58 protein-coding genes, 2 tRNA genes and 5 pseudogenes (2 of these 65 only partly in view) are annotated in these 55,175 nt (G+C 56.1%); 31 read left to right on the top strand and 34 right to left on the bottom strand.

Going from position 1 to position 55,175, the window contains the following annotated elements; all coding sequences use genetic code 11:
- The 7 genes from AAHB66_RS08460 to csgB all read right to left on the bottom strand — a co-directional run.
- A protein-coding gene (locus AAHB66_RS08460; RefSeq protein ID WP_347116446.1) for a phospholipase D family protein crosses the window boundary here: on the bottom strand, positions 1-512 show its beginning. Its footprint begins 973 nt before the window's first position; only the first 512 of its 1,485 coding nucleotides appear in the window; it begins with the start codon at positions 510-512; the stop codon falls past the left edge of the window.
- The gene (gene ymdB, locus AAHB66_RS08455; protein ID WP_347115869.1) at positions 448-990 is read right to left on the bottom strand and encodes an O-acetyl-ADP-ribose deacetylase; all 543 of its coding nucleotides are present in this window, start codon (positions 988-990) and stop codon (positions 448-450) included. The genes AAHB66_RS08460 and ymdB overlap by 65 nt, the downstream gene beginning before the upstream one ends.
- Positions 991-1,074: 84 nt before the next feature.
- Positions 1,075-1,206, bottom strand: coding sequence for a hypothetical protein (locus AAHB66_RS08450; RefSeq protein WP_347115868.1), 132 nt, complete (start codon positions 1,204-1,206; stop codon positions 1,075-1,077).
- Between the two features lie 4 nt (positions 1,207-1,210).
- Positions 1,211-1,375 carry a hypothetical protein gene (locus AAHB66_RS08445; RefSeq protein ID WP_347115867.1) on the bottom strand — a complete coding sequence of 55 codons (165 nt, stop codon included), beginning with the start codon at positions 1,373-1,375 and terminating at the stop codon, positions 1,211-1,213.
- Positions 1,376-1,531: 156 nt separating this feature from the next.
- Entirely contained in the window at positions 1,532-1,858 is a 327-nt protein-coding gene (gene csgC, locus AAHB66_RS08440) for a curli assembly chaperone CsgC (RefSeq protein ID WP_333850124.1), read from the bottom strand.
- Between the two features lie 61 nt (positions 1,859-1,919).
- On the bottom strand, positions 1,920-2,369 hold the full coding sequence (gene csgA / locus AAHB66_RS08435) for a curli major subunit CsgA (protein WP_337015623.1): 450 nt from the start codon (positions 2,367-2,369) through the stop codon (positions 1,920-1,922).
- 42 nt (positions 2,370-2,411) lie between these two features.
- A complete protein-coding gene (csgB, locus tag AAHB66_RS08430) occupies positions 2,412-2,861 on the bottom strand; it encodes a curli minor subunit CsgB (RefSeq protein ID WP_347115866.1) in 450 nt (149 codons plus the stop codon).
- A gap of 749 nt (positions 2,862-3,610) precedes the next feature.
- Here csgB and csgD point away from each other — a divergent pair.
- Genes csgD through csgG form a run of 4 tightly spaced genes read left to right on the top strand, consistent with a single transcriptional unit; the run spans position 3,611 to position 5,945 of the window.
- Positions 3,611-4,261 carry a biofilm master transcriptional regulator CsgD gene (gene csgD / locus AAHB66_RS08425; protein ID WP_347115865.1) on the top strand — a complete coding sequence of 217 codons (651 nt, stop codon included), beginning with the start codon at positions 3,611-3,613 and terminating at the stop codon, positions 4,259-4,261.
- 4 nt (positions 4,262-4,265) lie between these two features.
- Positions 4,266-4,655 carry a curli production assembly/transport protein CsgE gene (gene csgE / locus AAHB66_RS08420; RefSeq protein WP_347115864.1) on the top strand — a complete coding sequence of 130 codons (390 nt, stop codon included), beginning with the start codon at positions 4,266-4,268 and terminating at the stop codon, positions 4,653-4,655.
- A 13-nt stretch (positions 4,656-4,668) separates the two neighbouring features.
- Positions 4,669-5,085 carry a curli production assembly/transport protein CsgF gene (csgF, locus tag AAHB66_RS08415; RefSeq protein ID WP_347115863.1) on the top strand — a complete coding sequence of 139 codons (417 nt, stop codon included), beginning with the start codon at positions 4,669-4,671 and terminating at the stop codon, positions 5,083-5,085.
- Between the two features lie 26 nt (positions 5,086-5,111).
- Entirely contained in the window at positions 5,112-5,945 is an 834-nt protein-coding gene (csgG, locus tag AAHB66_RS08410; protein WP_032617498.1) for a curli production assembly/transport protein CsgG, read from the top strand.
- A 42-nt stretch (positions 5,946-5,987) separates the two neighbouring features.
- On the opposite strand, the gene AAHB66_RS08405 is transcribed toward csgG, so the two are convergent.
- From AAHB66_RS08405 to ghrA, 4 genes are all read right to left on the bottom strand, one after another.
- The gene (locus tag AAHB66_RS08405; protein ID WP_347115862.1) at positions 5,988-6,470 is read right to left on the bottom strand and encodes a DUF1097 domain-containing protein; all 483 of its coding nucleotides are present in this window, start codon (positions 6,468-6,470) and stop codon (positions 5,988-5,990) included.
- A 96-nt stretch (positions 6,471-6,566) separates the two neighbouring features.
- Positions 6,567-7,121 (bottom strand): molecular chaperone, encoded by a 555-nt coding sequence (locus AAHB66_RS08400; RefSeq protein WP_347115861.1) that lies wholly within the window; start codon positions 7,119-7,121, stop codon positions 6,567-6,569.
- Between the two features lie 20 nt (positions 7,122-7,141).
- Positions 7,142-7,879, bottom strand: a complete 738-nt coding sequence (locus AAHB66_RS08395) for a phosphatase (protein WP_347115860.1) — start codon at positions 7,877-7,879, stop codon at positions 7,142-7,144.
- A gap of 83 nt (positions 7,880-7,962) precedes the next feature.
- Positions 7,963-8,901, bottom strand: a complete 939-nt coding sequence (gene ghrA / locus AAHB66_RS08390) for a glyoxylate/hydroxypyruvate reductase GhrA (protein ID WP_347115859.1) — start codon at positions 8,899-8,901, stop codon at positions 7,963-7,965.
- A gap of 228 nt (positions 8,902-9,129) precedes the next feature.
- Here ghrA and AAHB66_RS08385 point away from each other — a divergent pair.
- Positions 9,130-9,217: transfer RNA gene (locus AAHB66_RS08385), tRNA-Ser, on the top strand.
- Between the two features lie 384 nt (positions 9,218-9,601).
- On the opposite strand, the pseudogene AAHB66_RS08380 reads toward AAHB66_RS08385, so the two are convergent.
- Positions 9,602-10,508 (bottom strand): annotated as a pseudogene (locus tag AAHB66_RS08380) (LysR family transcriptional regulator).
- Positions 10,509-10,618: 110 nt separating this feature from the next.
- Here AAHB66_RS08380 and AAHB66_RS08375 point away from each other — a divergent pair.
- From AAHB66_RS08375 to AAHB66_RS08365, 3 genes are all read left to right on the top strand, one after another.
- Positions 10,619-11,479, top strand: coding sequence for a pirin family protein (locus tag AAHB66_RS08375; RefSeq protein WP_347115858.1), 861 nt, complete (start codon positions 10,619-10,621; stop codon positions 11,477-11,479).
- Between the two features lie 20 nt (positions 11,480-11,499).
- Positions 11,500-12,177, top strand: a complete 678-nt coding sequence (locus AAHB66_RS08370; RefSeq protein WP_347115857.1) for an isochorismatase family protein — start codon at positions 11,500-11,502, stop codon at positions 12,175-12,177.
- Between the two features lie 146 nt (positions 12,178-12,323).
- A tRNA-Ser gene (locus AAHB66_RS08365) sits at positions 12,324-12,411 on the top strand.
- Positions 12,412-12,924: 513 nt separating this feature from the next.
- Here the strand turns inward: AAHB66_RS08365 and phoH are convergent.
- The 4 genes and pseudogenes from phoH to efeU all read right to left on the bottom strand — a co-directional run bounded on the left by phoH (position 12,925) and on the right by efeU (position 17,507).
- On the bottom strand, positions 12,925-13,713 hold the full coding sequence (gene phoH, locus AAHB66_RS08360; protein ID WP_197090593.1) for a phosphate starvation-inducible protein PhoH: 789 nt from the start codon (positions 13,711-13,713) through the stop codon (positions 12,925-12,927).
- A gap of 500 nt (positions 13,714-14,213) precedes the next feature.
- Positions 14,214-15,498, bottom strand: a pseudogene (efeB, locus tag AAHB66_RS08355) (iron uptake transporter deferrochelatase/peroxidase subunit).
- Between the two features lie 4 nt (positions 15,499-15,502).
- On the bottom strand, positions 15,503-16,630 hold the full coding sequence (gene efeO / locus AAHB66_RS08350) for an iron uptake system protein EfeO (RefSeq protein WP_347115856.1): 1,128 nt from the start codon (positions 16,628-16,630) through the stop codon (positions 15,503-15,505).
- A 43-nt stretch (positions 16,631-16,673) separates the two neighbouring features.
- Positions 16,674-17,507 carry an iron uptake transporter permease EfeU gene (gene efeU / locus AAHB66_RS08345; RefSeq protein WP_347115855.1) on the bottom strand — a complete coding sequence of 278 codons (834 nt, stop codon included), beginning with the start codon at positions 17,505-17,507 and terminating at the stop codon, positions 16,674-16,676.
- A gap of 251 nt (positions 17,508-17,758) precedes the next feature.
- Here efeU and AAHB66_RS08340 point away from each other — a divergent pair, with 251 nt between their 5' ends.
- Entirely contained in the window at positions 17,759-18,943 is a 1,185-nt protein-coding gene (locus AAHB66_RS08340; protein WP_347115854.1) for a nucleoside transporter C-terminal domain-containing protein, read from the top strand.
- A gap of 107 nt (positions 18,944-19,050) precedes the next feature.
- Here AAHB66_RS08340 and AAHB66_RS08335 read toward each other — a convergent pair whose 3' ends face one another.
- Complete coding sequence (locus tag AAHB66_RS08335; RefSeq protein ID WP_347115853.1) at positions 19,051-19,470, bottom strand: DUF3574 domain-containing protein; 420 nt, start codon at positions 19,468-19,470, stop codon at positions 19,051-19,053.
- Between the two features lie 117 nt (positions 19,471-19,587).
- Positions 19,588-21,096 carry a sodium/proline symporter PutP gene (gene putP / locus AAHB66_RS08330; RefSeq protein WP_347115852.1) on the bottom strand — a complete coding sequence of 503 codons (1,509 nt, stop codon included), beginning with the start codon at positions 21,094-21,096 and terminating at the stop codon, positions 19,588-19,590.
- Between the two features lie 421 nt (positions 21,097-21,517).
- On the opposite strand from putP, the gene putA reads away from it, so the two are divergent.
- Both putA and AAHB66_RS08320 read left to right on the top strand, forming a co-directional pair.
- On the top strand, positions 21,518-25,480 hold the full coding sequence (putA, locus tag AAHB66_RS08325; protein ID WP_347115851.1) for a trifunctional transcriptional regulator/proline dehydrogenase/L-glutamate gamma-semialdehyde dehydrogenase: 3,963 nt from the start codon (positions 21,518-21,520) through the stop codon (positions 25,478-25,480).
- Positions 25,481-25,743: 263 nt separating this feature from the next.
- Positions 25,744-26,139, top strand: a complete 396-nt coding sequence (locus tag AAHB66_RS08320; RefSeq protein ID WP_347115850.1) for a lysozyme inhibitor LprI family protein — start codon at positions 25,744-25,746, stop codon at positions 26,137-26,139.
- On the opposite strand, the gene rutR is transcribed toward AAHB66_RS08320, so the two are convergent.
- Positions 26,136-26,774 carry an HTH-type transcriptional regulator RutR gene (rutR, locus tag AAHB66_RS08315; RefSeq protein ID WP_347115849.1) on the bottom strand — a complete coding sequence of 213 codons (639 nt, stop codon included), beginning with the start codon at positions 26,772-26,774 and terminating at the stop codon, positions 26,136-26,138. The genes AAHB66_RS08320 and rutR overlap by 4 nt on opposite strands.
- A 290-nt stretch (positions 26,775-27,064) precedes the next feature.
- On the opposite strand from rutR, the gene rutA reads away from it, so the two are divergent.
- Genes rutA through rutG form a run of 7 tightly spaced genes read left to right on the top strand, consistent with a single transcriptional unit; the run spans position 27,065 to position 32,506 of the window.
- Entirely contained in the window at positions 27,065-28,156 is a 1,092-nt protein-coding gene (rutA, locus tag AAHB66_RS08310) for a pyrimidine utilization protein A (RefSeq protein WP_347115848.1), read from the top strand.
- Positions 28,156-28,848 carry a pyrimidine utilization protein B gene (gene rutB / locus AAHB66_RS08305; protein WP_347115847.1) on the top strand — a complete coding sequence of 231 codons (693 nt, stop codon included), beginning with the start codon at positions 28,156-28,158 and terminating at the stop codon, positions 28,846-28,848. Before rutA ends, rutB begins: the two co-directional genes overlap by 1 nt.
- Before the next feature lie 11 nt (positions 28,849-28,859).
- Complete coding sequence (rutC, locus tag AAHB66_RS08300) at positions 28,860-29,246, top strand: pyrimidine utilization protein C (RefSeq protein WP_347115846.1); 387 nt, start codon at positions 28,860-28,862, stop codon at positions 29,244-29,246.
- 7 nt (positions 29,247-29,253) lie between these two features.
- Positions 29,254-30,066 (top strand): pyrimidine utilization protein D, encoded by an 813-nt coding sequence (gene rutD / locus AAHB66_RS08295; RefSeq protein ID WP_347115845.1) that lies wholly within the window; start codon positions 29,254-29,256, stop codon positions 30,064-30,066.
- Positions 30,063-30,653, top strand: coding sequence for a malonic semialdehyde reductase (locus tag AAHB66_RS08290; protein ID WP_347115844.1), 591 nt, complete (start codon positions 30,063-30,065; stop codon positions 30,651-30,653). The genes rutD and AAHB66_RS08290 overlap by 4 nt, the downstream gene beginning before the upstream one ends.
- A 9-nt stretch (positions 30,654-30,662) precedes the next feature.
- Positions 30,663-31,154, top strand: a complete 492-nt coding sequence (gene rutF, locus AAHB66_RS08285) for an NADH-dependent FMN reductase RutF (RefSeq protein WP_347115843.1) — start codon at positions 30,663-30,665, stop codon at positions 31,152-31,154.
- Between the two features lie 20 nt (positions 31,155-31,174).
- Positions 31,175-32,506 (top strand): pyrimidine utilization transport protein G, encoded by a 1,332-nt coding sequence (gene rutG, locus AAHB66_RS08280; protein ID WP_347115842.1) that lies wholly within the window; start codon positions 31,175-31,177, stop codon positions 32,504-32,506.
- On the opposite strand, the gene AAHB66_RS08275 is transcribed toward rutG, so the two are convergent.
- Entirely contained in the window at positions 32,494-33,417 is a 924-nt protein-coding gene (locus AAHB66_RS08275; protein WP_347115841.1) for a DMT family transporter, read from the bottom strand. The genes rutG and AAHB66_RS08275 overlap by 13 nt on opposite strands.
- Positions 33,418-33,559: 142 nt before the next feature.
- Positions 33,560-33,736: a general stress protein gene (locus AAHB66_RS08270; RefSeq protein ID WP_032617468.1), complete on the bottom strand. Its 177-nt coding sequence runs from the start codon at positions 33,734-33,736 to the stop codon at positions 33,560-33,562.
- Between the two features lie 395 nt (positions 33,737-34,131).
- On the opposite strand from AAHB66_RS08270, the gene wrbA reads away from it, so the two are divergent.
- Together wrbA and AAHB66_RS08260 are read left to right on the top strand one after the other, a co-directional pair.
- On the top strand, positions 34,132-34,728 hold the full coding sequence (wrbA, locus tag AAHB66_RS08265) for an NAD(P)H:quinone oxidoreductase (RefSeq protein ID WP_347115840.1): 597 nt from the start codon (positions 34,132-34,134) through the stop codon (positions 34,726-34,728).
- 20 nt (positions 34,729-34,748) lie between these two features.
- Positions 34,749-34,976 carry a YccJ family protein gene (locus AAHB66_RS08260; protein WP_333850187.1) on the top strand — a complete coding sequence of 76 codons (228 nt, stop codon included), beginning with the start codon at positions 34,749-34,751 and terminating at the stop codon, positions 34,974-34,976.
- A 69-nt stretch (positions 34,977-35,045) separates the two neighbouring features.
- On the opposite strand, the pseudogene agp reads toward AAHB66_RS08260, so the two are convergent.
- Positions 35,046-36,288 (bottom strand): annotated as a pseudogene (gene agp / locus AAHB66_RS08255) (bifunctional glucose-1-phosphatase/inositol phosphatase).
- Positions 36,289-36,438: 150 nt separating this feature from the next.
- Between agp and AAHB66_RS08250 the strand changes: the two are divergent.
- Complete coding sequence (locus AAHB66_RS08250; RefSeq protein WP_347115839.1) at positions 36,439-36,891, top strand: helix-turn-helix domain-containing protein; 453 nt, start codon at positions 36,439-36,441, stop codon at positions 36,889-36,891.
- Positions 36,892-36,927: 36 nt separating this feature from the next.
- On the opposite strand, the gene AAHB66_RS08245 is transcribed toward AAHB66_RS08250, so the two are convergent.
- The 6 genes from AAHB66_RS08245 to AAHB66_RS08220 form a co-directional block, all read right to left on the bottom strand.
- A complete protein-coding gene (locus AAHB66_RS08245) occupies positions 36,928-38,856 on the bottom strand; it encodes an EAL domain-containing protein (protein WP_347115838.1) in 1,929 nt (642 codons plus the stop codon).
- Between the two features lie 17 nt (positions 38,857-38,873).
- Complete coding sequence (locus AAHB66_RS08240; protein WP_347115837.1) at positions 38,874-39,368, bottom strand: molybdopterin-dependent oxidoreductase; 495 nt, start codon at positions 39,366-39,368, stop codon at positions 38,874-38,876.
- A 550-nt stretch (positions 39,369-39,918) separates the two neighbouring features.
- On the bottom strand, positions 39,919-40,425 hold the full coding sequence (gene tssD / locus AAHB66_RS08235; protein WP_347115836.1) for a type VI secretion system tube protein TssD: 507 nt from the start codon (positions 40,423-40,425) through the stop codon (positions 39,919-39,921).
- 66 nt (positions 40,426-40,491) lie between these two features.
- Entirely contained in the window at positions 40,492-40,884 is a 393-nt protein-coding gene (locus AAHB66_RS08230) for a putative T6SS immunity periplasmic lipoprotein (RefSeq protein ID WP_347115835.1), read from the bottom strand.
- A gap of 42 nt (positions 40,885-40,926) precedes the next feature.
- Positions 40,927-41,316 carry a putative T6SS immunity periplasmic lipoprotein gene (locus AAHB66_RS08225; RefSeq protein WP_347115834.1) on the bottom strand — a complete coding sequence of 130 codons (390 nt, stop codon included), beginning with the start codon at positions 41,314-41,316 and terminating at the stop codon, positions 40,927-40,929.
- The gene (locus AAHB66_RS08220) at positions 41,313-41,873 is read right to left on the bottom strand and encodes a type IV secretion protein Rhs (RefSeq protein ID WP_347115833.1); all 561 of its coding nucleotides are present in this window, start codon (positions 41,871-41,873) and stop codon (positions 41,313-41,315) included. Before AAHB66_RS08220 ends, AAHB66_RS08225 begins: the two co-directional genes overlap by 4 nt.
- 247 nt (positions 41,874-42,120) lie before the next feature.
- Here AAHB66_RS08220 and AAHB66_RS08215 point away from each other — a divergent pair, with 247 nt between their 5' ends.
- Positions 42,121-42,666 (top strand): GNAT family N-acetyltransferase, encoded by a 546-nt coding sequence (locus AAHB66_RS08215; protein WP_347115832.1) that lies wholly within the window; start codon positions 42,121-42,123, stop codon positions 42,664-42,666.
- Here the strand turns inward: AAHB66_RS08215 and AAHB66_RS08210 are convergent.
- Genes AAHB66_RS08210 through AAHB66_RS08200 form a run of 3 tightly spaced genes read right to left on the bottom strand, consistent with a single transcriptional unit; the run spans position 42,632 to position 43,856 of the window.
- Entirely contained in the window at positions 42,632-43,162 is a 531-nt protein-coding gene (locus AAHB66_RS08210) for a DUF4865 family protein (protein ID WP_347115831.1), read from the bottom strand. The two genes, AAHB66_RS08215 and AAHB66_RS08210, sit on opposite strands and share 35 nt — an antisense overlap.
- Complete coding sequence (locus AAHB66_RS08205) at positions 43,159-43,548, bottom strand: tautomerase family protein (protein ID WP_347115829.1); 390 nt, start codon at positions 43,546-43,548, stop codon at positions 43,159-43,161. Before AAHB66_RS08205 ends, AAHB66_RS08210 begins: the two co-directional genes overlap by 4 nt.
- Positions 43,548-43,856, bottom strand: coding sequence for a carboxymuconolactone decarboxylase family protein (locus AAHB66_RS08200; protein ID WP_347115828.1), 309 nt, complete (start codon positions 43,854-43,856; stop codon positions 43,548-43,550). Before AAHB66_RS08200 ends, AAHB66_RS08205 begins: the two co-directional genes overlap by 1 nt.
- 100 nt (positions 43,857-43,956) lie before the next feature.
- Here AAHB66_RS08200 and AAHB66_RS08195 point away from each other — a divergent pair, with 100 nt between their 5' ends.
- On the top strand, positions 43,957-44,829 hold the full coding sequence (locus AAHB66_RS08195; protein WP_347115827.1) for a LysR substrate-binding domain-containing protein: 873 nt from the start codon (positions 43,957-43,959) through the stop codon (positions 44,827-44,829).
- Positions 44,830-44,924: 95 nt separating this feature from the next.
- Positions 44,925-46,602 (top strand): annotated as a pseudogene (gene leuA / locus AAHB66_RS08190) (2-isopropylmalate synthase).
- Here leuA and AAHB66_RS08185 read toward each other — a convergent pair.
- The 3 genes from AAHB66_RS08185 to AAHB66_RS08175 form a co-directional block, all read right to left on the bottom strand.
- Positions 46,554-47,348 carry a helix-turn-helix transcriptional regulator gene (locus tag AAHB66_RS08185; protein WP_347115826.1) on the bottom strand — a complete coding sequence of 265 codons (795 nt, stop codon included), beginning with the start codon at positions 47,346-47,348 and terminating at the stop codon, positions 46,554-46,556. The pseudogene leuA and the gene AAHB66_RS08185 sit on opposite strands and share 49 nt — an antisense overlap.
- A gap of 3 nt (positions 47,349-47,351) precedes the next feature.
- Complete coding sequence (locus tag AAHB66_RS08180; protein WP_347115825.1) at positions 47,352-47,702, bottom strand: YcxB family protein; 351 nt, start codon at positions 47,700-47,702, stop codon at positions 47,352-47,354.
- 537 nt (positions 47,703-48,239) lie between these two features.
- Positions 48,240-48,398: a hypothetical protein gene (locus AAHB66_RS08175; protein WP_347115824.1), complete on the bottom strand. Its 159-nt coding sequence runs from the start codon at positions 48,396-48,398 to the stop codon at positions 48,240-48,242.
- A gap of 217 nt (positions 48,399-48,615) precedes the next feature.
- Here AAHB66_RS08175 and AAHB66_RS08170 point away from each other — a divergent pair, with 217 nt between their 5' ends.
- The 7 genes and pseudogenes from AAHB66_RS08170 to AAHB66_RS08140 all read left to right on the top strand — a co-directional run.
- Positions 48,616-49,284, top strand: a complete 669-nt coding sequence (locus AAHB66_RS08170) for a PAS domain-containing protein (protein WP_347115823.1) — start codon at positions 48,616-48,618, stop codon at positions 49,282-49,284.
- On the top strand, positions 49,274-50,539 hold the full coding sequence (locus AAHB66_RS08165) for a PhzF family phenazine biosynthesis isomerase (protein WP_347115822.1): 1,266 nt from the start codon (positions 49,274-49,276) through the stop codon (positions 50,537-50,539). The genes AAHB66_RS08170 and AAHB66_RS08165 overlap by 11 nt, the downstream gene beginning before the upstream one ends.
- Before the next feature lie 14 nt (positions 50,540-50,553).
- Positions 50,554-50,877 carry an SMR family transporter gene (locus AAHB66_RS08160; protein ID WP_347115821.1) on the top strand — a complete coding sequence of 108 codons (324 nt, stop codon included), beginning with the start codon at positions 50,554-50,556 and terminating at the stop codon, positions 50,875-50,877.
- Between the two features lie 13 nt (positions 50,878-50,890).
- Positions 50,891-53,272 (top strand): choline trimethylamine-lyase, encoded by a 2,382-nt coding sequence (gene cutC, locus AAHB66_RS08155; protein WP_347115820.1) that lies wholly within the window; start codon positions 50,891-50,893, stop codon positions 53,270-53,272.
- Positions 53,235-54,194 (top strand): glycyl-radical enzyme activating protein, encoded by a 960-nt coding sequence (locus tag AAHB66_RS08150; protein ID WP_347115819.1) that lies wholly within the window; start codon positions 53,235-53,237, stop codon positions 54,192-54,194. Before cutC ends, AAHB66_RS08150 begins: the two co-directional genes overlap by 38 nt.
- Before the next feature lie 190 nt (positions 54,195-54,384).
- Positions 54,385-54,603: a YgdI/YgdR family lipoprotein gene (locus tag AAHB66_RS08145; protein ID WP_347115818.1), complete on the top strand. Its 219-nt coding sequence runs from the start codon at positions 54,385-54,387 to the stop codon at positions 54,601-54,603.
- A 462-nt stretch (positions 54,604-55,065) separates the two neighbouring features.
- Positions 55,066-55,175: pseudogene (locus AAHB66_RS08140) on the top strand (SDR family oxidoreductase); it runs 776 nt beyond the window's last position.

Here is a 55,175-nt window from a genome sequence, read left to right as displayed (position 1 = left end):
TCGCCAATGTTTCTGCCGCCAATAATGGTGACCTCGCCGTCTACGGTAAAACTCTTGTTGTGCATCCGCCGGTTGAGGCGGGCAAAATCGGTGAGATAACCGAGGGCGCGCAGGGTGCGAAATGAGAAGGGATTAAACAGACGGACAGAGAAATTGGGATGAGCGTCCAGCAGGCGCAGGATGGCGTCCAGCCCCTGCGTGTTGTTGTCATCCAGTAAAAGTCGCACGCGCACGCCGCGCATGGCGGCGGAGAGCAGCACGGAAAACAACAGTCTTCCGGACATGTCGTCTTCCCAGATGTAGTACTGAACATCGAGGGTCTTTTCCGCCATCTCCGCCAGCCGGTAGCGGCAGGCGAAGGCGTCCAGACTGTTATCAAGAGGGAGAAGACCACAAAGGCCAGGATGTGCAGAACTGACCGGCGCAATAGCACGCCCTAGTCGCGTGTTATGCGTCGGTTTCCTGTCCTCGTTGGGTAAGCAGTCGCTTGTATAGCCGGGCATTTTCTTCATCATAGCAGACAAAGTATACCCGCTCCGGCAGAGGCTTGCGGGTGAGATAATCCGAAACCGTGTTGACGGCGATTTCAGCCGCTGCCGCGCGGGGATATCCGTACACGCCGGTGCCGATCGCCGGGAAGGCGAGCGTCTGATAGCCGTTAGCCGCGGCAAGGTTCAGGCTGTTGCGGTAAGCCTCTTCCAGGATCCGGGCTTCATGATGATCGCCCCCATGCCAGACGGGACCGACGGTGTGGATCACCGCTTTGGCAGGCAGGTCGCCCGCCAGAGTAATTACCGCCTGGCCCGGGGCGCACTCGCCCTGCTGCTGGCGCACCACTCTGCAGGCTTCCAGTAGTGCGGGCCCTGCCGCCCGATGGATCGCGCCATCCACGCCGCCACCGCCCATCAACGAGGGATTGGCGGCATTGACCACCACATCGACATGCAGGGTGGTGATATCACCCAGAAAAACTTCTATACGCGAGTTCATAATCAACCTCTGCTGACGCTTTTTTCTTAAGTGTATCGCAGAGGATGGGGAGTGTAAGCCCGGTAATCTGAAAACCGCCGCGTCTTAGCGGTAATCCACCTGAACGATAGCCAGCGACTTTTCAGGATTGAGGTACTTCATCCTGATGGTCGCGAGATCGGCAATTGTGGCGCTGCCATATAACGCATCTGAATAGCTCACCTGCTGGGTGGGCATTTTTTTATTCTGCGGGCAGGTCACCGAAATGGCGCGCGATGAGGGGGGAGATATCACAGGGATCTTCGACAATGCTTCCGGTGATAGAGAGGACATTACTGGCATAAGCCGGGGTTAGCATTACACCCAGCACGAGCGCGGCGGCAACTTTGATACGGGACGAGACCATCGGTGCGATCCTTAATGATAATCGTCCTTGATGATAAACAACGCGCCCCAGGCTGGGCTGTCGGCTGGCATCGGCGATGCCAGCAACATAAGAATAACCACACAACAACATTCTTGCTACATTAATAATATATTGATTTTGTGAATGTTTTAACCACTACGCTTTCGACGGCGGCCACTGCTGCGACAGGTGCAGCGATTTGCCGTCCGACACCGTGACAATGACATTTATCTTATCGTTGGGCCCTGAGTTGACGGTCATTCGGGAAAGATTGACCGTTTTATTGGCCGGTAACGAGACGGTATTTTGCTGCCGCGAGGTACTCTGACCGCCGGGACCGCTGCGCGATGTAAGGATCTGTACCTGGCACAGACAGGGTTCCGTCACCGTAACCTGAGGAATAATGGTCAACATCTCGCCCTCTGTGGCCGTCTGAAAGGTGATCTGGCTGGTGAGCGCAGCTAGCAGTAACAGTGTATTCATGATCTTCTCCCAAAAAAAAACAGGGCCTCAGCCCTGTTTTTCCGTCGTACGGACGTCAGCGTTAGTACTGGCCAGCAGTCACGGTGTTGCCGAAGCCAACCTGAGTGATGTTAGCGGTAGCACCGTTAGAGGTCTGACGCAGATCAACGTCGTTGCGACCACCAGACTGACGAACATTAGCGGTGAGGTCTTTACCACTCCACTGGCTGATGGTAGCAGAGTTACCCTGGCCACGCTGGTTCAGATCGATTTCGCTGTTATCAGCGCCCTGTGACAGGTCAGCATCGTTACCGAAACCGCTCTGGGTTACGGTGATTTCAGACCCACGAGCGTCGCTTTGCAAAGCGTCTACGTTGTTACGACCACCGTACTGATAAACAGTCAGGGTTTCAGGGCTAACGTTGTTATTACCGTTGCCGCCATGATTATTGCCCCATTGTGGAACGGAGCCAGCCATAGCACTGCCAGAAACCACGATTGCTGCAATTACTGCCACTTTTAAAAGTTTCATTGTAAAGCCCCCATCGGATTGATTTAGTTCGTCATTAAATAGCTAGCGTTGGATAACGCGAATCGCCATTTGTGACTGTCTCTGCACTACAACTGCCGTTTTTTGCGTACCATACTGCGTAATATTCGCTCTATTACCAGAACCTTTCTGAATAATCACTGCGGTATTACCATATGCACCTTGATTAATACTCGCATTGTTCGAGTTCCCTTTTTGATCAATATAAGCAAGGTTATAACTCCCTGATTGATCAATGTTCGCCCGATTATTTCCGCCCTCCTGAGAAACCACAGATAACAATTTCGTGCCCTGCTGGCGAACATTCGCGTCATTATTAACGCCCTGTTGTCCAATGATAGCGGCCTGGTTATAGGATGATTTACTCAATTCATTAACCGCGAAATTATATTCTGAAACAGCTAAATCAGTGGTTGCGAAAACGAATCCAGGTGCACCCAGTAATGTAAACATCAATAACAAACTGTTCTTCATGTTATCACCCTGGACCTGGTGTTAAAATAACTTGCGTTAACAAAGCGAAATATTTTGTTAACCCGGCGTTACGATGAAGAGTATGTCTGCCGAAACAATTTTTATATCTCACCCGCCAGTTGTATTTTTATTCTTACTTTCACCCCAAAGTATTAAAAAAAATTAAACACTGTGGCGATACAGGGCTTTAACAGGCAGTTAAAAAAAGGTCATATGCGGATTTCGGAAATGGATAGGGAAGAAAATGCTGATTTGCCGTTTCGCCTGCTTCACAGAGGTGCGATCACGATATATCCATGATTGCGTGACAAAGTGCGTGATTTCTTAAGGCGTTTACACACTGTAAAAATAGGCTTAGCGTTTTGACCAGGCTCATACCTTATCGTTAATAAACCATGAAATATATATCTTATAAAAATCAATGAAATAATATAATTTGTATGATTTTTTAAATGTGTGCATCAATATCTTTGTGTACAACTTTATGATGAAGTCTCATCAATTCATGAACTCAAATTTTACAAGTTAATATTGATTTTTACATCTTGTTACACGTTTAACACTTGCTTTAAAAACCGTAATAGCTAGATTGAAAACAGAAGTTCGGCATTATCATTTTATTTTCCCTTACCTCTAAGGGATATGGTCTTTCTTCTACACACAGCAGTGCAACATCTGTCAGTACTTCTGGTGCCCCCAATAATATTATTGGGGGCAGCTGCCAGGTGTTTCAATAAAGGGGTTTCATCATGTTTAATGAAGTCCAAAGCTTTCATGGTCAGACATTATTGTTAGTGACCAAACCTTCTTTACAAGCAACAGCCTTACTGCAGCATTTAAAGCAAAATCTCACATTGAGCGGAAAATTGCATAGCATTCAACGCTCTTTCGACGACATTGCGCCTGGCAGCATTATTCTTTTCGATATGATGGAAGCGGATAAAAAACTTATCCAATACTGGCAAGATATTTTAAGCAGAAAAAACAACAATATCCGTGTGTTGTTGTTGAATACCCCTGAAGAGTATCCGTTCAGGGATATTGAAAGCTGGCCGCACATCAACGGTGTCTTTTACGTCAACGAGGACGAGGCTCGCGTGGTTGATGGCCTGCAGGGCGTTCTGCGAGGGGAATGCTATTTTTCGCAAAAACTTGCCAGCTACCTCATAACGCATTCCGGAAATTATCGCTATAACAGTTCAGAGTCTGCTTTGCTGACCCATCGCGAAAAAGAGATTCTGAATAAATTACGTATCGGAGCTTCAAATATTGAAATCGCCCGTTCGTTATTTATCAGCGAAAATACGGTTAAGACCCATCTTTATAATCTTTTCAAGAAGATAGCTGTTAAAAACCGGACGCAGGCGGTTTCATGGGCAAATGATAACCTCAGGCGTTAACAGTATGAAACGCACAGTGAGTTGGATTACCGCAGCGGGCCTTTGGCTTGCTGCCGGAAATCTTCATGCGGTTGAAGTAGAGATCCCAGGATTGTTAACTGACCACACTGTCTCGGCTGTCGGTCATGCTTTTTATCGCGAGTTCAGCGACAAATGGGAAAGTGACTATCCTGGGAACTTAACGATCAATGAACGGCCCAGTGCACGATGGGGGAGTTGGATCACCATAACGGTCAATCAGGACGTTATTTTCCAGACGTTTTTATTCCCAACGAAAAGAGACCTGGATCAAAACGTGGTCTTCGCTCTGGCTCAAACCGAAGAAGCAATAAATCGTCTGCAGATTGATAAGGCTCTGCTCAGTACCGGCGATTTAGCGCAAGACGAGTTTTAATTCGGAGGCATATATGCGTGTTGTCTATGCAGTTATCGCTTTACTGCTCATTCCATCGTTGAGCTGGGCCGGAAATATGACCTTCCAGTTCCGTAACCCTAACTTCGGTGGTAACCCTAATAACGGCTCTTTTCTTTTAAACTCAGCCCAGGCGCAAAACTCCTATAAGGATCCGAGCGCCGATGATGACTTCGGTATTGAGACCCCAAGCGCCCTGGATAACTTTACCCAGGCAATCCAGGCCCAGGTTCTGGGCGGATTATTGACCAATATCAACACCGGCAAACCGGGCCGAATGGTGACCAGCGACTTTATTGTCGACATCGCCAATGCGGACGGACAGATGCAGTTGAATGTCACAGACCGGAAAACGGGGAAAACTTCCACCATTCAGGTCGCTGGCTTACAAAGTAATTCCACCGACTTTTAGACATTGTCGAGATAAGGACAATAATCATGCAGCGCTTTCTCATACTTGTTGCAGTGTGCTTATTGAGCGGTTGTTTAACTGCTCCCCCGAAACAGGCGGCAAAACCGACATTAATGCCTCGTGCCCAAAGCTATCGTGATTTAACCCAATTACCACTGCCTACGGGTAAGATCTACGTGTCGGTTTACAATATTCAGGATGAAACGGGTCAATTTAAACCTTATCCGGCAAGTAACTTCTCCACCGCTGTCCCGCAAAGCGCCACCGCGATGCTGGTCACGGCGTTAAAAGATTCTCGCTGGTTTATTCCTCTGGAACGTCAGGGGCTGCAAAACCTGCTTAACGAACGCAAAATCATTCGTGCAGCGCAGGATAACGGCACCGTGGCGATGAACAACCGTATTCCGTTGCACTCACTCACGGCGGCAAACGTCATGGTTGAAGGCTCGATTATCGGTTACGAAAGTAATGTGAAATCGGGGGGCGTGGGGGCGCGCTACTTCGGTATCGGCGGCGATACCCAGTACCAGCTTGACCAGATTGCGGTGAACCTGCGTGTGGTCAACGTGAGTACCGGTGAGATCTTATCCTCCGTCACCACCAGCAAAACCATCCTCTCGTATGAGGTTCAGGCCGGGGTGTTCCGCTTTATCGATTACCAGCGCCTGCTGGAAGGCGAAATCGGTTATACCTCTAACGAACCGGTGATGCTGTGCCTGATGTCGGCTATCGAAACCGGGGTAATCTTCCTGATTAACGACGGTATCGATCGCGGTCTGTGGGACCTGCAAAACAAGAACGAAGTGAAAAACGATGTTCTGGTGAAATACCGCGAGATGTCATCGCCGCCAGAATCCTGACAGAAAGCGCATTAAAAAGGCGAGACCGGGGTCTCGCCTTTTTTATTTGCTTAACGCCGTGACGTTTCGCGCTCTGTCTCTGCGTGCCGCCAGCCACAGGCCGCTGTTTTTCATGGCATAGCCAAACACCAGCCCTAACGCCAGCGATGGCACCACCAGCCGCCAGTCCCCCTGCCCTGCAAAGGTGGCGCAGGCCCCCATAAAGGTGCCGGGAACAAACGACAGCAGCAGGTGCTTTGCCTGGAAGCACATCAAAAATGCCACCACGCCGGTCATGACGTAGCCGACAATCTCCAGATGAGGCGCCAGCGCGCTACCGTGGATGATGATCATCGCCCACACCACGCCGTTGAGCAGCGTACACGCCGAGATAAACAGCCCCTTCACCCCGCCCTGCGGACAGGCGAAATAGGCTGTGCAGCCCAGAAAGCCTGCCCAGCTCAGGAGTCCAAGGGAGACGGCAACCCAACCCCATATCCCGGAGAGGATGCCTGTCGTGATTGCAATTGAAAGTAGTATGTTCATGGCGCGCATCTTAGCAGATACGCGGCCATGAAATGAGATCAGGAACACATAATATGCAAATTGAGATTTGCTGTTACATTAAGAAGGTGATCCAGATCACTCTTCATTCTCTTCCTGCAGTTCGTCCCACATCGCGGCAACGGCGTCGCGGGTCAGCGGTGCCATGGTGCGCCAGAAGGGCGACGTGGCATGGGCTTCGACCTTCCCGAGAAACGCGCCGCACCAGGGTAAGATGTACTCTCCGAAGAGGGTTTCCAGCGCCTCGTTTTCGTCTTCTGCCGCGTGATCTTCAATCCACGAGGCCGCCAGCAGCAGCGTGCCGATATGGTCGGCCGGGGTATCGGTCAGCGGCATGCCGCGCGCAGAAAGAAACGCGCGCACTTCCGCTTCGGTCGCCCCCTCTTCCCAGGCGGAGCGATAAGGCGACACGCGACACTCTTCTCCAACAAACAGCGCGTTGTAATCGGCTGAAATCTGCTGCATGTCGCAGCTGTTTTGCAGACGTTGCAGCAGCTCATCCTGCTCAAGCGGCCAGTTCTGGGCCAGCTTGCCTTCGCGGATCAGGGTAAACAGCGGCACCAGCAGCGGATCCTGCGGCTGGCGATAATAGAGGGAACCCAGTACGCGGCAGAGGATGGAAAACTCGTTCATTTATTTAGTCCATTACACAGTTAAAATTCAGCAAATTCGTCAATCGGCGCCATGCCGCGTGACGCCAGGAAATCGAGTAAACGACGCGGCGTCACGTTCAGAATGCGATCTTCCGGGAAGTCTACTTCATCGAGGATCTTGCGGCACTCGCTAAAATCACCCAGCGTGAAGGCGGTGTGGGAGTCGGATCCCAGCGCCACATAGCCCCTGGCGTCACGCACCGCCGCCGCAACGTCACGGCAGTTCGCTTCACTGCCCTTGCGGGAGTGAATAAAGGAGGAGTTATTGATCTCCAGCGCCACGCGATGCTCAGCCGCAGCCCGGGCGACGGCCTGAATGTCGATAGGGTATTTCGGGTTACCCGGATGGCTGATGATATGCACGTTGCCGCTGGCAATAGTGGCAATCATCGCCTCGGTATTGGTCGCTTTGTCCTGCGGGGCAAACACCGGCTCATGAAAACCGGCAAGGATCAGATCCAGAGAGGTCAGCATCGGGCCGGTACAGTCAATCTCACCCTGGGTGTTTTTGATGTTAGCCTCAATACCGCGCAGGATCCCCACCCCGTCCACCACCCGCGGCCAGATGCGCATATTCACAAAGTGCCAGTAGTGCGGGGCATCGGCCATATCCGGACCATGATCGGTGATCGCAAAGAGTTTAATGTTCTTTAGCTTGGCCTGGGCGATGTAGTCATGAAGATTGCTGTAGGCGTGAGTGCTGGCGACGGTGTGCATATGCAGGTCAACGGGGTACATCGTTCTCTCCTCTCGTGTTTCCCAAAGGATAGCAGTTATCCCAGGCGTTTATTAGCAAAAACCCGGCGATGGCCGGGTTTGACTCAGTAACCGCGCTGCCTGTCGACCTGCCCGGTGACCGGCTCGCCTTTCTCCAGCTGGGTGATGGTACGCGCGATATAGGCGACAGCCTCTGCTGGACGCGTCACCGCCGCCACATGCGGGGTCATGGCCACGCGCGGATGGGCCCACAAAGGATGATCGGCAGGCAACGGCTCTTTACTGTAAACATCCAGCATCGCTCCTTTCAGCTTGCCGCGCTCCAGCGCCGCCAGCAGATCCGCCTCAACCAGGTGAACGCCGCGCGCCAGGTTCATCAGGTAGCTGTTATCCGCCAGCTGATTCAGCAGGCCGCTATTGATAATCCCCACCGTCTCCGCCGTATTTGGCAGGAGGTTAATCAGCACCCGCGTGCCCTGTAAAAACTGCGGCAGTTCATCCATCCCGGCAAAGCTGGTGACGTCCGGATAGTCCTTGCGGGTGCGGCTCCAGCAGCGCAGCGGGAAGCCCCAGGGCGCCAGCGCCTCGGCCACTTTAGAACCCAGCACGCCTGCCCCGAGGATACCGATGGTAAAATCTTCGCGCTGATAATCGGCCAGCGGCTCCCAGCGGGCCTGCTGTTTTAACGCCTGATAGTCATCAAAGCGGCGGAACCAGTGCAGCACCTGGCTTACGGCATACTCCTGCATCTGCTGGCCCATACCGGTATCTTCAAGACGGAACAGAGGGATGGTCTCGGCCAGCATTTCCGGATGCGCCTTGAGCTTGCTGAGGATCGAGTCCACCCCGGCACCGAGGGCAAACACCGCTTTCAGATTGCGCCCCTGTAGCATCTCTACCGGCGGATGCCACACCAGAGCATAATCCGCCGGGCCGTTATCGCCGCGTTTCCACTCGCGAACCCGTGCGCCCGGCAGCGCCGCCGAAAGCGTTTTAATCCAGTAAGCGTTATCAAATGTCGGGTGATAAAAAATGATGTCCATTGCGATTGCCTTCTGTTGCGCTGTTTTATCTTCATTTTCAACTGCATCGCAGCATAACAAATTTTGCGGCCGAGGTGGTTGTAGATAAAAGAGGCACATTCAGCACATTTAGAAATCAGGTTGGTTGAAGTTTGTCTCAACGCGCTAATTTACTGAAAAAGTTGATTGACGTAAGTAAGGCTTTTCCTTACATTAGCGCCCGTCCCGGCAACAACGGGATGACAATATGGTGAGGTGTCCGAGTGGCTGAAGGAGCACGCCTGGAAAGTGTGTATACGGCAACGTATCGAGGGTTCGAATCCCTCCCTCACCGCCATATTCGAGATAAGAGCTCGTACGAAAGTACGGGCTTTTTTCTTTTATATTCTCCCGAGAGGGAGGGATGAGAACCCCCGTCCGAGGGTTCGACAACTGGCGACAGCCAGTTGGACAGACTGCGAACGCAGTGAGCGGGCTGCCCGCAGGGTGAACGGAGCGAGTCAATCCCTCCCGGTGCTTAATGCGACACCGTGCGGTCTGCTTGTCGGGTGGCGCTAACGCTTACCCGACCTACAAAACCCAAACCCAGCCTCGATCCCGTAGGCCTGATAAGCGCAGCGCCATCAGGCGTTTTTGCAGAATGCAGCACCGTGCTGCTGGGCCCCTCACCCTAACCCTCTCCCCAGGGGAGAGGGAACAAAGCAACAAAACCCAAACCCACTCACTCCTCCACCATCCTCGCATACTCCCCGGTCAAAAAATCCACCAGCGTTCTGACGGACGGTAGCAGCCCGCGCCGCGAAGGATAGACCGCGTGGATCACCTCCCGCCGTGGCTCCCATGCCTCAAGCACCTTTATCAACTCCCCTGACGCCAGCTGGTCCTTGACCATCAAAATCGGCAGCTGCACCAGGCCCACGCCGGCCATCGCCGCCTCGCGCAGTGCCAGCATGTCGGTGGTGATCAAACGCGGTTGAAAATGGATTTCCGCCCTGGCGCCTTCCGGCCCGCTAAGCGCCCACTTATGCACCTGCTTCCCCTCCCCCCATGCTCAGGCCGGGCCAGGCGCTGAGTTCTGACGGCACAGCAGGCGTTCCCAGGCGGGCAATCAGCTGCGGCGCGGCCACCAGACAGTGGCCTCTGTCGGCCAGCACCCGCAGGACCAGATCGCTGTCATCGAACGGGCGCGGACGCACGCGGATCGCCACGTCGATGCCTTCCGCCACCAGATCCACCCGCCGGTTGGTCGCCTCGAGCTGTAAATTAATGCCGGGATAGCGCGCCATAAACCGCGCCAGCATCGGCCCGACGTGGACATGCAGGAGCGTCACCGGGCAGGTGATCCTCACCATGCCGCGGGGTTCGGCCTGCAGCGCTGCAACGGCCTCCTCTGCCGCCTCGGCCTCTACCAGCATCGCCTTGCAGTGCTGATAGAATGTGTGCCCCACCTCCGTCACCGCAAACTGGCGGGTGGTGCGCTGGATCAAACGCACCCCGAGCCGCGTCTCCAGCTGGGCAATCCGGCGACTGAGTTTGGATTTAGGCTCATCGAGCGCCCGGCCCGCCGCCGCGAAACCACCGTGATCCACCACCTTCACAAACCACACGAAATCATTGAGATCCTGCATAACGCCCTCATCGTTCCATTTTAGGAACAGTGCATGTCATTTTTGCCATCTACCGGGATATTAAACCTGAATATAAGCTAATTACATCAACCGAACATCAGGAGAAGACGATGAAAAACGTAACAGGCATTTATACCGCACCCCGCCAGCATTGGGTTGGCGACGGTTTTCCGGTGCGTTCGATGTTTTCTTACCAGACCCACGGCGAGCCGCTGAGTCCGTTTTTACTGCTGGACTACGCCGGGCCGCACAGCTTTCCGGCGGATGGGGCAAAACGCGGCGTGGGTGAGCATCCCCACCGTGGCTTTGAGACGGTCACCATCGTCTATTCCGGCGAAGTGGAGCACCGCGACTCAACGGGTAAAGGTGGCGTAATTGGCCCGGGCGACGTGCAGTGGATGACGGCCGGTTCCGGCATTTTGCACGAGGAGTTCCACTCCAGCGCCTTTGCGCAGCAAGGGGGCGAGCTAAAAATGATGCAGCTGTGGGTCAACCTGCCCGCCAAGGACAAGATGGCGACGCCGGGCTACCAGAGTATCACCCGAAGCCAGATCCCGGTGGTCAGCCTGCCCGACAACAGCGGCGAACTGCGGGTCATCGCCGGGCGCTACGAGGAGGTGGCCGGGCCGGCGCACACTTACTCCCCGCTGAACGTCTGGGATATCACCCTGCGTCAGGGCAGCCATCTGACGCTCACTCAGCCCGAAGGCTGGAGCACGGCGCTGGTGGTGCTGGAAGGCAGCGTGACGGTGAACGGTTCCGCCGAGGCGGGTGAAGCGCAGCTTGTTGTCCTGAGCCAGGAAGGCGAGAAGCTCCATCTTGAGGCCAGCAGCGACGCCAAAGTGCTGCTGATGGCCGGGGAGCCGCTGAACGAACCTATCGTCGGCTACGGCCCGTTTGTGATGAACAGTAAAACCGAAATCGCAGAGGCCATTCGCGATTTCAATTCCGGCCGCTTCGGCCAGATCTGAATGTAATAAAGGAGAGAATGATGTCTACCCCAGCTAACTTTAACGGCGCGCGTCCGGTTATTGATGTGAATGATGCGGTGATGCTGCTGATCGACCACCAGAGCGGCCTGTTCCAGACCGTCGGTGACATGCCCATGCCGGAGCTGCGCGCTCGCGCCGCGGCGCTGGCGAAAATCGCTACTCTGGCGAATATCCCGGTGATCACCACCGCATCGGTGCCGCAAGGGCCCAACGGGCCGCTGATCCCGGAGATCCACGCTAACGCCCCGCATGCGCAGTATGTAGCGCGTAAAGGCGAGATCAACGCCTGGGATAACCCGGAGTTCGTGGCTGCGGTGAAGGCGACCGGGCGCAGGACGCTGATTATCGCCGGCACCATCACCAGCGTCTGCATGGCCTTCCCGTCTATCAGCGCGGTGGCAGATGGCTATAAAGTGTTTGCGGTGATCGACGCTTCAGGTACCTACAGCAAAATGGCGCAGGAGATCACCCTGGCGCGGGTGGTGCAGGCGGGTGTTGTACCCATGGATACCGCGGCGGTGGCCTCAGAGATCCAGCGCACCTGGAATCGTGAAGATGCGGCGCAGTGGGCGGAAGTCTATACGCACATTTTCCCGGCCTATCAGCTGCTGATTGAAAGCTACGGCAAGGCGCAAGAGGTGGTGAAGAACAGCGAAGTGCTCGATTCACAGCGGTAATCCTTCGCTCCACGGCCTGAAAACCGTGGAGCTGCTTATTGCTTAACCGAACGCGCAGTAAAGCAGAAAATCTGCTTGACCGTTTTAGCCTGACTCCCTATAGTAGCGCCCCGTTGCCCCCGAGAGGAAAGGCAGCAAAACAATATGGTGAGGTGTCCGAGTGGCTGAAGGAGCACGCCTGGAAAGTGTGTATACGGCAACGTATCGAGGGTTCGAATCCCTCCCTCACCGCCATATTTAAAGAAGAGCTCGCATGAAAATGCGGGCTTTTTTTTCGCATGTCGCACACCACCGGGAGGGATGAGACCCCTCGACCGAGGGTTCGACAACTGGCGACAGCCAGTTGGACAGACTGAGAGCGCAGCGAACAGGCTGCCCGCAGGGCGAGCGCAGCGAGTCAATCCCTCCCGGTGCTTAATGCGACACCGTGCGGCCTGAAACGTCGGGTGGCGCTAGCGCTTACCCGACCTACAAAACCCAAACCCAGCCTCGATCCCGTAGGCCTGATAAGCGCAGCGCCATCAGGCGTTTTTGCAGAATTCAGCGCCGTGCGCTCAGGGCCCCTCACCCTAACCCTCTCCCCTGGGGAGAGGGAACAAAGCGTCGGGTGGCGCTAACGCTTACCCGACCTACAAAACCTACAAACATCACTGTACCCTGTAGGCCTGATAAGCGCAGCGCATCAGGCGTTTTCCCCAGCACAAAAAACAAAGCCCGGTTTCCCGGGCTCTGCACACATCAACAGACTCAATAGTAGGCGTTCAGTGTCCGCTGGCACAGGGCCGAGCGCACGCAGTCATCTTTGGTGAACTGCACTATTCCTACCATCTCATCCTCAACGAAACGCGCCAGCGCATCGCTCAGACCCGATTTGACGCCGGCCGGCAGGTCGCACTGGGTGATATCCCCGTTCACGATCACCGTCACGTTTTCCCCGAGGCGCGTTAAAAACATCTTCATTTGCGCAGCAGTTACGTTCTGAGCCTCGTCGAGAATCACAACTGCATTTTCAAATGTACGTCCGCGCATATAGGCGAACGGCGCAATTTCTACCTTGCCGATTTCCGGCCGCAGGCAGTACTGCATAAAAGATGCGCCCAAACGCTTCACCAGCACGTCATAAACGGGCCGGAAATACGGCGCAAATTTCTCCGAAATATCACCGGGCAAAAAGCCGAGATCTTCATCGGCCTGCAATACCGGCCTGGTGACAATGATCTTGTCGACGTCTTTATGAATCAGAGCCTCCGCCGCCTTGGCTGCACTTATCCAGGTTTTCCCGCACCCGGCTTCACCGGTGGCGAAAATTAGCGACTTACTCTCAATAGCATTCAGGTACTGCGCCTGAGCGTCATTGCGTGCAACAACTGGCGTCATATCCCGGCTGTCCCGTGCCATGCCAATTGCTTCAACACCACTCATCTGCACAAGCGAGGTGACCGACTCTTCTTCACGCTGTTTATGGCTACGTGAATCCCGTCTCAGCACACGTTTTGCTTCACGACGAGCTTTGATCACTGCTTTTTGTCTTCCCATGGATAGCACCTTGAGTTGTTGGTATTCATCACTCGTACCGGCATCGGTACGATTAGGCGAACAAACATCTGAGGGTTGGCTTCCTTCTAAGCCATAGCTTACTTGGTTAAATGACCCGGCCGAATCGCTATGCTCACCATTCGTCAGGTCGGAAAAATCAGGATTTGCTGTGGAGGGGGGAGAATTTTTCGGTGAAGAGATCGCTGCCGGAGTTTGAGCCTCCGCGCCGGGTACTGCGGTTATTACGTTTACCATGTCCAGTTGAGGACCCAACCATTCGCGATCTCCAGAGCGATTCATGATCACTGTAAGGTTTACCGCTTTCTTAAGGTAAGTACATCAGGATTTAGCATGAATGCAACATTATTTTTACCTGAACGCAACTTTTAAGATTCGCCTGACAGCGTTAATTAGTCTGCTACGGGAATATTACAGAATTATAACAAGAGGATAGCGGGACATAAAAAACAGTCCCGCTTAAGGGGTAAGCGGGACGGAATTCAGGCTTTGAGCAGCTCCTGAGCGAGCCAGCCGTTTTTATCGCGCACGCCAGGCAGGGCAAAGAAATAGCCCCCGCCCACCGGCTTGATGTACTCCTCCAGCGCTTCACCGTTCAGGCGCTTCTGGACGGTCAAAAAGCCCTGCTCCAGATCGTGCTGGAAGCAGACAAACAGCAGGCCCATATCCAGCTGCCCGGAGTTGGTTACCCCCAGCGAGTAGCTGTAGCCCCGGCGCATCATCAGGTTGGACTGGGTCTCTTTGGTGCGCGGGTTGGCGAGACGAATATGGCTGTCGAGGGCGATAACATTTCCATCGGGATCGCTGGCGTAATCCGGCACGTCGTGCTCGTTTTTCATGCCCAGCGGCGCGCCGCTGTGCTTGTCGCGGCCAAAAATGGTCTGCTGCTCTTTAAGCGGCGTGCGATCCCAGAACTCAACGTGGAACTGGATAATGCGCACCGCCTGATAGCTGCCGCCCACCGCCCAGGCCGGTTCACCCTGATCGGCCGTGACCCACACCACGCTGTCCATCAGGGGCGCATCCTGGCTGTTCGGGTTGGCGGTGCCATCCTTAAAGCCGAGCAGGTTTACCGGCGTCTCTTTGCCTTTGCTGCGCGCGGCGTGGTCAGAGATAAACCCTTCCCGCTTCCAGCGCACGCTCAGCAGATCCGGGGTGTGCTTGATAAGATCGCGCAGGGCGTGGATCACCGTGTCCTGGGTGTTGGCGCAGATCTGAATCAGCAGGTCGCCGTGGCACAGGGCCGCATCCAGAGAGTCATTCGGGAAGCGCACCATCTTCTGCAACGATTTCGGTTTCTGTGCGGCGATGCCGAAGCGATCGTCAAACAGCGAGGCCCCCAGCGACACCGTCATGGTCAGGTTATCCGGGGCGATAAAGGCCCCCAGGATCCCGGAATCCATCGGCGGTAGACGCGGGTTCGGCGTGTCGGGCGCCGGGCCGCCGGTGGTCAGAAAAGCAATGCGCTGGGTCAGGAGGCGGAACAGACGCTCCAGCTCGCTTTTGTCGCTGGCCAGCACATCAAAGGCCACCAGCATCATCGACGCCTGCTGCGGGGTTAAGATCCCCGCCTGATGCGGGCCATAAAACGGTTGGGTCTCCATCCGTGCATCCGGGGAGAGCGTGCCCGGCGCGCTCTGCGGTTTTGCCGCATGCGCCACCGGGCACCCCCCCAGCCAGGGCAAGGGCGCCGCCAAGCGCCCCTACCCCTTTTAACAACCGACGTCGTGAAGGTTCAGCCACGTCGTACTCGTCATGCTTGTTCATCAACTTAGTCCAGACCCAGTACGCCACGCAGCTGCGCCAGATCTTCTGCCAGGGTGGTAATCGGCCCTTTCAGGGCGTTACGGTCGGCATCGGTCAGCTTGTCGTAGGTTTCAAACCCGTCCTGGGTGCGGTATTTCGCCAGAATGGTGTTCACTTTTTTGAAGTTGACATCCACTTTCGTCAGCAGTTCGCTGTTATCTTTCTGCAGCTGAGGACGCAGCAGATCAACGATCTTCTGCGCGCCTTCGACGTTGGCCTGGAAGTCCCACAGGTCGGTATGGCTGTAACGGTCTTCTTCACCGCTGATCTTGCTGGCCGCGACTTCTTCAATCAGCCCTGCCGCACCGCCCACCACTTTAGATGGCGGGAAGGCCAGCTCGCTGATGCGTTTTTGCAGCTCCAGCACGTCGCTGTTCAGCTGTGTCGCGTACTGCTCCATCCCTTTGGTGGAGTTGTCGCCAAACAGGGCTTTCTCCAGACGGTGGAAGCCGGTGAATTTCGGATCGGCGGCTTTCTGTTCGTAGTCATCTTCACGGGCATCGATGCTGCCATCCAGGTCAGAGAACAGCTCGGCAATCGGTTCGATGCGCTCGTAGTGCTGACGGGTTGGCGCATACAGGGATTTCGCTTTTTCGATATCGCCCGCTTTCACCGCGTCGGTAAAGGCTTTGGTACCGGCAACCAGATCCGCCGTCTCTTTGGTGACGTAAGCTTTATAGGCGGTAATGGCATCGCCCAGGCTCAGCAGCGCGTCGCCTTTTGCGGCATCGGCGGTGGCGGCCCCTTTCACGATCAGTTTCCCTTTCGGATTGGTCAGCAGGCCGCAGGTCATGTCGTATTCGCCCGGCTGCAGGTTGGCGGTCATCTTCTGGCTAAAGCCCGGCGCGATGTTCTCGCGCTCTTCCACCACCATCACTCCTTTGAGGATCTCCCACTCCAGCGCTTTCTGGCTGTGGTTCTGGATGATGAACTGGGTTTTACCGCTGTTGACCGTGATGGTCATCGGCTCACACTGTTTATCATTGACGGTAATTTTAACCTGCGGAACATCCGCGGCCTGAGCGGCGAAAGCGGACGCAATCAGCGCTGCTAAGCCCGCCTGTAACGCACTGCGACGAAACTGGATTGCCATAACTTTTCCCTTTTAAAAGTATGTTGTAACTACAGTGAGCACTTCAGGGCGCGGTATGCGACGGCTGCGTGCCCGGACGCGATGGCATAAAGAACAGCGCCAGCGCCGGAATAAGATAGATAAAGTACAACGCCACTTCGCTGACGCTCGGCGCTTCCTGATAGCCGAAGATCCCTTCCAGCAGGGTGCCGGTCAGTGAATGCGTTGACAGGACGTTACTGAGATCGAACGCCATATCCTGGAAGTGGTTCCACAGGCCCGCCTCATGGAAGGCGCGGATTGCGCCTGCGGCCAGCCCGGCGGCTACCAGCAGAATAAACAGGCTGGTCCACTTGAAGAAGACGCCGAGGTTAAGACGGATCCCGCCCCAGTAGAGCAGGAAACCAAGTACCACCGCGGTGGCCAGACCCAGCATCGCACCCAGCGGCGGCCAGATCCCGACGTCCTGCTGGAAAGCGGCCAGCAGGAAGAAGACCGACTCCAGCCCTTCACGCGCTACGGCGAAAAAGACCATCATGATCAGCGCCCAGCCGTGGTGATTGCCTTTTGCCAGCGCGCTGTCCACCGCCTGCTCCAGCTGAACCTTGACGTTACGCGACACTTTACGCATCCAGAACACCATCCAGGTGAGGATCACTACCGCAATCAGCGCCACGATGCCTTCAAACAGCTCCTGCTCTTTTTGCGGGAATTCACCGGTGGTTTCGTTGATCGCAATGCCCAGACCGAGGCAGAGGGCGGCAGCCAGGAAGACGCCAATCCACATCACGCCAATCCAGCGGCCACGCTGGGTGCGTTTCAGATAGCTGGCGATGAGGCTGACAATGAGGGCCGCTTCAAGACCTTCACGTAACATAATGAGAAATGGAACAAACATGCCGACACCTTAAATGTTTTTCGCGGTCAACTGATGCAAAGAAAGGTAAATTCTTGTGATAGTGATTATCATTACGGCAATAAGAAATACAAGCGAAATATGCTGCATTTTGATGACAGGATGTAAAACCATAAGGGAAAAATAATCACATAAGTGACTAAAAGGTTTATAAGTTAAGATATAAAAGTTCATTTACGGTTAATGCAGGCTGTGGCTAAATGAGTGCCTCATTAATCTGCTGAAAATCAACTATGTATCAATTCCTGCACTTCCTGCTGGCGCTGGTGATTATCCTTGCGCTGGCCTGGCTGGTCAGCTTTGACCGCCGCAACGTTCGCATTCGCTACGTTATCCAACTTATTGTCATTGAGATTGCGTTAGCCTTCTTTTTCCTCCACGCCGAGAGCGGTCTGTTTGTTATTCAGTACGTCTCGGGCTTCTTCGAGTCGTTGCTGAAATATGCCGCCGAAGGAACCAACTTTGTATTTGGCGGGATGGGTGAAAAAGGGCTGGCGTTTATTTTCCTCGGCGTGTTGTGCCCGATTATCTTTATTTCCGCGCTGATCGGTATTCTGCAGCACTGGCGTATTCTGCCGGTGATTATTCGGGTTATTGGTACTCTGCTGTCGAAGGTTAACGGCATGGGCAAGCTCGAATCCTTTAACGCCATCAGCTCCCTGACGCTCGGCCAGTCAGAAAACTTCATTGCTTACAAAGGGGTGCTGGGAGATCTCTCGTCGCGCCGTCTGTTCACCATGGCGGCCACCGCGATGTCGACCGTCTCGCTGTCGATTGTCGGTGCTTATATGACCATGCTGGAGGCGAAATATGTGGTAGCGGCGCTGATCCTGAATATGTTCAGCACCTTTATCATCCTCACGGTGATTAACCCGACCCGCCCGGAAGCGGAGCCGGAAATTAAGCTGGAAAAGATGCATGAATCCCAGAGCTTCTTTGAGATGCTGGGAGAATATATTCTGGCTGGCTTCAAGGTGGCGATGATTATTCTGGCGATGCTGATTGGCTTTATTGCCCTGATCAGCGCGGTTAATGCCCTCTTCTCCAGCGTCTTCGGCCTGAGCTTCCAGCAGATTCTGGGCTATGTCTTCTATCCGCTGGCGTGGCTGGTGGGCATTCCGCTGAGCGATGCCCTGCATGCGGGTGGTATTATGGCGACCAAACTGGTGGCAAACGAGTTTGTGGCGATGATCGAGCTGCAAAAAATTGCCGCGCAGATGACGCCGCGCGGGCTGGGCATTCTGTCGGTGTTCCTGGTCTCCTTCGCCAACTTTGCCTCTATCGGCATTGTGGCCGGGGCGATTAAGGGGCTGAACGAGAAGCAGGGCAACGTGGTGTCGCGCTTCGGTCTGCGCCTGGTGTACGGCGCCACGCTGGTGAGCCTGTTGTCGGCGAGCTTTGCGGGATTAGTGTTGTAGTTTATTGCCCGGCGGCGCTGACGCTTGCACGGGCCTACGGATTAGGTGCTGTTTGTAGGCCGGGTAAGCGCTAGCGCCACCCGGCAAACAGGCCGCACCCGATTTTATCAAAACTGCACGCACACCGGCTGGTCTACGCGCATCACTGACTCCTGGGCAAAGCGCTTTTTATAAATCCCACGCAGCGCCTCGATACTGCTCTCACTCTGCGCATCTTTGCCGTGGATCAGCATCAGCGCCTTGCTCGATTCGCGCGCCACTTTCCCGTCATTCCCCAGCCATTGCCCGCGGGCATCAAACACCGTTAAGCCATCGCGAAAACGCGGGGTGACGTCCTGGTCAACAAACTGCTGCCACTCCTGGCCGGTGATTGCCTCCCCTGCTGGACGGTTCAGGCCAAAGTAGAGGGTGGTTTGCTGCATTTGGTTATCGGCTTTGCAGGTGTTATCCGCGGTACTGTGCGATGGGGCGTTACAGCCCGCCAGCAGTAAAATTGCGCCAGCTACAAGCCCTGTTTTGATTGTCATACTTCGCTATCCTCATTGTTATAAGCACAGCGATATCAACGTAAATCACGAATTTTGGCAAGAAAAAAGCCGGGTGGCGCTAGCGCTTACCCGGCCTACGGTTAGGGTGAAGACAAATTACTCAGCCTGTAACTTCGACGGTGGTGCGGTGTGGTAATGCGCATCCGCTTCAGCAAAGCGTTTCTGCATCGCGGCAGACGGCGCTTTACCCAGCAGGCTGAAGACCACAATCCCGATGCTGCCGAAGATAAAGCCTGGAATGATTTCGTACAGGCCCAGCCACGCGAACTGTTTCCAGACGATCACGGTGACCGCACCGATAATCATCCCCGCCAGCGCGCCGTTGCGGGTCATGCGTGACCACAGCACCGAGAACAGCACCACCGGACCAAAGGCGGCACCGAAGCCTGCCCAGGCGTAGCTCACCAGGCCCAGCACGCGGTTTTCCGGGTTTGATGCCAGGGCGATAGAGACCAGAGCCACCACCAGCACCATAAAGCGCCCGACCCACACCAGCTCTTTCTGGCTTGCGTTCTTACGCAGGAAGGCTTTGTACAGATCTTCGGTGATGGCGCTGGAGCAGACCAGCAGCTGGCAGCTCAGGGTGGACATCACCGCCGCAAGGATTGCAGAGAGCAGAATACCGGCGATCCACGGGTTGAAGAGGATCTGTGCCAGCTCGATAAACACGCGCTCGGCGTTCTGGTTCACCGCACCCGCCAGGGACGGGTTGTTGTTGAAGTAAGCAATACCGAAGAAGCCGACTGCACAGGCACCGCCCAGACAGAGGATCATCCAGGTCATGCTGATACGACGGGCATGGACGATGGTGTGGTGAGAGTCCGCCGCCATAAAGCGCGCCAGGATGTGCGGCTGGCCGAAGTAACCCAGCCCCCAGCCCATCAGGGAGACAATCGCCACGAAGTTCAGCCCTTTCAGCATATCGACGTTTTCGATGCTCTTCTGTTGGATCACCGCCAGAGAATCACCCAGGCCGCCCACGGAGAGGATCACAATCACCGGGGTCAGGATCAGGGCAAAAATCATCAGGCTGGCCTGCACGGTATCGGTCCAGCTCACCGCCAGGAAGCCACCCACGAAGGTGTAGAGGATGGTCGCCGCCGCACCCGCCCACAGAGCCGTTTCATAGCTCATGCCGAAGGTGCTTTCGAACAGACGCGCCCCGGCCACGATGCCGGAGGCACAGTAGATGGTGAAGAACAGCAGAATAACCAGCGCGGAGATAATACGCAGGATGCGGCTGTTATCTTCGAAACGGCCGGTAAAGTAGTCCGGCAGGGTCAGGGCGTTGTTGTTGGCTTCGGTGTGCACGCGCAGACGCCCGGCCACCAGCTTCCAGTTAATCCATGCCCCCAGGGTCAGGCCGATGGCAATCCAGCTTTCGGAAATCCCGGAGAGGAAGATAGCGCCCGGCAGGCCCATCAACAGCCAGCCGCTCATATCCGACGCGCCCGCCGAGAGCGCGGTGACTACCGGCCCGAGGCTACGCCCGCCAAGAATATAGTCATCAAAGTTTTTGGTAGAACGCCATGCAAGGAACCCTATCAGGATCATGCCAAAAATATAGATAAGAAATGTCACCAGCATCGGTGTGCTAATTGCCATTTAAATACTCCGCAAAGATGTTCGACAGCCTTCCCGGCTGGCTTTATTACACCCCCGGAACGAGGGGGGTGATGATGTGTGTTTCTGTTGGCCGCGCGTATCCTGCCGTATGCGCTGCCATGACACAAACGATTTAACACTGCATTTACATCAATTTCATCCCCGGTTTCACACCAGATTCCTGGAGGTTGCACTCGCTCACGTTTTTCGCGGTTGCACCTTCGAAAAGTGTTAAGCACCGCATGAAACCAGGGTTGAAAGCGGAAATCCACATCTTTTTTATGGTTAACCATCACGTAACAATCCATTCATTTTCCAGCTTGCAAACCGGGTCACATTTAACGAGGTTGCACAAAGTTGCAACATAGTGGATATTTCACGTTAACTACACTAGCGCTACTGAATCACAGGAGTTTTTGGCATGGGCATGACCACCATGGGGGTTAAGCTGGATGACGCGACCCGCGAACGGATTAAATCGGCAGCCACGCGGATCGACCGCACGCCGCACTGGTTAATTAAGCAGGCCATCTTTAACTATCTGGAAAAGCTGGAGAGCAACGACGATCTGCCAGAGCTGCCTGCCCTGCTGGCCGGTGCCGCCAATGAGAGCGACGAGCACGCCGAGGCCGTGGAGGAGATCCACCAGCCGTTCCTCGAATTTGCCGAGCAGATCCTGCCCCAGTCGGTGAGCCGCGCGGCCATTACCGCTGCGTACCGCCGCGCCGAGACCGACGCCGTGCCGATGCTGCTTGAGCAGGCGCGCCTGCCGGAGCCGATTGCCTCCCAGGCCCACAGCCTGGCGTATCAGTTGGCCGAGAAACTGCGCAGCCAGAAAACCGCCACCGGCCGTGCCGGGATGGTGCAGAGCCTGCTGCAGGAGTTCTCCCTCTCCTCGCAGGAGGGCGTGGCCCTGATGTGTCTGGCGGAAGCGCTGCTGCGTATCCCGGACAAAGCCACCCGCGACGCGCTGATCCGCGACAAAATCAGCAACGGCAACTGGCATTCGCACATTGGCCGCAGCCCGTCGCTGTTCGTTAACGCCGCCACCTGGGGCCTGCTGTTTACCGGCCGTCTGGTCTCCACCCACAACGAAGCCAGCCTCTCCCGCTCCCTGAACCGCATTATCGGCAAGAGCGGCGAGCCGCTGATCCGTAAAGGCGTGGACATGGCGATGCGCCTGATGGGCGAGCAGTTCGTGACCGGCGAGACCATCGCCGAAGCGCTGGCTAACGCCCGCAAGCTGGAAGATAAAGGCTTCCGCTACTCCTACGACATGCTGGGCGAAGCGGCACTGACCGCCGCCGACGCGCAGGCCTATCTGGTCTCTTACCAGCAGGCGATCCACGCCATCGGTAAAGCCTCGAACGGTCGCGGCATTTATGAAGGCCCGGGGATCTCCATTAAGCTCTCCGCCCTGCATCCACGCTACAGCCGCGCGCAGTACGACCGCGTGATGGAGGAGCTCTACCCGCGCCTGAAGTCCCTGACCCTGCTGGCTCGCCAGTATGACATCGGGATCAACATTGATGCCGAAGAGGCCGACCGCCTGGAGATCTCCCTCGATCTGCTGGAAAAACTCTGCTTCGAGCCGGAGCTGGCGGGCTGGAACGGGATTGGCTTTGTTATTCAGGCCTACCAGAAGCGCTGCCCGTTTGTGATTGATTACCTGATCGACCTCGCCACCCGCAGCCGTCGCCGTCTGATGATCCGTCTGGTGAAGGGCGCGTACTGGGACAGCGAGATCAAGCGCGCGCAGATGGACGGTCTGGAGGGCTATCCGGTCTACACCCGCAAGGTCTATACCGACGTCTCCTACCTCGCCTGCGCCAAAAAGCTGCTCGGCGTGCCGAACCTGATCTACCCGCAGTTCGCCACCCACAACGCCCACACCCTGGCGGCTATCTACCAGCTGGCCGGTCAGAACTACTATCCGGGCCAGTACGAGTTCCAGTGCCTGCACGGCATGGGTGAACCGCTGTACGAGCAGGTCACCGGTAAAGTGGCGGATGGCAAACTGAACCGTCCGTGCCGTATTTATGCCCCGGTCGGTACCCATGAAACCCTGCTGGCCTACCTGGTGCGTCGTCTGCTGGAGAACGGGGCCAACACCTCCTTCGTGAACCGCATCGCCGACGCCACCTTGCCGCTGGACGAGCTGGTGGCCGATCCGGTGCAGGCCGTCGAGAAAATGGCCGCCCAGGAAGGCCAGGTGGGTCTGCCGCATCCGAAAATTGCCCTGCCGCGCGAGCTGTACGGCAACGGACGCGTCAACTCCTCCGGTCTGGACCTGGCGAACGAACACCGTCTGGCGTCCCTCTCCTCGTCGCTGCTCAACAGCGCCCTGCAGAAATGGCAGGCCAAACCAATCCTCGAGCAGCCGGTGAGCAACGGCGAAATGCAGCCGGTGGTCAACCCGGCCGAGCCGAAAGATATCGTCGGCTTTGCCCGGGAAGCGACCGAACAGGAAGTGGATCTGGCCCTCGACAGCGCGGTGAACAGCGCGCCGATCTGGTTCGCTACTCCACCGCAGGAGCGTGCCGCCATTCTGGAACGCGCGGCAGTGCTGATGGAAGATCAGATGCAGCAGCTGATTGGCATTCTGGTGCGCGAGGCGGGTAAAACCTTCAACAACGCCATCGCCGAAGTGCGCGAGGCCGTTGACTTCCTGCACTACTATGCCGGTCAGGTCCGCGACGACTTTGACAACGAAACCCACCGTCCGCTGGGGCCGGTAGTCTGTATCAGCCCGTGGAACTTCCCGCTGGCGATCTTCACCGGGCAGATTGCTGCCGCCCTGGCCGCCGGTAACAGCGTGCTGGCGAAACCGGCCGAACAAACCCCGCTGATTGCCGCCCAGGGGATCAACATCCTGCTGGAAGCGGGCGTGCCGCCGGGCGTGGTGCAGCTGCTGCCGGGCCGCGGCGAGACCGTCGGTGCCAAACTGACCGCCGACAACCGCGTGCGCGGGGTGATGTTCACCGGCTCTACCGAAGTGGCCTCCCTGTTGCAACGCAATATCGCCACCCGTCTCGACGCTCAGGGCCGTCCGACCCCGCTGATTGCGGAAACCGGCGGGATGAACGCGATGATCGTCGACTCCTCGGCCCTCACCGAGCAGGTGGTGGTGGACGTGGTGGCTTCGGCCTTCGACAGCGCCGGACAGCGCTGCTCCGCCCTGCGCGTGCTCTGCCTGCAGGATGACATCGCTGACCACACCCTGAAAATGCTGCGCGGCGCGATGGGCGAATGCCGGATGGGCAACCCTGGCCGTCTGACCACCGACATCGGGCCGGTCATCGATGCCGAAGCGAAAGCCAACATCGAGAACCACATCCAGGCGATGCGCGCCAAGGGCCGCCCGGTGTTCCAGGCGGTGCGTGAGAACAGCGAAGACGCCCGCGAGTGGACCAGCGGCACCTTCGTGGCGCCAACCCTGATCGAGCTGGCAAGCTTCGACGAGCTGAAAAAAGAGGTCTTTGGCCCGGTGCTGCACGTGGTGCGCTACAACCGTAACAACCTCGATGCGCTTATCGAACAGATCAACGCCTCCGGCTACGGCCTGACGCTGGGCGTGCATACCCGTATCGACGAAACCATCGCTCAGGTGACCGGCAGCGCGAAGGTCGGCAACCTGTACGTGAACCGTAATATGGTCGGCGCGGTCGTGGGCGTACAGCCGTTCGGCGGCGAAGGGCTGTCGGGCACCGGTCCGAAAGCCGGCGGTCCAATGTACCTGTACCGCCTGCTGGCGAACCGTCCGGCGAATGCCCTCGGCGTGACCCTGGGTCGTCAGGATGCACAGTATCCGGTGGATACGCAGGTGAAAGCCGTGCTGACGCAGCCGCTGGAAGCACTGGCAGCCTGGGCAGAAAAACGCCCTGAACTGCGTGCCCTGTGCCAGCAGTATGGCGAGCTGGCGCAGGCCGGTACGCAGCGCGTGTTGCCTGGCCCGACCGGCGAGCGCAACACCTGGACCCTGATGCCGCGCGAGCGCGTGCTGTGCGTGGCGGATAACGAGCAGGATGCGCTGGTTCAGCTGGCGGCGGCGTTAGCCACCGGGTGTGAAGTGCTGTGGCCGGAAGATGGCCTGCACCGCGACCTGGCGAAGCAGCTGCCGAAGGCGGTAACCGACCGTATTCGCTTTGCGAAAGCAGATGTGCTGATCAGTCAGCCGTTTGATGCGGTGATCTACCACGGTGATTCCGACCAGCTGCGCGAGCTGTGCGAGCAGGTGGCGGCCCGTAGCGGCGCGATTGTGTCGGTGCAGGGCTTCGCCCGCGGCGAGGACAACCTCCAGCTGGAGCGTCTGTACGTGGAGCGCTCCCTCAGCGTCAACACCGCCGCCGCAGGCGGGAACGCCAGCCTGATGACCATCGGCTAAGCGTGCAATCTCTCCCCGGTGGCGCTACGCTTACCGGGGCTACCGGATTGTGCGGTCTGTGTTCCCCGGTGACGCTGCGCTTACCGGGGCTACGGGATTGTGCGGTCTGTGTTCCCCGGTGGCGCTGCGCTTACCGGGGCTGCGGGATTGTGCGGTCTGTGTTCCCCGGTGGCGCTGCGCTTACCGGGGCTACAAATGATAATCTGATTTTTTGTAGGCCGGATAAGCGAAGCGCATCCGGCTTTTTTTATGCGGAGGAGAAGATGAAACGAGCTTTGATCGCAGGTGCCGCGTTACTGCTGAGCACCAGCGCGCTGGCAGACGAGTGCACCAACGCCAGCACCCAGCTGGAGATGAACACCTGCGCCGCGCAACAATACCAGGCGGCGGATAAAACCCTGAACCAGACGTATCAGACGGCGATCAAGCGCGCCGCCGCACCCCAGCGCGATCTGTTGAAAAAAGCCCAACAGGCGTGGATCGCCCTGCGCGATGCCGACTGCGCCTTAATCGGCTCGGGCACCGAGGGCGGCTCCGTTCAGCCGATGATCGTTAACCAGTGTCTGGCCGAGAAAACCAATGAACGGGAAGCGTATCTGGCCTCGCTGATGCAGTGTGAAGAGGGCGATTTAAGCTGCCCTCTCCCGCCGGCGCATTAACGCACCCGGATCCCTTCGATAATCATCCGCTGCACGTTATCCACGGTGCTGTGAAAGAAGTCGTCATCCTTGAGCGACTTGCCGGTCACCGCCTCCACCTGGGCGGAAAAGTCGGCGTAGTGCTGGGTGGCGGCCCAAATCATAAAGATCAGATGGTGCGGATCCACCGGGGCCAGTTTCCCGGTGGCCACCCATCCGGCAATGATCGCCGACTTCTCATCCACCAGCGATTTCATATCCCCGCTCAGCACCGTTTTCAACAGCGGTGCCCCCTGCAGCATCTCCAGACAGAACAGCCGCGAGGCCTGAGGATAGTCCCGGGAGACCTCCAGCTTGAGGCGAATATACTGCTGGATCGCCACCAGCGGGGTCAGCTCTTCGCGAAACGCCTTCAGCGGCGCCAGCCAGATATCAAGGATCTGTTGCAGAACGGAAACGTACAGTGCCTCTTTCGAGGGGAAGTAGTAGAGCAGATTGGTTTTTGACACCCCCGCCAGCTCGGCCACCTGCTCCAGCCGCGTGCCGTGAATGCCAAACTGCGAAAAGGTCTCCAGCGCCGCCGAGAGGATCGCCTGTTTTTTCGCGCTCACCGCCTGCGAACGTTTACCGGTTGTTTTCACTGCGCCTTGTGCCATGGGCTCACTCCTTGTTGATCTGCTCCCAGCATAGCAAAAACCCCAGGGTGACCACGACAATCTGCACCGCCACCGCGCACGACTGCCTGCTTTGTGTGCAACTATTTTGACCAGACAGTCCACTTTTACCGCCCGCATTTCATCAACCAATCATTAACACACTAATAACATTAGCAATTTCAAAACTGGCATCGCCTTTGCAAAACAGGCTTACGCGGCTGAACAGGAGATGCAGGATGCAGCGCCACGTCTGACTTTCACCCCCATGTTGAGATGAAGAGAGGTTCGTGATGAAAATTGGCGTATTCGTTCCCATTGGCAATAACGGCTGGTTAATCTCCACCCACGCGCCGCAGTACAAACCGACCTTTGAGCTGAACAAGGCCATTGTGCAAAAAGCGGAGCACTACCACTTCGACTTTGCCCTGTCGATGATCAAGCTGCGCGGCTTCGGCGGCAAAACCGAGTTCTGGGATCACAACCTGGAGTCCTTCACCCTGATGGCCGGGCTGGCAGCGGTCACTTCGCGGATCCAGATTTACGCCACCGCCGCCACCCTCACCCTGCCTCCGGCCATCGTGGCGCGAATGGCCTCGACCATCGACACCATCTCCGGCGGCCGCTTTGGCGTCAACCTCGTCACCGGCTGGCAGAAGCCAGAGTACGAGCAGATGGGGCTCTGGCCGGGAGATGAGTATTTCTCTAAACGCTACGACTACCTCACCGAATATGTCCAGGTCCTGCGGGATCTGTGGGGCACCGGCAAAAGCGACTTCAAAGGTGAGTTCTTAACCATGGACGACTGCCGCGTCAGCCCCCAGCCGTCGGTGCCGATGAAGGTGATCTGCGCCGGGCAGAGCGACGCCGGGATGGAATTCTCGGCGAAATACGCCGACTTCAACTTCTGCTTCGGCAAAGGGGTCAACACTCCGGCGGCCTTCGCCCCTACCGCCGCGCGCATGAAGCAGGCGGCAGAGAAAACCGGGCGCGATGTTGGCTCCTACGTGCTGTTTATGGTGATTGCCGATGAAACCGACGAGGCGGCGCGGGCGAAGTGGGAGCACTACAAAGCCGGGGCCGACGAGGAAGCCCTGAGCTGGCTCAGCGAGCAGAGCCAGAAGGACACCCGCTCCGGAGCCGACACCAACGTGCGGCAGATGGCCGACCCGACCTCGGCGGTCAACATCAACATGGGCACCCTGGTGGGCTCGTATGCCAACGTGGCGCGGATGCTCGATGAGGTCGCCAGCGTGCCGGGTGCCGAAGGGGTACTTCTGACCTTCGATGACTTTATTGCCGGGATTGAAAACTTTGGCGAGCGCATCCAGCCGCTGATGAAGTGCCGCGCTCATCTTCCTGCGTTAACGAAGGAGGTGGCGTAATGACTAGCCTACCCGCACGTCCGGAAGCCATCACCTTTGACCCGCAGCACAGCGCGCTGATTGTGGTGGATATGCAGAACGCCTACGCCAGCCCAGGGGGCTATCTCGATCTGGCCGGGTTTGACGTCTCCACCACCCGGCCAGTGATCGACAATATCCGCACCGCGGTGGCCGCCGCGCGCGCCGCCGGGATCCAGATAATCTGGTTCCAGAACGGCTGGGATGAACAGTACGTGGAGGCGGGCGGCCCCGGCTCGCCCAACTTCCACAAATCCAACGCCCTGAAAACCATGCGCCAGCGCCCGGAACTGCAGGGCAAGCTGCTGGCAAAAGGCGGCTGGGATTACCAGCTGGTGAACGAGCTGGTGCCGGAGCCGGGCGACATCGTGCTGCCGAAACCGCGCTACAGCGGCTTCTTTAATACTCCGCTGGACAGCATTTTGCGCAGCCGCGGGATCCGCCATCTGATCTTCACCGGCATCGCCACCAACGTCTGCGTCGAATCGACCCTGCGCGACGGCTTTTTCCTCGAATACTTCGGCGTGGTGCTGGAAGACGCCACCCATCAGGCCGGGCCGGCGTTTGCCCAGCAGGCCGCGCTGTTCAATATCGAAACCTTTTTTGGCTGGGTTACTGATGTCGCCACCTTCTGCGACGCACTTTCCCCCGCCACCTATGCCCGTATCGCCTGAGGAGCTTAACAATGCCGAAATCTGTGATTATTCCCCCGGGCACCAGCACCCCAATTGCCCCTTTCGTTCCCGGCACCCTGGCGGACGGGGTGGTCTACGTCTCAGGCACGCTGCCGTTCGACGCTCAGAATAACGTGGTCTTTCCCGATGACCCAAAGGCGCAAACCCGCCACGTGTTGCAGACCATCCAGCGCGTTATCGAAACGGCGGGCGGGGCGATGGCGGACGTGACCTTCAACAGCATCTTTATTACCGACTGGAAAAACTACGCCGCGATTAACGAGATCTACGCCGAGTTTTTCCCCGGCGATAAACCGGCGCGGTTCTGCATTCAGTGCGGGCTGGTGAAACCCGAGGCGCTGGTGGAGATCGCCACCATCGCCCACATTGGCCGGTGAGGTTGCCATGAAACTGTCCATTTCCCCCCCGCCCTATGCGGGCGCGCCGGTGGTGGTGCTGATCGCCGGACTGGGCGGCAGCGGCAGCTACTGGCTGCCCCAGCTGGCCGACCTGGAGCAGGAGTATCAGGTGGTCTGCTATGACCAGCGCGGCACCGGCAACAACCCTGGCGATCTGCCGGAGGACTACAGTCTGGCTCAGATGGCCGAGGAGCTGTGGCAGGCGCTGGAGACCGCCGGCATTACGCACTTTAGCGTGGTCGGCCATGCGCTGGGGGCGCTGATCGGCCTGCAGCTGGCGGTGGATCGTCCCGGCGCGCTTAGCACGCTGGTGTGCGTCAACGGCTGGCTGACGCTGCATCCCCATACCCGGCGCTGTTTCCAGGTTCGCGAGCGGCTGCTGCATGCCGGCGGAGCCCAGGCCTGGGTGGAGGCCCAGCCGCTGTTTCTCTATCCCGCCGACTGGATGGCCGCCCGCCAGCCGCGTATGGAAGCCGAAGAGGCGCTGGCGCTGGCCCATTTCCAGGGCAAGACCACGCTGCTGCGCAGGCTGAATGCCCTGAAGCGGGCCGATTTCAGCCGCCTCGCACTGCGGATCCGCTGCCCGGTGCAGATTATCTGTTCCGCCGACGATCTGCTGGTGCCTGCCGTCTGTTCATCCCAGCTGCACGCCGCCCTGCCCGACAGCGTTATCACGGTGATGCCGCGCGGCGGCCACGCCTGCAACGTCACCGAGCCGGAGGTTTTCAACGCCCTGCTGCAAAACGGGCTCGCCAGCCTGCTGCACCGCCACGAACGCTTATCGAAGGAGTTGCCATGAGTGAAGCCATCACCCCGACCGCGCAGCATGCGCTGTTTACCGAAGCGCGAACGCACAACGGCTGGCTGGATCGTCCGGTCAGCGACGAGACGCTGCGCGAAATTTATGACCTCATGAAGTGGGGCCCGACCTCCGCCAACTGCTCCCCGGCGCGGATGGTGTTTATCCGCACCCCGGAAGGCAAAGAGAAGCTGCGCCCGGCGCTTTCCAGCGGCAACCTGCAAAAGACCCTCACCGCCCCGGTGACGGCCATCGTCGCCTGGGACAGCCAGTTTTACGATCGTCTGCCGGAGCTGTTCCCCCACGGCGATGCCCGGAGCTGGTTTACCGCCAGCCCGCAGCTTGCGGAGGAGACCGCCTTTCGCAACAGCACCCTGCAGGCGGCCTATCTGATTGTCGCCTGCCGGGCGCTGGGGCTCGATACCGGTCCGCTCTCCGGCTTCGACCGGGAGAAGGTCGATGCGGCCTTCTTCACCGGCAGCAACCTGAGAAGCAACCTGCTGATCAACATCGGCTACGGCGATAACAGCAAACTCTACGGGCGGCTGCCCCGTCTGAGCTTTGACGATGCCTGCGGGCTGGTTTAAGGAGCGACCATGAACATTGATAAACAAGCCTTTCGCGATGCCATGGCCTGTCTGGGGGCGGCGGTAAATATCATCACCACCGATGGCCCGGCGGGAGAGGCGGGCTTTACCGCCAGCGCGGTGTGCAGCGTTACCGACTCGCCGCCAACGCTGCTGGTGTGTCTCAATCGCGGCGCCTCGGTGTGGCCGGTGTTTAACGACAACCGCACCCTGTGCGTTAACACCCTCAGCGCCGGTCAGGAGTCGCTGTCGAATCTGTTTGGGGGCAAAACCCCGATGGCCGATCGCTTTGCCGCCGCCCGCTGGCAGACCGGGGAGACCGGCTGCCCGCGTCTGGCGGACGCCCTGGCCTCGTTCGACTGCCGGATTAGCCAGGTAGTGAGCGTCGGCACTCACGACATTCTGTTTTGCGAGATCGTTGCAATTACCCGCCACCCGGTGCCCCAGGGTCTGGTGTGGTTTGACCGCGGCTACCACGCCCTGATGCGACCCGCCTGTTAATCCTCCTTAAGGAGCAGCTGATGGCACTATTCGGTTTTCCTCACTGGCAGTTGAAATCGACCTCCTCAGAACGCGGCGTGGTCGCGCCGGATGAACGCCTCCCGCTGGCGCAAACCGCGGTGATGGGGGTGCAGCACGCGGTGGCGATGTTTGGTGCCACGGTGCTGATGCCCATTCTGATGGGGCTGGACCCTAACCTGTCGATACTGATGTCGGGGGTCGGCACCCTGCTGTTCTTTTTCATTACTGGCGGACGGGTGCCGAGCTATCTGGGCTCCAGCGCGGCCTTTGTCGGGGTGGTGATTGCCGCCACCGGCTTTAACGGTCAGGGGATCAACCCGCAGCTGAGCGTGGCCCTCGGCGGGATTATCGCCTGCGGCGCGATCTACACCCTCATCGGCCTGGTGGTAATGAAGCTCGGCACCCGCTGGATCGAACGGCTGATGCCGCCGGTGGTCACCGGGGCGGTGGTGATGGCGATTGGCCTGAACCTGGCCCCCATCGCCGTAAAAGGGGTCTCCGGCTCGGCCTTTGACAGCTGGATGGCAGTGGTGACGGTGCTGTGCATCGGCCTGGTGGCGGTGTTTACCCGGGGGATGATCCAGCGGCTGCTGATCCTGGTCGGGCTGATCCTCGCCTGCCTGATCTATGCCCTGCTGACCAGCGTCTTCGGGCTCGGCAAACCGGTCGATTTCGCCCTCGTGCAGCAGGCGGCGTGGTTCGGCCTGCCGCAGCTGACCTCACCTACCTTCAACGGCCAGGCGATGATGCTGATCGCCCCGGTGGCGGTGATTTTAGTGGCGGAAAACCTCGGCCACCTGAAAGCGGTGGCCGGGATGACCGGGCGCAATATGGACCCGTATATGGGCCGGGCCTTTGTCGGTGACGGGCTGGCGACCCTGCTTTCGGGTTCGGTGGGCGGCAGCGGCGTGACCACCTATGCCGAGAATATCGGGGTGATGGCGGTGACCAAGGTCTACTCGACGCTGGTGTTCGTGGCGGCGGCGGTGATTGCCATGCTGCTCGGCTTTTCACCTAAATTTGGCGCGCTGATCCACACCATCCCGGCGGCGGTGATTGGCGGAGCGTCGATTGTGGTGTTTGGTCTGATTGCGGTGGCCGGGGCGCGGATCTGGGTGCAGAACCGGGTCGATCTGAGTCAGAACGGCAACCTGATTATGGTCGCCGTGACCCTGGTGCTGGGGGCGGGTGATTTTGCCCTCTCCCTCGGCGGCTTTACCCTGGGCGGGATCGGTACCGCCACCTTTGGCGCGATTGCGCTTAACGCCCTGCTCAGCCGCCGGATGGCGGGGGTGACACAGGGCGGCGAAGTCATGACTCAGGAGCCTTGATCCAGCGTGGCGCTGTCGGCCTCCGCCAGCGCCTTTTTCTTCCTTTTCAGCTTTAGCTCGCTCACCAGCACGCCGGCGATAATAAAGGCGGCGCCCACCAGGGCGAGGAGCGGCAGGCGCTCCCCGGCCAGACGGCCAAAAATCCCCGCCCACACCGGCTCCCCGGTATAGATCACCGTTGCCCGGGTTGGCGAGACGCTGCGCTGGGCCCAGTTCATCGTCACCTGAATGATGGCGCTGAAAATCCCCAGACCAAGGGCGACAATTACTAACCCCGAGGAAAGCGGCGGCACGGACTCCCCGGCCGGGATCATGGCCAGAAACGCCACCAGCGAGGCGGTCGCCAGCTGCACGACGGTGACGCGCTTGACGTCCACCTTGCCGGCCCAGGCGCTGATCAAAATAATCTCTGCGGCTATCGCCACCGCACCCACCAGGGTAATTATCTCCCCCTTTCCGAGCGCCAGCAGGTTATCGTCCGGCCCCGCCAGCAGGATCAGGCCGATAAAAGCCAGAACAATGCCGATGCAGGACATCATGCCCGGCATGCGGCGCAGGCAGAGCCACTGCAGCAGGGGCACCAGCGGAACATACATGGCGGTGATGAACGCCGACTTACTGCTGGGAATGCTTTGTAACCCCCAGGTTTGCAGGCTATAGCCCATTGCGATCGACACGCCAATCGCCAGCCCGGCTTTCAGCTCGGTCATGGTCAGGCCAGGGAGGGTTTTCAGGGAGATGATGGCCACCGCGATGGCCGCCGTGGCGAAACGCAGGCCGACGAAGAAAAAGGGATCGCTGAGCGTGACGGCGTACTGTACGGCAAGAAAGGTCCCGCCCCAGAACATAGTGATAAGGATCAGGATCGCTTCCTGCGGTTTGATCGAAAAGGCATAACGGGAGGAGGACATGAGGCACCAGCACAAAGAGTCAATCCGCTAGTGTGGAAGGAATTTGATAACCCTTCAACAACAAACACAAAAAAACCGCCGGGGAGCCCGGCGGCGGGGGGGTGCCAGTGGTCATGAGACCCATACTTCAGTCGGCTGCAACTTAACTGCTCTTGTTGCCGCCATGGCTATTTTTGCCCCCTTTTTTGCCAGCTTCGGATGCGCGTTGAGGGTCGTTCTTGAAGTTCCCCCCGCTTTGCTGGCCACCTTTACGTCCTGCTTCTGATGCTCTTTCACGGTCTTCTGCAAAATTACCTGACCCACCACGATGGTTTGCCATGTCGGACCTCCAGAGTTAAAAAAACATAAGACTTAATACTGCATTCAGTGAAAGCGAATTCTTCCACCTGACGACGCTAAAAAAGTGCCTTTATCTGCGCCGCGTGAACCTAAGCTTAGTGGAGTATGAGCATACATCCAGCTAACCGTAATATCCTGCAATACGATATCAGCCTTTCGTATGATGCTCGTCGAAACGAAACCATAAGCCTTTCTTATCATTCCAGAAATTCACAATAGCAAAAATGTGTCATTTTGCTACGAAAGAAGAGCCATCCGCTTTTTTGTTTAAAATCAAATAAATGGTGTCCAGATTTGCAGTCTCGCTGTCACGTCATATCTTTAAATGAGTGCAGCATGCCGCTGCCTTAAAAATCATGCGAGGAGTGAAGCGAAATGACGAAAATTCTGGTGCTCTACTATTCCATGTACGGACACATCGAAACCATGGCTCATGCAGTGGCGGACGGCGCCAGGAAAGTCGAGGGGGTTGAGGTGGTGATCAAACGCGTACCGGAGACCATGCAGGCAGAAGCCTTTGCCAAAGCCGGGGGAAAAGCGCAGAGCGCGCCGGAAGCCTCCCCGCAGGAGCTGGGTGATTACGACGCTATCATTTTTGGTACCCCGACGCGCTTTGGCAACATGGCCGGGCAGATGCGTACCTTCCTCGACCAGACGGGCGGACTGTGGGTGAAGAATGCCTTACACGGCAAAATCGCCAGCGTGTTCAGCTCCACCGGTACCGGCGGCGGGCAGGAACAGACCATCACCTCCACCTGGACCACCCTTGCCCATCATGGGATGGTGATTGTGCCGATCGGCTACGGTACGCCGGAGCTGTTTGATATTTCTCAGACGCGCGGCGGTACGCCGTATGGGGCGACGACCATTGCCGGTGGCGACGGCTCGCGCCAGCCGTCGGAAGCGGAACTGAACATTGCCCGCTATCAGGGCGAATATGTCGCCGGTCTGGCTGCTAAACTGAAAGCTTAACTCTCAACAGGAGGATGACTATGCCAACACAAGAAGCTAAAGCACATCGCGTCGGGGAATTTGCGCGTTTACGTAATACGTCACCGGAGATCGCCGAGGCGATTTTTGAAGTCGCGAAATATGACGAAAAACTGGCAGAGAAAATCTGGGAAGAAGGCAGCGATGAAGTGCTGGTGCTAGCCTTCGATAAAACCGACAAAGACTCGCTGTTCTGGGGCGAGCAGACCATCGAGCGCAAAAACGTCTGATTGTTTTCCCCCTCTCCCTTGAAGGAGAGGGCTGGGGTGAGGGGGATACCCCGCACCCCATCCTTCATGTTATTTCGCCGCCGTATTCAATACCGTATTAAAGGTCTCCACCGGGCAGAACCCGTCCGCATCTACCGGACAGCCGTTCAGCTCCAGCGTGACCCGCTGCGCCGGGGCTTTTAACGTCAGCACCTGAGCATTACGCAGCTGCTCCGTACTCTGATAGACATACTCAATTTTCATCAAATCACGGTTGCCGGTCTTATCATGCCAGCGCTGGAAGACGATCTTGCCGCCAATCGGCGTGCGCTCGTACTGACCGGGCAGCTGATAAGGTTTGAAGTCGAGGGCTTTCAGCAGCGAGGCGATGTTAGAGTCATGCCCCACCAGCAGGGTGACCTTAGGCGCTTTCGCCTGGCCGGTGACCAGCGCGTTGTCGATGTACTTCACCAGCGGTTTCGCCACGTTTCGCGCCACTTCCGCCGAGGTGAACAGCGAGTCCTGATAGCCGTTTTTCAGCTGGGACAGCACCCGCCACTGCTGGTCGGTTTTGATCTCCCCCCCAGGCCACCTGATCCAGCGGGAAGCCTTCGTAATATTGCAGAGTAAAAGCATCCACCAGCGAGTTACCCACCTTCAGCGGGCCGGAGACGCCGGGCTCCTTCTGGTACTCGGCGCTGTAAGTGTCTTTCGCGTCGGTCAGGGAGCAGACCTGTTTCTCTTTGCAGGACGGCGAATCCTTATAGTCGGTCATCTGTTCCAGCAGCTTATAACTCTCTTCAAGCTTCATCCCCTGGCGCTCGTTGTTCATCGCCTGCAGGGCTTTCTCACGGAACTCAGGAGAGTTGTCGGTGATCACCGGATTAAAGGTCGGGTCCATAGTGCCCATCTGCTCCTGATGGTGCACCGGCACATCGCAGCCCGGGAACGCCCCGGTGATGAAGAACTGCGCCGTCGCCACCGTGCGCTGCAGGCTGTTGGCGTAGGCAAAGACGCTGTTCGCCGTCGGGCACTCCCCGGCGGTCACTACGCCCTCCTCCGCCAGCCATTCGCGCATGTAGTGGCCCATATAGACCTCCAGCACGCCGCCTTTGGTGGTAAGCTGCCCGCCCGGCACATCCCACTCCGGCCATTTTTCCGGGGTCGACTGCTCCAACACGCTGCCGTTGTTGGCCAGCGGCGCGCGCAGGTTATGACGGCTCATGATCAGAACCTGTTCCAGCTGATACCCTTCCGGCGCGGTTTGCGCCTGGACGCCGCAGGACAGACCGATGCTGCCCGCCACGGCGACAGCGATTAGTGCTTTTCTCATCCCTAATTCCTCACTCTGTTTTATCGTCGTAAACAGTGTGACAGATTTGTGACGGATTACCTGGAGCCCACCCGCAAAGTGACGGCTTACTTTGTGTGTGAAGGCGAATTGGTTTTATAATAAAACTCACCGCTGATAAGGAGCCCCCCCGTGAAACGTACCCGCCTGGAAGAGAGTACCTGCCCTGTTGCCCGCTCGCTGGATATTATCGGCGACTGGTGGTCACTGCTGATCGTGCGCGATGCCCTGCGCGGGGTGACGCGTTTTGGCGAGTTTCAGAAGAGCCTCGGTATTGCGAAAAATATGCTGGCGACCCGGCTGAAACTGCTGGTAGACGAAGGGATCCTGGTGCTACAACCCGCTTCCGACGGCAGCGCGTGGCAGGAGTATGTCCTGACGGAAAAGGGGCGCGCCCTGCAAACCGTGCTGTTGGCGCTCTCCCAGTGGGGAAATGCGCATCTGTTTGCCGAAGGAGATGTCGGGACGGTGATGGTGGATGCCCGGGATCGGAAGCCGCTGCGCAAGCTGGCGATGGTAGCGAGTGACGGACGGGAGCTGGGGCCGGAGGAGGTCGTGGCGAAATATCCGGCGGCAAAGGGGTGATGGCGCCCCGCCCCGTTTTACTCACAGCGAGGCGATTTAACCGTTTCGGATCCTGCCATCAATACCCGGCTGCGGTTTTCCAAACAGATAGCCTTGTGCGAGATCGCAGCCCAGTGCCTGAAGGCTTTCCAGCTGTTCCAGCGTTTCAACCCCTTCTGCGACCGTTTTCATATTCAGGGACTTCGCCATGCCGGTGATGAGTTTGATGATCGTCAGGGCGTCATCCTGCACCGATATCGAATGGACAAAAGACTTGTCTATTTTGATTTTATCGAAGGCCAGCTTACTCAGCCGCGAAAGCGAGGAGTAACCCGTACCAAAATCGTCGATGGAGATCCTCACGCCCAGGGCTCTGAGCTTGTTAAGCGTATTCATCGGCGTGCTGTTATCGGTAAAGAGAGAAGACTCCGTTACTTCCAGTTCAAGACGCTCGGCCTGAAGCCCCGTCTCTTTCAGAATGGATAACACGATCCCGGCAAAGACGTTGCTGCTGAGCTGGACAGGCGAGACATTGACTGAAATTTTTGCCGGAATTGCCCAGGACGCCGCTTCCCGACAGGCCATTTCCAGCACCGATTTCCCCATCTCGTTAATCATTCCTGTTTTTTCAGCAACCGGAATAAAGCTATCCGGCGCCAGGAGGCCCTTCAGAGGATGTATCCAGCGAATAAGGGCTTCATAGCTGTAAATTTCCTGACTGAACGAATCGACAATCGGCTGGTAATAGACCACGAACTCTTTGTTCACTAACGCCATGGCCATATCATGTTCAAGGGTTCTGCTTTCCTGCAGCTTATCTAACATGCTTTGGCGGAAAACTTTGATCTGACCGGAGCCCTCTTTTTTAGCCTCATACAGGGCCAGATCGGCAAATTTATAGAGATAGTCGGCGCGGCGTTCCGTCTCTGAAATAACAATACCGACACAGGTGGCGATGTTGATAATCGTATTATCGATCGTGTAGGGCTGGTTGATGGAATCACATATTTTTTGCGCGCGCGAAACCGCACTGCTCTCAGTCAGGCCACTTGAGAGAAACGCAAACTCATCCCCACCTAAGCGATAAAGCGTTTCTGACGTCAGGCTCATCGACACCAGGCGCTGGGCTATCTGGCGTAATAACCTGTCACCGGTATCATGACCCCAGCTGTCATTGACATCCTTGAATCGATCTAAATCAAATAACATCACTGCCACAGAATTATTATTTTTTTCGGCCGTCTCGGTTATTTTCTTTAAATTATCCCAGAAAAACTGGCGGTTATTCATCCCGGTCAGCGAGTCGTGGTAAACGTCATATTCCAGCTGGGCATTCTGGATTTGCAGTTTTTCTTTCGACGTCTGCAGCTCTTCCGCAAGGCTCGTCACCTGCAGATGCGCCTTCTGAATATTTCTGTTCTGATAGAAGATCAGCGCACCCAATATGGCGCTGAGTATTATTAACAGGACAGAAGTCGCTGAATATATATAGTACAGCGTTTGAATTTTGAGGTTCGCGCCACTGATCGAGTTAACATCCTTATCTAATGCACCGGATGAAAGACGGCTGAGGGGCGCATCGAGCGTATGCATTGTTTTCAGGTAGGTCTCGAGCTCTGAACGGTTCATTTTCTCAAGATGAACATCCAGATATTTAAGCATCGTTTCAAGCTGCTGAGCCAGTTCACGATGCGCTTTATTACTTTCAATATAACGGCCTAAATCGCCCTCTTTCGTTAAATCACTCTGGCTGAGCATAATGTCGAGACGCAGGCGCACATCATCGATCGACAGCGTGTCATCGATAGTGTAAAGACCCAGCACGGATTCCAGTCGGTAATATTCTGATACCAACTGTGCAGCAGACCATGAATCAGTGTAGTGGGTCAGCTTCTGTAACTCTTGTTGCCTTTCATGTACAAGGAAAGAAATGTATCCAGTCGAGATAAAAAGGAAAAAAATAATGCCCGCCAGTATCCTGTTCATGATCCTCTCCTGACCGCCTATTCAATCGTCATTTTGCTGACCTGCCATGCGGACCTTGAATAGAAAATCTGGTTATTCAGCTCAGGCATGCTGTCATAAGGATACACGATGAACAGGGGCCCTTTATCACGGATGCGCATATACTCCCCGTCGATTTTGAAGGCCAGGATGACGTTGTATTTTTTGAAATCATTGAGAGGGATGACGGTGGTATAGTCATTGAGCGCGGTGACCTTAACGACAGTGCCTTTCGCGCCGACATAATCCATGAGCTTCTGCACCGGAACGCCCGTAAAGGTAGGACGCCCATTATACCAGGGAGAGGTGGTCTTGAAGCTGACCATACCCAGTTTCTCAAGGCCGGCGATATCAAAAACGGCTTTCCCGTCTTCGTTTGTATTTTGAATATTACCGGACAGGGTTAAAAGGACTTTACCGGCAGGTTTGGAAAGTTCGCCAGCCCAGGCCTGGGTGGCTACCACAAAGCTTAACAACATGACAATCAAGCGCATTCTAACCTCTCCATTCCATCAAACGTAAAGAAGTATAATTTAGTTATTATGCTATTAATATATGTCATCAGACCATTATGGATTCAATAAATTCTATTAAAAAAATAATCTACTGAAATCAATCGCTTAACACAATATTCATTTCATAAGTTCGATTAAGGAAGGTCTGTACTGTTATTTTAGGTACGTTATTTTCTATACTGCCTGTACAAAAAATAAGCCAAGTGGTTATTTAATGCAAATAATCACACAAGGATATAAAGGTTTATTTCTCTTTACAGCTACAGGGACTCTTTTTTTGGGTTGCATGGCTTTGTTGAATAATTACACGCTTTTTTGATGTTTACCCCTATCCTTACCTTTGCAGGGCCCCACTCCAGGCAACGGGCTTCTGCTGATAAACCCGCTTTTGGCAGCAAGTCACCGCTCAGTGGAAGATATCCGTTGTTGATCTGTGCATGGCGAAATCTCTTCTCGCGTTGCGGCCCAGGATGGCACGTCTCTACACTGGAGGCTCAATCATTTAGCCCAGTGCAGAGATGAATGAGATTCATTGCCTGGTCTGTTGCTGCTGTTGCGGTGAGGGCTTAGACCACGCGTCGGCATATTTAATCACCCCGTCCAGGTAATACCATTCGATACTGTTATAGCGCAAACCTATAGTTTCGATCATATTATGACTGTCAGAACCCGGTATATAAGTATGGTTGGCATTTACAGACATAATGACAACGCCTTCCATTGTGACCCGGTAAATTTCCCGCTCAATGCCTGCCTCGTTAGTTTCATAATATTTGATTACGGCTTTTTGCAGCCGCCGTCCTTCACAAATACAATGGGCGAGAAACGGGGATAATTTATTCACCTGTTTATGGATAACATACGGGGCGTGCTGTCGCGTTCCGCCCATACGTCCGGTGTGTGGATCCACTGGCTGGCTGACGCCGTAGCTGCTGCTCATTACCTCGATCGCGCCTTCGCGGCCCAGCGCCAGGCTTCCACCGTTTAATAATATTCCATTTTCATCATAAAGAAATAAATATGCGGGTAATGACATGGTGTGTAACTCCTTTACTTTAAAATAATGCTTTCACTCTTAACGATGAAAGCGTAGCTGAATTGCTCATTGCCAGGGAACAACGCTAATATACGGACAGCCAGTATTTGTCCATAAATATATAACATAACCGGAACTGTCCATAATAAAAGCATCGTAATAATTCTTTTTATCCAGCATGTAGTTCGCTCGGTAGATAACGCCCCTTTCCAAAGGAACCGTGAAACAACTCCCCGGATAGGACAAATGAGTCGAACGGCCACTTATCAATACTTTATGTGTCTTACCTATAGCCGAAAACTCATAATTGCTAAGCACTTCCTTTTTATTAACACTGAAACAGACACGATCCCTGTCAATATAGACGCTCCGCATTTTTGCATACTGCGTGCCTTTATTATCTTTGCCAATACATCCAGTCAGTGTCATAACTAGCGCAAGTAATATGATTTTTGCCATCCTTGTTAAGTTCCTTAAATCCTTGATGCCGGGGTGAATTAATCATAAAGAATTAACAATTTGGTAAGGACATACTGCCTCCCCACCTAAATCTAAAACCTGACCGTCATTATCAATAATAAAAGAGTAGTTATACCATTGTTTATTGATCATATATCTTGCACCATAGATCATCGCTTTTTCAAAATGAGCCGTGAAACAGGTATCAGGATAAGACAACTTAGTGATATAGTTATAAAGCAATTTATTAGATACGTTGCTGTTGGGTCCAAAGCTATAACTTTCGAGCACATCATCTTTATCTAAAGTGAAACAGATGCGATCCCCATCAATATGAATTGCTCGCCATAACCCATATTGCGCACCTTCATATCCCTTGCGTGGGCATCCCGTCAACATAATGACCGACATAATTAATACGGAAATTTTCATCCGGGAAAACTCCCTAATACTTTTTCATATTGCTGCATTAAAGCCAGAACGGGTTGAGATGGATTATAATCCCTGTAATCATAAAGACCCTCGTTTCCCAGGAAACCATAGTGCTTTAATAACCAGTAGTCACTCACGATGGAGGCCTGCTGCTCCAGTCCGTAATCAAGTAACTTTGCTTTATCCAGACTGTAGGTATAATCCACCGCCCATGAAAATGCGCCGCGCATCCGCACCCACATTCCACGCTGATGCTGCCAGATGTGCATCATTTCATGCAGGAAAAGGTGTTGTGCAATCTGGGGTTCTCCCTTTTCAGGCATCGAAAAATCATGTTGATATTTTCCCTCCCTGAACCACATTTCACCATCAGGAGCCATACCCCGATTGGGATCTTGTAGATTGAAAGGAAAATAACTTTCACGGTGGATCCAGACTTTATGATAATGAATGCTGTAACCATATAGCGTACTGGCCAGATTAATCTCCCCTAACCGTAGACGTCTTAACCCGCCCTCTTCAGTAGATGGCCATTTAACAGAATTCAGGTAATACATTTCCGCAAACCTCAGGGTTTTATAGTGATGCGAAAATCCTATATCCTTTAGACTTGTCCATCCGGGATAGTGAATACATTACGCTTAAACTCGGAAATAATTTATAAATAAATTTCACGATATTAATAATCAATATTAATTGTTGTTTATGGCTTCCCTGTAAATAAAGTCCGTTCCCGGATGCGAGACACGTTATTTTTTGCTTTACTGGATCAACCGTTACCCGCTTAACAAGGAGAAATAAGCCATGGCGACCCCACCTCTCGACACCGAACGCTTGCTGCTCACCCCCCTCGCCTCTGAAGATGCCATCCAGATCCAGCGCATCTTCCCGCGCTGGGAAATCGTGCGCTATCTGATCGCCAGCATCCCCTGGCCCTATCCCGATAACGGGGCGCAGCACTATGTCGAGAACGTTGCTCTGCCCGCAAGCGAGGAAGGCACAGGATGGTACTGGACGCTACGCCGGAAAGCGGAGCCGCAGGAGGTGATCGGCGTCATTTGCCTGATGGATACGCCGGACAATAACCGCGGCTTCTGGCTGGTCCCGGAATACCAGGGCCAGGGTTATATGACCGAAGCCTGCCGGGCGGTGACCCGCTTCTGGTTCACCGACCTGAAGCGCGAGGTGTTGCGCGCCCCGAAAGCGGCCGTCAACAGCCGGTCCAGAAACCTGTCAGAGCGCAGCGGCATGCGTTTAGTTCGCGTCGAAAAAGGACAATACGTCTCCGGTGAGCTGGACACGGAGTTGTGGGAGATCACGCGTGAGGAGTGGCAGCGTTTAGATCCGTAACCCCACTGGCCACGTAGCCAATACGGTAATTCTCCTTCCCGGCCTGCGGCGCGTTGCCAAAATCCACCTGTAACAGCTGCCAGCGGCTGACGTCCCAGGCGCAGAGCGGCGCGTGCATCGCCAGCGCCGACAGATCGCTGTGCGCGGCGATCGGCTGTCGGGTCATCGACAGCCAGGCAGCATCCCGGACGTCATCAATTGCAGGCAGACGCAGCGCCAGCCAGGTATCAATCTGCGGCCAGCCAAAATCCTGCGTCAGCTTGCGAAAGCCGGGGCTCTGTAAAAACTGCGCCATCGCGCCGGCATGTTCCCAGACGTAAAGCGGCGCATAGCGGTTCTCTTCGGTATAGTCGTCTTCACGTCGGGCAACGAGATACGCCTTAAACAGCAGCCCGGCGAAGCCATCCAGCTTCGCGCCGTTCTCCGCAATGCGGTTCTCAACGATCGCCATGTCGTAGTCAGCAGGCAGGGTGAAGCGGTATTGCATCACGATCATAACCCCTCCTCCGACAGCATCCGCCCCTGGCTGAAGCTCCAGTCATCGGCGGTGTTGAAGTGGATCATCACCATCACGTCATCCGGATGAATAGCCAGCGTCGCATGCAGCCGTTCGCACAGCAGGCGGCAGAGATTTTGCTTCTGCTCGCGCGAGCGGGGCTTGCCCGCCAGAATATGAAACTGAATAAAATTCTCGCTACGCCCTTTGCTTTTATAGTGGCGGTCAAACACGCGTAGTCCGGCCGGAAGCGCCTCAAAAATCTGAAAGCGATCCCCCGGCGGGACGGCAAACTCCGCCTCCAGGCTCTGCTGCAGGATGTCGGAGATCTGTGCAATCTGCGCGTCGCTATACCCCGGACGCAGGGAGATACGGGTGAAAGGCATCAGCGTGACTCCTCGTCCAGACAGCCAAGCGCCGACACCGCCGCCGGCCAGCCGGCGTAGAACGCCAGATGGGTGAAGGCTTCGGCGATCTCCTCTCTGCTCAGGCCGTTTTGCTGCGCGAAGTCGATATGCCAGGGCAGCTGCTGCACGCGCCCCAGCGCCGTCAGGGTGGCCAGGGTGATCAGACTACGGTCGCGCGGGGAAAGCGCGTCACGTTTCCAGATATCATTGAACAGGACCTCCCTGCTCAGCTCGGCCAGCTTAGGCGCGACGCGGGCCAGGGTTTCAGCCGTGAGTGATTTCGCCATGATGTTCTCTCCGTATTGACAGTAAGGCGATTCTGGCGCCATATTTTCATCCTGAAAATCAAATAATCTTCGGCGTACCATCCCGTATTTCAGGACGATTATGAACAAGCTTCCCCCGACGCTCGACCTCGACGCTCTGCGCACTTTTGTCACCGGCATGGAGTGCGGCAGCTTTGCTCAGGCCGCCATCCGGCTTTGCCGCTCCACCTCGGCGGTGAGCGCCCAGCTGAAAAAGCTGGAACAGCAGTGCGGAGCTGAACTGGTGATGAAGAAGGGTCGCGGCCTGGCGCTGACCCGGGATGGCGAGATCGTCATGGGCTATGCCCGCCGGATGCTGACGCTGAATGATGAGATGCAGCGCGCCCTGAAAGGCGAGCAGCTGCAGGAGGAGATCCGCATCGGCATGCAGGAGGATTTTGGCGAGTCGCTGATGCCGGGCATTCTGGGAGAATTCAAACGCCACCATCCCGGCGTGCGGATCATTGCCCGGGTGGATCGCAACCGGGCTTTGCTCACCGCCTTTGATGATAACGCCCTCGATATGGTGCTGCTGTGGCAGAACCCGCGCGAACAGCGACAGGGCCGGACAATCGGCCAGAGCCAGATGGCGTGGATCCAGCACCCTGATCTGGACATCAGCGCCCTGCTGGCCGGGGGCGAGCCCCTGCCGCTGGTGATGTTTGAACACCCCTGCCTGATGCGATCCCATGCCATCGACTGTCTGAACCGGGCGGGCATCCCCTGGCGGGTAGTGTTTGTCAGCCACAGCCTGAGCGGGATCTGGGCGGCGGTGCAGGCGGGGCTTGGTATCACGCTGCGCACCCGTATCGGGATGCCAGGCAACCTGCGGGTGGCGGGAAATGTTCTGCCCACGCCGGGGAGCCTCGGGATCTCGCTGGAACAAAAGGACGGGGCCAAAGCCCAGACGATGCTGGAGCAGCTGATGGAGGCGGCACTGCTCAGGGTGACCTGATATGGCGGATCCTCGCCACAGGTTGTCAGTTTTGCGCCAGTGCCCTGCCCCCTTTTTCGCCAGGATAAAAACACAACATCACCTGGAGAACAACTATGCTGCTCAACCCCTCGCAGAAGTACGCCGCCTTTGCCCCGATTGCCTTACCCGACCGCCAGTGGCCGGACAAGACCCTGACCCACGCCCCGCGCTGGCTCTCTACCGACCTGCGCGATGGCAACCAGGCGCTGGCCGAGCCGATGGATATCCCGCGCAAGCTGCGCTTCTGGGAGCAGCTGCTGAAGTGCGGATTTAAGGAGATCGAGGTCGCGTTCCCCTCCGCCTCGGAGACGGACTTTCAGTTTGTCCGTCAGCTGATTGAGGAGCAGCGCATCCCGGATGACGTCACCATTCAGGTGCTCACCCAGGCCCGCAGCGATCTGATTGAGCGCACCTTTGCCTCGCTGGAAGGGGCGAAATGCGCCACGGTGCATCTTTACAACGCCACCGCGCCGCTGTTCCGCCAACTGGTGTTCCGCCAGAGCAAAGAAGACATTATCCAGCTCGCCGTCAGCGCCACGCGCCAGATCCGCGCCCTGTGCGAGGCTAACCCCCCAGACGCGCTGGAGTTACGAATACTCGCCGGAAACCTTCTGCTTTACCGAGCCGGAGTTTGCCCTGCAAATCTGTGAGGCGGTGGCGGATGTCTGGCAGCCCTCATCCGCACGACCGATGATCGTTAACCTGCCCGCTACGGTCGAGGTCAATACGCCCAACGTCTATGCCGATCAGATCGAGTACTTTTGCCGTCACTTCTCACGCCGACGCGAGGTCTGCATCAGCGTGCATCCCCACAACGATCGCGGCAGCGGCGTTGCCAGCGCCGAGCTGGCCCTGCTTGCCGGTGCCGACCGGGTGGAAGGTTGTCTGTTTGGCAACGGGGAGCGCACCGGGAACGTCTGCCTGGTGACGCTGGCGATGAATCTCTACAGCCAGGGGATTTCGCCCCAGCTTGATTTCAGCGATATGAAGCAGGTGGTGGAGCTGGTGGAGCAGTGCAACCAGCTGCCGGTGCATCCGCGCCACCCTTATGCCGGCAAACTGGCGTTTACCGCCTTCTCAGGCTCGCATCAGGACGCGATCAAGAAAGGCTTTCACGCCCGTGAACAGTCGGCCTCCCCGCGCTGGGAGATGCCCTATCTGCCGGTCGATCCGAACGATATCGGCTGTAGCTATGAGGCGGTGATCCGCGTCAACAGCCAGTCCGGCAAAAGCGGCGCGGCCTGGATGCTGGAGCAAAATCATGGTCTGGTGCTGCCCCGGGCGCTGCAGCAGGATTTCAGCCGCCACGTGCAGGCGCACACCGACCGGGAAGGAAACGAGATGACGCTGAGTGCGCTGTGGCAGCTCTATCGCGAGCTCTATGGCCCGCATCAGCATGCCCCGCGGCAGCTGCTGGATTACCGGACCGAAAGCCAGGCCGACGGTGGGCTGGCACTGTGGGCCCGCGTGCAGACTGCCGAGGGCATTGTGACCTTAGAGGGGAAAGGCAACGGCCTGCTCTCGGCCGCCGCCGGTGCGATAAAGGCCAGCTTTAACCTGACGTTTGCGATCGAGGATTATCACGAGCATACGCTCGGCAGGTGCAGCGAAAGCCGATCGGCGGCCTATATTCGCTGCAGTGCTAAGCAAGGGATGAGCCGCTGGGGAACCGGTATCGACAACGATGTTTCCCGGGCGTCGCTTCAGGCCTTGCTTAACGCGCTGCCGGAGAGTGACGCGGGCTGGAAGTAGTCGCTCGGGGCCACGCCGAGGGTGCGGCGGAACATGGCGCTGAAGGCGCTGTGACTCTCATAGCCGAGGTCCAGCGCCACCCGAAGCACCGACTGCCCCTGGGCCAGGCGGTTCAACGCCTCCATCAGCCGCGCCCGGCGCAGCCATTCGCTGAATGCCAGCCCGGTCTGCTGGCGAAAATGCCGCAGCAGGGTGCGCTCGCTGATGTTTAACTGGCTGGCGGCCAGCGCCGTGGTCCAGCGGATGCCTGGCTCGGCCTGGATCTGGCGACACAGCCCCAGCAGCGCAGGTGCCTGAGGCTCCGGAAGGTTGAACGGCAGCACGCTTATCCCACGGATTTCATCGAGGATCAGCTCATAAATGCGTTCCGCCCGGCTACCCGCCGCATAGTTTTCCGGCAGCTGCAGCGAGGCGACGATCAGCTCGCGCAGCAGGGTAGAAATCTGCACCACCTGGCAAACCGACGGCAAATCCGCCCGGGCAAAGGGATCGATAAACAGCGTCCGGGCCGCCACGTTACCGGTGATCAGCAGGCGGTGCTGCGTCCCGGCAGGCAGCCAGACGCCCCGCCCCGGCGGTACAATCCAGAATCCCTGCGCGGTCTCCACGCGCACCACTCCGCTCAGGGTATGCAGAAGCTGGGCACAGGTGTGGCTGTGCCAGGGCTCCGTTTCGCCATGGGTGTAATCATGGGCAAAGGGCACCAGCGGGCGCGTGTCAAAGCTGAACTGCTGTTGGGTGGTCATGGTTTATTTATTTTGCGCTATCTGCATGGTGATAAAGTCAAAAACCTCTGCGGCTTCGCTGGCAGAAGCAAAAACCCGTTCAGGAATTACTACACAATTATCATTCTTCATATGGATAAAAATAAACCCATTTTCCCTGTAGCTGTCCTTAACATTTTTCCAGTAGATCTTGCCGCTGGCGTTAGGGGTAATAGTTTCAACAAAGAATCGGTTTAATTTAACTTTTTGTAAGATCTCCTGGTCTTCCTGTTCAACCCGTTGCTGCTTCTGCATAACGTTATTCATCATCACGTCATACAATTTAAACAGCGCCAGCGCGACGCCAAACAGCACCAGCAGAGCGATACTGAACATTTTGGTTCTTGCCAGAAAATCACTGTCCAGAGTAGTTCTCAGGCTTAGCTGCAGCAAAGTAATCACATTAAATAAAACCGCGATCGCTAAAATAGAGACCGCAGCCTTTTGAATGAGAGAAATATAACCGTAGGGTTCGAGATACGCTTTTTTTATGATCGTGGATGAGCTTCCCGGCTTGAGTGCGCTCTAAAACGGATAATGAGTAATCCACCACGATCCTGTTTTTTCTTATCATGTCTCTCCCTCTTGCTGATTTGCGCCTGATTTTTTTTGCTTATCCTAGCATATTGGTCTCAAGGCGGAGGGGGAACAGGCCGCACAGCTCAAACGTCGTATTACCGCCTTACGCACGGCTGCATGATGCCATCCAGCGTCCTGAGGGTTGTTTTTGCCCCCGCAATAAGCGTGATATCCATCGTCCGGGCCCCGGTCACATGGTACATATCCACCTGCGCGATCCGCTCCTGCCCTTTGGTGATATCAAAAAAATTAGGGGTATCCGCTTGCGGGAAAATAACCTCAACGCCATAGCCCTCAGACGACAAAACGTTGCGTATGCAGTGATAGCGCCCCCCCCAGCCCCGGGTGAGATGAGACCGAATACGACTGATACTCCGTCGCATCGCCAAAGGGATGAATATAACTGCATGCCGCCAGCAAACCCGCTAATACCGCTACACCAATAATTTTCATGAGTGTTTCCACTTCTTATGGACTTCCGGAACGGGAGCCCGCCATCAGGTGCAGGGAATTTACCCCCGCAAAATCCACAAATCAACTTTTTGTTGATAATTAAACATTATGAGTATAATTTAATCCTGCCAGCCCATTCACGCCCGGCACAGGCGAAGGTTCGGTTGGCAGATGGTAAACTCGTGGCCCTGACAATGACCCAGACGAAGGAATAACGATGAAATCAGAATATGCAGACCAAATTGAGCTGATTTCCGGGCCACTTGAAGCGGCCATGGAGGCGCTGGCGGGCACGCTGTCCGCCAATCAGGAGGTGGTTTTACACAATCTCACCACCCCCGACTGCTCGATTGTCAAAATCATTAACGGGCACGTCAGCGGCAGAAGTAAAGGCGACCACTTATTGTCGGGCCCGGAAAAAGATAAGGGCTTTGCCCTGTTGCTCAATAAAAATGAGAGCAGCAAGTCCATGACGGTAAAGGATTATAAAACCGTTACCGCCTCGGGGAAGATCCTGAACAGTGCCTCCACGATTTACTACAGTGATGAGGGTCATCCGCTGATGGCTTTCTGTATGAACGTGGATACCTCGCCGTATGAGCAGATTCGCAAAAGTCTCGACATCATGATGGCAACCGCCCCCGTCGATTCTGATGCCGCCGATCTCAATCTGGGTGGGCTGGTTGAGCAATCAATTCAGGAAATCATCGAAAAACACACCGTTTCTGGAAAGAAAATTCAGAAAACGCAACGTCTTAAAATCGTCGCAGAGATGCGCGAGAAAGGGATTTTCAAAATGAGGGGCGGCGTGCAGCATGCGGCCCAGGCCCTGGGTGTGACCCGTTACACGGTTTATAACGATCTTGAGGTGATGAGTGAAAAATAGCTATCCGCAACGCATTCCTTTTTATCAGGTTGATGCTTTTTCTCAGGGGCCGTTTACGGGTAATCCGGCGGCGGTTTGTCTGCTGGACACCTGGCCAGAGGATGCAGTGTTACAGCACATCGCCAGAGAAAATAACCTCTCTGAAACGGCCTTTGTCGTTAAGCAGGGTGACGATTTCGCCCTTCGCTGGTTTACCCCCGCCGTCGAAGTCGACCTTTGCGGGCATGCGACGCTCGCCGCCGCCAGCGTCCTGTTGCGCCACGAGGAGACGGGCAAGCAAGTCCGCTTTTTCACCCGCAGCGGCGAATTGACCGTCACCGCTGAGGACGGAAAATTCACCATGGACTTTCCCCTCGTCATCCCCCGCAGGATTGCCGCCCCCGATGGGCTGTTGTCAGCGCTTGGCATCACCGGGGGAGCATGCGAATTCTGGCAGGCCTCCGATCTGATCGTCGTGATGGAGGATGACGCGCAGCTCGACGGCTTAACGCCGGATTTCGCCGCGCTGGCGAAATTCAACACCCGCGGCGTGGTGGTGACCGCCCCTTCGCGTCAGTTCGATTTTCGCTCCCGCTGGTTTGGCCCGCAGGTGGGCGTCAATGAAGATCCGGTGACCGGCTCGGCGCATACCTTTCTGGCCCCGCTGTGGAGCGACAGGCTGGCGAAAAAGACCCTCCACGCGCAACAGGGCGGCAGCCGTAAAGGGGAACTGCTCTGCCATATTAACGCTAACGGCCGCGTCGAGCTGACGGGCGAGGCCTGTCTGGTGATTGAGGGGGGTCTTTATTATTTAAATCTCTACAAATATAAAACTCATTTCTTAACACAGCGAAAACAAAATAAGCAGATTAACTTCTGCCTGGCACTCCATTATCCAAAACAAAGAAATGTATTATTGACCACCGGGGATAATTTAATGACGTTAACTAAATGCGTTGCTGCGCTTATTGCAGCCGTCGCCATTGAAATTGTGGCGACAACCTTATTATCGCTCTCCAACGGCTTTAAAATTCCCTCTGTGGGAATAATGGCCATTATGGGCTATGGCGTAAGTTATTACTGTTTATCTCTCGCCCTGAAAAGGATCCATATGGGCGTGGCATATGCTATCTGGTCTGCGGTCGGGATCCTGAGCATTACCTTTATCCAGACCCGCTATTTTGACTTTATGCTGGCGCAGGACGCCTGGATAGGGGTGTGTATGGTTATTGCTGGCACATTGATTCTCAATCTCGCCATCAAACAAACTAAATAACAGTGTGGTTTTAAATGGTTAATATTTTAATTGGTTTTTTCTGGCTTTTTATTTCCGTCTCAATGGAAGTCATTGCCACCTTAATGCTGCCGCAAACGAACACCTTTAAAAATACCCTGATGACGATGGTGTGCCTGATTTGTTACGCGACCTCGTTCTTTGCCCTGTCGATGCTGATGAGCTGGGTTTCACCCGTTGTCGCCTATGCGGTCTGGTCGGGAATGGGGATTGTGATGATATCGCTCCTGAGTAGCACCTTTTACAAGCTCCGCAGCAGCGCCCTGGAAAAAGTGGGGATCTGCTGCATCGTCGCCGGGCTCATCGTGATTGCGTTTTAAAAGGAGCGTCAGAATGACTACCCAACCTCTTTCATCCCGCGTGGAACAGCTGCGCGACGCCTTTTTACAGGCGAAGCCCTTTGTGTCTGCGCATCGGGCCGTCAGCGTCACCCGGGTTTATCAGGCCAATCCGGGGATGAATAACAGCCTGCTCCGGGCGTTAGCCTTCCGTCACGCCTGTGAGAATGCGCCTTTATACGTTGCCGACAACGAGCTTATCGTCAGCCACCCTGCCGGCGGCGCGCGCGGGGGCGAAGTGTCGCCGGAAATTAGCTGGCGCTGGGTGGCCGAAGAGCTGGATAACCTGCCTTTTCGGGCCCAGGATCCATATCAGATTGACGACGAGACAAAGCGTTTGCTCCGGGAAGAGGTGTTTCCTTACTGGCAAGGCCGTTCTCTGGATGAAATGGCCGAGACCCAGCTCAATACCTTCGGACTGTGGGAGTGGTGTCACCAGGATGGGATCTGCGACGTCACGATCAAAACGCAAAACGGCGGCGGCGACTCCTGCCCCGGCTACGACAACATTCTGCTGACGAAAGGGATCGCAGGAATACGCGAGGATGCCGCCGGGCGGCTCGTCGCACTCGATCCAGCCACGCCCGACGGCGGCGAGGCTTTCAATTTTTATACCGGCGTGCTGCACACCTGCGACGGCGTCATCACCTACGCCTGGCGCTATGCCCGCTATCTGCGCCAGCTGGCCGTGGCCGAAACCCATCCCCTTCGCCGGGATGAACTGCTGCAGATGGCCGCTATTTGCGAGCGGGTACCGGAACAGCCACCGCGCCATTTTCACGATGCCCTGCAGGCCATCTGGTTCGTGCACTCCCTGTTTATGCTGGAAGAGAACCAGACCGGTATCTCCCTCGGTCGCGTCGATCAGTACCTCTGGCCGCTGCTGGAGCGCGATTTGAATGACGGGACGTTAACCCATGCGCAGGCGGAAGAGCTGCTTTGCTGCTGGCTGATCAAGATGGCGGAGACCCTGTGGATTTGCAGCGAATCGACGGCGATGTATTTTGCCGGTTACCAGCCCTTTATCAACCTGGTGGTGGGCGGACAGAAGCGTGAAGGCGGAGATGCCACTAACCCGCTGACGCTGCTGATTATGGACTGCTCGGCGCGCCTGAAAATCTATCAGCCGGGCCTCGCCGTGCGTATCCACAACCAGTCGCCGCAGTCGTTTATGCGCAAGGTGGTCGACGTGATACGCAGCGGGATGGGGTTCCCGGCGTGCCATTTCGATGATGCCCATATTCGCATGATGCTGCACAAGGGGTTCAGCTATGAGGACGCCCGCGACTACTGTCTGATGGGCTGCGTCGAGCCACAAAAAGCGGGCAAGATGTATCAGTGGACCTCGGTGGGCTATACCACCTTTACCGCGGCGATCGAGATGGCGCTGCACAATGGCCGCTCGCGATCCGGGAAGCAGACGGGCCCCGCTACCGGCGAGGTGGCGCAGTTTCACCGTTTTGAGGATGTCGAACGCGCGGTTCAGGCCCAGCTGTCCGCCATCGTCAGAAAGGCCGCGCAGGCGACGCTGATCGTGCAGAAACTGCATGCGGACCACGCCCGAAAACCCCTGATGTCGAGCCTTATCGAGGGCTGCATTGAAACCGCGAAAGATGTTACCCAGGGCGGCGCCTTCCTGAATGCCGGTCCGGGCCTTATCTGGACGGGGCTTGCCGACTTCGTGAACTCGATGATGGTCATCAGGACGCTGGTATTTGAGACGTCCCGCTTCACGCTGCAACAGCTTGTTGACGCCCTCGACCACAATTTTGTCGGTCACGAGGCGCTGCTTACCGCCTGTCTGCGGGTGCCGAAATACGGTAACGACATTCCCGCCGTGGATGAGATTGCCCGCGAAAGCGTGCGTTTTCTGGAAAAAGAGCATCGACAGTATCAGATGCTGTATGCGCCTTTTGCCTTCGGCACGCTCTCCATCTCAAACAATACGCCTTTCGGGCTCATAACCGGCGCCCTGCCTTCCGGCCGTCTGGCAGGCAAACCGCTGGCGGATGGCATCAGCCCGGCCCAGCAGACGGATTATCTGGGCCCCACCGCCATCATCAACTCGGTCAGCCGCATCAACGTCGAAGAGATGGATATCGGCATGGTGCATAACATCAAGCTGATGCACGGCATGCTGGAAACGCCGGAACGGAAAAACAGCCTTATCCAGCTGCTGCGCACGGCCAGCATTCTGGGGAATGCCCAGCTGCAGTTCAGCTACCTGGACGATGAGACCCTGCTGAAAGCGCAGCAAAACCCGGCGGAGTACCGCAACCTGATGATCCGCGTGGCAGGCTACAGCGCCTTTTTCGTTGAATTAAGCAAAGAGGTGCAGGATGAGATTATCAGCCGAACCACTCAGCGTGTTTTCTGAGCCTGCATCCGGCTGGATAACGAATATTCAGCGTTTTTCCCTGCACGACGGACCGGGGATCCGCAGCGTGATATTTCTGAAAGGCTGCCAGATGCGCTGTCGCTGGTGCGCCAACCCGGAAGGGCTTAACGCGGGGAGCGAGATCCTGTTTCATGCCGGGCGCTGCCTTCACTGCGGAACCTGTGCGCAGCACTGCCCGGAGGGGGTCCATCGTTGGGTGGACCATGTGCACAGGCTCGATCGCTCGCGTCAGTGTCAGGGCTGCAGGGAATGCGAAGCGCGCTGCCCGGCTGCCGCCCTGACCGTGACAGGTGAAAAACTGACGGCAGAGGCGGTTTTTCACCGCGTCATGGCGGATGAAACCTGGTTTCGTCAATCCGGCGGCGGCGTGACGCTCAGCGGGGGCGAAGTGTGCATGCAGCCCGAGTTTGCCAGCCAGCTGATTCAACTGATCGGCGCAGAAGATATTCACACCGCAATGGAAACCGCCGGGTACGCCCCCTGGCGTGCCGTGCAGCAGGTGGCATCGGCCTGCGATCTGATCCTGTATGACCTGAAATGCGCCGATGACAAGCAGCATCAACGCTATACCGGGGTGAGTAATAAAATCATTGTGCGTAACCTTGAACGGTTATTGCAGGGCGATCGGCCTATCGTCATCCGCATCCCCGTTATTCCGCACTTTAATGATGCCCCCGACCAGGCTGACAAATTATTAATGCTGATACATTCCCTGACCCAGCATCGCCCGGCCTTTAAATATATCGAATTACTTCCCTACCACCGCTTTGGCACCGGGAAATACGCCCTGCTCAACAAGGCGTACGAGTGGAATGAATCTACGGCATGCGTGGATAACTTTTTACAACGTGCTCACCAATACGATCTACCGGTAAAGGTATCGGGTGCGCTGGTGGGCTAACAGAGAGAAACATCATGTTAAATAAACCCCAGAAAAGTGCTGAGAAAATGATTACGCCTCTCGAACGGCGCGTCGTCGTAGGTACGCTGTTTTTCATGTTCGTGATTTATGCTGCGCTGCTTTTAACGCAATTTAACTAGCGCGCAGCATTATTGTGCCTGTTGCAGGCTGTTATAAATAAGGAGTCAGGATGAGTAAAATTGTGGCCGTTTTTGGCCTGGTGCTGTTGAGCCTCACCGTTGCGGGCTGTTCCAGCGATTATGTTTTACAGAAGAAAAATGGTGAGATGATTATTACCCATGGCAAACCCGAAGTGGATGATGATAACGGCTTGATCACTTATGAAGATATCGCAGGCAATGAACATGCGATCAACCGGGATCAGATTATCCAGATGATAGAGAAATAACGGGTCAGATTGGGCAGAGGATCTCCGGAAAGGCTGCCCTCTTCTGTGGATCATTTAAGGAGCCAGGTTGAAGATGATGAAGCGCTTATTTCCCCTGCTCATTCTGGGCGTGCTGACGCTGAACGGCGCGTCAGGTATACGTCTGGCCCATCACTCAGGCACTCTTCCCGCGGCAAATAAGACGTCAGGTACGCCTGTCTCCCCCTACGTAACACGTAAACGTTCACCTAAACGATATCTCAGGCGCTTTATTTCCAGTATGACGCGCAAACATTCGCATAAATAATCGTCTTATTTACAGGATATTTTATGCCCCAAATAAATCTGTTTTTTTGGGGTATGACATAATGCGAGAAAAAGCAAAAATATATCCAAAAGAAGAATAGTCCGAATTATGCCTCCCGGAAATGTGTGTCACGTCACAGTGGCTATTATTTATATTCAATAACTAAGGAGGCCGGGATGACATCAGGAAACAACACTTCAAAACACTACCCACGTCCACCGTTCGTGGAACAGCCGCAACAAACGCCGGGACTCGCATCTGAAATGAAGCCTATTCCCGATCATGG

The sequence above is a fragment of the Leclercia sp. S52 genome (assembly GCF_039727615.1).
GTDB classification, from domain to species: domain Bacteria; phylum Pseudomonadota; class Gammaproteobacteria; order Enterobacterales; family Enterobacteriaceae; genus Enterobacter; species Enterobacter adecarboxylatus_B.
The sequence above is the reverse complement of the archived record's forward strand: the minus strand, read 5'-3'. Positions and strand labels throughout refer to the sequence as shown.

Coding starts and splice junctions, on each gene's coding strand:
- ymdB (WP_347115869.1), bottom strand. CDS start 990: ATGAACTCGCGTATAGAAGTTTTTCTGGGTGATATCACCACCCTGCAT.
- AAHB66_RS08450 (WP_347115868.1), bottom strand. CDS start 1,206: ATGCCCACCCAGCAGGTGAGCTATTCAGATGCGTTATATGGCAGCGCC.
- AAHB66_RS08445 (WP_347115867.1), bottom strand. CDS start 1,375: ATGGTCTCGTCCCGTATCAAAGTTGCCGCCGCGCTCGTGCTGGGTGTA.
- csgC (WP_333850124.1), bottom strand. CDS start 1,858: ATGAATACACTGTTACTGCTAGCTGCGCTCACCAGCCAGATCACCTTT.
- csgA (WP_337015623.1), bottom strand. CDS start 2,369: ATGAAACTTTTAAAAGTGGCAGTAATTGCAGCAATCGTGGTTTCTGGC.
- csgB (WP_347115866.1), bottom strand. CDS start 2,861: ATGAAGAACAGTTTGTTATTGATGTTTACATTACTGGGTGCACCTGGA.
- csgD (WP_347115865.1), top strand. CDS start 3,611: ATGTTTAATGAAGTCCAAAGCTTTCATGGTCAGACATTATTGTTAGTG.
- csgE (WP_347115864.1), top strand. CDS start 4,266: ATGAAACGCACAGTGAGTTGGATTACCGCAGCGGGCCTTTGGCTTGCT.
- csgF (WP_347115863.1), top strand. CDS start 4,669: ATGCGTGTTGTCTATGCAGTTATCGCTTTACTGCTCATTCCATCGTTG.
- csgG (WP_032617498.1), top strand. CDS start 5,112: ATGCAGCGCTTTCTCATACTTGTTGCAGTGTGCTTATTGAGCGGTTGT.
- AAHB66_RS08405 (WP_347115862.1), bottom strand. CDS start 6,470: ATGAACATACTACTTTCAATTGCAATCACGACAGGCATCCTCTCCGGG.
- AAHB66_RS08400 (WP_347115861.1), bottom strand. CDS start 7,121: ATGAACGAGTTTTCCATCCTCTGCCGCGTACTGGGTTCCCTCTATTAT.
- AAHB66_RS08395 (WP_347115860.1), bottom strand. CDS start 7,879: ATGTACCCCGTTGACCTGCATATGCACACCGTCGCCAGCACTCACGCC.
- ghrA (WP_347115859.1), bottom strand. CDS start 8,901: ATGGACATCATTTTTTATCACCCGACATTTGATAACGCTTACTGGATT.
- AAHB66_RS08375 (WP_347115858.1), top strand. CDS start 10,619: ATGAAAAACGTAACAGGCATTTATACCGCACCCCGCCAGCATTGGGTT.
- AAHB66_RS08370 (WP_347115857.1), top strand. CDS start 11,500: ATGTCTACCCCAGCTAACTTTAACGGCGCGCGTCCGGTTATTGATGTG.
- phoH (WP_197090593.1), bottom strand. CDS start 13,713: ATGGGAAGACAAAAAGCAGTGATCAAAGCTCGTCGTGAAGCAAAACGT.
- efeO (WP_347115856.1), bottom strand. CDS start 16,630: ATGGCAATCCAGTTTCGTCGCAGTGCGTTACAGGCGGGCTTAGCAGCG.
- efeU (WP_347115855.1), bottom strand. CDS start 17,507: ATGTTTGTTCCATTTCTCATTATGTTACGTGAAGGTCTTGAAGCGGCC.
- AAHB66_RS08340 (WP_347115854.1), top strand. CDS start 17,759: ATGTATCAATTCCTGCACTTCCTGCTGGCGCTGGTGATTATCCTTGCG.
- AAHB66_RS08335 (WP_347115853.1), bottom strand. CDS start 19,470: ATGACAATCAAAACAGGGCTTGTAGCTGGCGCAATTTTACTGCTGGCG.
- putP (WP_347115852.1), bottom strand. CDS start 21,096: ATGGCAATTAGCACACCGATGCTGGTGACATTTCTTATCTATATTTTT.
- putA (WP_347115851.1), top strand. CDS start 21,518: ATGGGCATGACCACCATGGGGGTTAAGCTGGATGACGCGACCCGCGAA.
- AAHB66_RS08320 (WP_347115850.1), top strand. CDS start 25,744: ATGAAACGAGCTTTGATCGCAGGTGCCGCGTTACTGCTGAGCACCAGC.
- rutR (WP_347115849.1), bottom strand. CDS start 26,774: ATGGCACAAGGCGCAGTGAAAACAACCGGTAAACGTTCGCAGGCGGTG.
- rutA (WP_347115848.1), top strand. CDS start 27,065: ATGAAAATTGGCGTATTCGTTCCCATTGGCAATAACGGCTGGTTAATC.
- rutB (WP_347115847.1), top strand. CDS start 28,156: ATGACTAGCCTACCCGCACGTCCGGAAGCCATCACCTTTGACCCGCAG.
- rutC (WP_347115846.1), top strand. CDS start 28,860: ATGCCGAAATCTGTGATTATTCCCCCGGGCACCAGCACCCCAATTGCC.
- rutD (WP_347115845.1), top strand. CDS start 29,254: ATGAAACTGTCCATTTCCCCCCCGCCCTATGCGGGCGCGCCGGTGGTG.
- AAHB66_RS08290 (WP_347115844.1), top strand. CDS start 30,063: ATGAGTGAAGCCATCACCCCGACCGCGCAGCATGCGCTGTTTACCGAA.
- rutF (WP_347115843.1), top strand. CDS start 30,663: ATGAACATTGATAAACAAGCCTTTCGCGATGCCATGGCCTGTCTGGGG.
- rutG (WP_347115842.1), top strand. CDS start 31,175: ATGGCACTATTCGGTTTTCCTCACTGGCAGTTGAAATCGACCTCCTCA.
- AAHB66_RS08275 (WP_347115841.1), bottom strand. CDS start 33,417: ATGTCCTCCTCCCGTTATGCCTTTTCGATCAAACCGCAGGAAGCGATC.
- AAHB66_RS08270 (WP_032617468.1), bottom strand. CDS start 33,736: ATGGCAAACCATCGTGGTGGGTCAGGTAATTTTGCAGAAGACCGTGAA.
- wrbA (WP_347115840.1), top strand. CDS start 34,132: ATGACGAAAATTCTGGTGCTCTACTATTCCATGTACGGACACATCGAA.
- AAHB66_RS08260 (WP_333850187.1), top strand. CDS start 34,749: ATGCCAACACAAGAAGCTAAAGCACATCGCGTCGGGGAATTTGCGCGT.
- AAHB66_RS08245 (WP_347115838.1), bottom strand. CDS start 38,856: ATGAACAGGATACTGGCGGGCATTATTTTTTTCCTTTTTATCTCGACT.
- AAHB66_RS08240 (WP_347115837.1), bottom strand. CDS start 39,368: ATGCGCTTGATTGTCATGTTGTTAAGCTTTGTGGTAGCCACCCAGGCC.
- tssD (WP_347115836.1), bottom strand. CDS start 40,425: ATGTCATTACCCGCATATTTATTTCTTTATGATGAAAATGGAATATTA.
- AAHB66_RS08230 (WP_347115835.1), bottom strand. CDS start 40,884: ATGGCAAAAATCATATTACTTGCGCTAGTTATGACACTGACTGGATGT.
- AAHB66_RS08225 (WP_347115834.1), bottom strand. CDS start 41,316: ATGAAAATTTCCGTATTAATTATGTCGGTCATTATGTTGACGGGATGC.
- AAHB66_RS08220 (WP_347115833.1), bottom strand. CDS start 41,873: ATGTATTACCTGAATTCTGTTAAATGGCCATCTACTGAAGAGGGCGGG.
- AAHB66_RS08215 (WP_347115832.1), top strand. CDS start 42,121: ATGGCGACCCCACCTCTCGACACCGAACGCTTGCTGCTCACCCCCCTC.
- AAHB66_RS08210 (WP_347115831.1), bottom strand. CDS start 43,162: ATGATCGTGATGCAATACCGCTTCACCCTGCCTGCTGACTACGACATG.
- AAHB66_RS08205 (WP_347115829.1), bottom strand. CDS start 43,548: ATGCCTTTCACCCGTATCTCCCTGCGTCCGGGGTATAGCGACGCGCAG.
- AAHB66_RS08200 (WP_347115828.1), bottom strand. CDS start 43,856: ATGGCGAAATCACTCACGGCTGAAACCCTGGCCCGCGTCGCGCCTAAG.
- AAHB66_RS08195 (WP_347115827.1), top strand. CDS start 43,957: ATGAACAAGCTTCCCCCGACGCTCGACCTCGACGCTCTGCGCACTTTT.
- AAHB66_RS08185 (WP_347115826.1), bottom strand. CDS start 47,348: ATGACCACCCAACAGCAGTTCAGCTTTGACACGCGCCCGCTGGTGCCC.
- AAHB66_RS08180 (WP_347115825.1), bottom strand. CDS start 47,702: ATGTTCAGTATCGCTCTGCTGGTGCTGTTTGGCGTCGCGCTGGCGCTG.
- AAHB66_RS08175 (WP_347115824.1), bottom strand. CDS start 48,398: ATGAAAATTATTGGTGTAGCGGTATTAGCGGGTTTGCTGGCGGCATGC.
- AAHB66_RS08170 (WP_347115823.1), top strand. CDS start 48,616: ATGAAATCAGAATATGCAGACCAAATTGAGCTGATTTCCGGGCCACTT.
- AAHB66_RS08160 (WP_347115821.1), top strand. CDS start 50,554: ATGGTTAATATTTTAATTGGTTTTTTCTGGCTTTTTATTTCCGTCTCA.
- cutC (WP_347115820.1), top strand. CDS start 50,891: ATGACTACCCAACCTCTTTCATCCCGCGTGGAACAGCTGCGCGACGCC.
- AAHB66_RS08150 (WP_347115819.1), top strand. CDS start 53,235: ATGAGATTATCAGCCGAACCACTCAGCGTGTTTTCTGAGCCTGCATCC.
- AAHB66_RS08145 (WP_347115818.1), top strand. CDS start 54,385: ATGAGTAAAATTGTGGCCGTTTTTGGCCTGGTGCTGTTGAGCCTCACC.